We start from the raw sequence: 56,669 nt of genomic DNA on the forward strand, positions 1-56,669 counted from the left end.
CGCACCGGTCACAGCGACGGTACCGCGGCGCCCGCCTCGGTGAAGGTGGCCACCGGTAGTGCGCCCAAGGCGAGCAAGCAGCCGACGATCTCGGGTACGGCGAAGGTGGGCAAGGTCCTCAAGGCCGCCAATGGCACCTGGTCGCCCGCGCCGACTTCGTACGGCTACCAGTGGTACGCCAACGGCAAGGCGATCTCGGGCGCCACGAAGTCCTCGCTGACGCTGAAGTCGGCCCAGAGCGGCAAGAAGATCACTGTGAAGGTGACCGCGCGCCGCACGGGTCACAGCAGTGGTTCCGCCACCAGCAAGGCGACGAAGGCGGTCGCCCGCTGACGCGGATGAGTGGATGAGGTGAACGCAAGGCAGGGGCCGGGTGGCCCGCACCGGACGGTGCGGAGCGCCCGGCCCTCGCGCTGTCGGGGGTACGCCGCCGGGCGCGACGTTAATTGGGGAGCGGTCCCGTTCGCGCCGAGGAATCATCTAGCCACCTGATGTGCCCAACGGCCCGAGAGGCTGCACCGATGCAGAAGATACCCACCCTGTTCGCCCGTGACTTCGACGCCCGCCCGGCCCATGTCATCCCGCAGCCGACGCCGGGATGCGACTGGGTGTTCGCCGGTGAAGGAAGGGCCACGCGCAAGTACGACGGCACCTGCGTCATGCTCGACGCGTCCGGTGCGTGGTGGGCCCGGCGCGAGGTGAAGCCGGGCAGGACGCCGCCCCCCGGCTTCGTGGCCGTCTCCACCGATGACACGACCGGAAAATCGGTCGGGTGGGAGCCCATCGCGCAGTCATCCTTCGCGAAGTTCCATGACGAGGCGCTGCGGACGAGCGCCCCGGGCGACCATGTGCCCGGCACCTTCGAGCTGATCGGTCCGAAGATCAACGGGAACCCGGAGCGCGTCGACTCCCACCGGCTCGTCGAGCACGCCGCCGCGGCGGACATCGGCATGCCCGAGGAGCTGTCGTACGAGAGCATCCGGGAGCGCGCGCTCGCCCTGGCCGCCGAGGGGTACGAGGGGATCGTCTGGCACCACCCCGATGGCCGGATGGCGAAGATCAAGGGCAAGGACTTCCCGCAGAGCTGAGGGCTTCCCGCAGAGCGGAGGGTTTCCCACAGGGCTGAGGCTTCCCGCAGGGCTGACGGCGACCGGCCGCGCCGGAAGCTCTCAGAGTCCGGACAGCAGCGTCGGCAGCTTGCGCATGTCGTCGAAGACGACGGTGTCCGGGCCCTCCAGCCAGTGCGCCGGGGTCAGCCCGCCCGCGTAGCCGAACGCCCGCATCCCGGCCGAACGCGCCGCCTGCACGCCGTACTTGCTGTCCTCGACGACCACGCAGGCGGCGGGTTCGACGCCCATCCGGCGGGCCGCGTGGAGGAAGAGATCGGGGGCGGGCTTCCCGTGGGCGACCTCCGAGGCGCTGAAGATGCGGCCCTCGAAGTGGGAGTGGAGCCCGGTGTGGCCGAGGGTGTGGCGCATCTTCTCGTGGCTGCCGCTGGACGCCACGCAGGTGGGGAGCGTGAGGGCGGCCAGGGCGTCCCGGATGCCGTCCACCGCGACGAGTTCGGCTTCGACCGCGTCGTGGTGAAGGGCCTCGAAGCGCTGCTGCCAGGCGGCGGACCGGCCGGGCAGCCGGGCGTCGATCAGCGCGCCGATGGACTTGTTCGACCGCCCCACGAACTGCTCGACGACCTCCTCCGCCGTCAGCGGCCACCCCAGCTCGGCACCCACCTGGACCTGGATGCGGACGGCGATGCGTTCGCTGTCGACGAGTACGCCGTCGCAGTCGAATATGACGAGTTCAGGAGCGGTGGTGATCATCCGGCCAGGATAGGGAACGGGCCGGGCCGTCGGCCGGCGCGCGGTCGTCGGCTGATGTGTGGCCCTCGGCTGATGTGTGGCCCTCGGACGCGCAGTCGTGGCAGTGGCCCGGGAACGGGGACCGGAAGGCGCGTTCGCAGCTGTCGCAGTTCTGGAGCGGGACGGCGGGACCGGAGGGGGTCGGCGGGGGCGGGAGCAGCTTGGTGAGGCGGTGCGCGATGAACTTCACGGGGTACTTGACCGGCTGCGGGAGGTCGTCGGTGAGGGCCTTCCGGAGAGCGGCGGGGCTGCTTCCCCGCTCGAACCACGTGGCGGCGGCAGGCGCGAGGCGGACCACATCGGCCTCGCTGAGGGTGAGTTGAGGCGCGTGGCGGGGGAGATCGGTGAGCAACGCGGTGGCGGCGCGCAGGAGCTGGGGGAGAGCCTGACGCGGCTGGGGGAGGGGCGGGGTCGGCGCCTTGGCGGCCGTGGGCGCGGGGACCGGGGGTGGCGGGGGAGGCGGGGGTGCGGCGGCCGCCGGTGCGGGTTCTGCGGCTGCGGCTGAGTCTGGGGTCGGTGCGGGGTCCGGGGCCGGGTGTCGTTGGGGGGTGGTGCGGTTCGGCTGGTTGTAGGAGCACGTACGCGTGACGACCCGGCCGTTGGGCAGGCGCTCGCGGGTACGGGTCAGATAGCCGTGGGCCTCCAGTTCGCGTAACGCGGCGGCGATGCGGGCCTCGCTCTCGGGGAAGCGTTCGGCGAGCTTCTTGATGCCGATCCGCGCCCCGGCGGGCAGCGACTGGATGTACGTCGAAAGCCCGATCGCGAGCAGGGACAGTTCGCGGTGCTGGGCGAGGTGGTTGCCGATGATCGTGAACCGGCTGGTCTGGCGGGTGTTGATGTGGCGGATGCCGGAATCGGGCGACCCGCCCCGGCGAACGGGGGGCGCGGAACGTGTACGCGCGCTAACCTGCTGTGTATCCATCGGGAAGGTCTTGGCTTCCTAGGTGGTCAGGCCCTCGTTCGGGATCATCACTCCCGGCCGAGGGCCGACATGCGTTTGGGGCTGTGTTGGCGTGAGCATATGCCCGCAAGCTGTCCCGAAATCCAGCGGAGTTGGCCGAAGTCACCCGCGCGAGTGACAGGGACCCGCAGGTTACAGAGACGGGTTGGGTTGGGTTTTCCTCACGTCCTCACGACAAAAACTCACAAGCATTTACGTCGCTGCACACCGCGTCCCGGACAGCCGCGTCGCGGTCCACCGGGTCGCGGCTGTCACGACCCGGTGGACGCCCGCCGGGGCAGGGCGTTCAGCCCTGCTGTGCGTACGAAACGAACGCCGCCCAGGCGCCGGGGGCGACGTTGAGTCGGGGGCCCTGGACGTTCTTGGAGTCGCGGATGTGGACGGCAGCGGTGCAACTCGCGACCTCGATGCACTCGCCGCCTTCGCCGCTGCTGTGGCTCGACTTGTGCCAGTGGGCGGCGACTTCGACGCAGTTGCCGCCGCCGCCGCTGTAGCTGCTCTTGCGCCATTCATAGGCGACCTCGACGCAGGTTCCGCCTTCGCCGCCGCTGTAGCTGCTCTTGAACCAGTGCAGTTGCTCGCTGTTCATAGCTCTCCCAGCATCTTCTCGATGAGCATCAGGGACTTCTTCGGGGTGAGAGCCTGCGCCCGCGTGATCCCGCAGCGCTCGCTGAACTGACGGACCTCATCTGGGTCGGTGATGAGGCGGGCGTGCCCCTGAATCTCCGTGTACACAGCCTCGCCAAGGCCCCTGGGCGTGAGCAAGGTGAACGGGCCGTCCATGGAGGGGTGTTCATCGCGTGCGGTCGGCATGACTTGGAGCTTCACCGTGCGCATCTGGCCTACTGGACCAGCGGTCCACCGGGTCGCGGCTGTCACGACCCGGTGGGCACCCGCCACCACAGAGCGCTCAGCCCTGCTGTGCGTACGAAACGAACGCCGCCCAGGCGCCGGGGGCGACGTCGAGCTGGGGCCCCTGGACGTTCTTGGAGTCGCGGATGTGTACGGCGGCGGCGCAACTTGCGACCTCGATGCACTCGCCGCCTGCGCCGCTGCTGTGGCTCGACTTGTGCCAGTGAGCAGCGACTTCGACGCAGTTGCCACCAGCGCCGCTGCTGTAGCTGCTCTTGCGCCACTCGTAGGCGACCTCGATGCAGTTGCTGCCGCCACCGCCGCTGTAGCTGCTCTTGAACCAGTTCAGTTGCCCGATGCTCATCGTTCTCCCAGCATCTTCTCGATCGTGGCCAAGGACTCCCTCGGAGTGAGAGCCACCGACTGCATAATTCCATAGCGCACGGCCAGCACCCGGACTTCTTCCGGCTCGGTGATGAGCCTCGGATACCCGTGAGTCTCCAGGTAGGCAAGCTGCTGCTTGCCCTTGGGGGTGATCAGGGTGAACGGGCCGTCGATGCTGGGCTGTTCGGTGCGGTCGAGCGGCATCAGCTGGAGCTCCACTGTCCTGAGGCGGCCGATGTGCAGAAGCCTCTGCAACTGCTCCCGATGTACGTCCCGGCCTCCGATAGGTCGCGCCAACACGCTCTCATCCAGGATGAAGTGGAATGTCGGGGAGGGCCAGGGCTCGAAGATCTTCTGCCGGTCGAGCCGGTCGGCGACGCGCTTCTCAACGATCTCCTCGCTGAGCAGCGGCCGCCACTGGGCGAAGATCGCTCGGGCGTACGCCTCGGTCTGGAGCAGTCCGGGGACGGCCTGGTTGCTGTAGTCGTAGAGCTGCGATGCGGCAGCCTCTAGATTCGCGTAGCCGCGATACCACTCCGGATGTCGCGTACGCGCCTTCGCCAGCGCTTCCCTGACCTCCTCGATCGTGGCGCGGAGCAGGCCGCCCGCGCCGAGCGCGTCATCCGCGAGTGCCAGGAACTCCGGCTGAGGCGTCCGCACCCCCCGTTCCATCGCGGAGACCAGATCCTCCCCGCAGTGCGTGGCGACGGCCAGCTCCCGCTGGCTCATGCCCGCGCGCTCGCGCAGCACCTTGATCATTTTTCCGAGCGCCCGGAAAAGGTGCGCCGTACCATCCGATTCGACCGGCCGCTCGGGCCGTACTTCCTTCGCCATGCGTCCCGCACCGCTCTCTGTCCACCCGTCACGGTCGACGTCCCGTACAGCCGACAGGGCGTGCCCGTACAGCTACTCGGCGTCGTGCTGTCACTCCTGGTCAGCGTACGAGCAACCGGACACGCTGAGTCACATGAACGCTGAATTCACCCTTGTGAACCACGAGTTCGTCCAACGCCTCAGCGCGACCCGTCGGGGCGCCCGGCTCGCGCGCCGGCTCGCGGTGCACCAACTCGACGCATGGGGCGTGCCGTACGGGAGCGGGCTCTCCGACGATGTCGCCGTGATCGTGTCCGAGCTGGCGGCCAACGCCGTGCTGCACGGGGCGGTGCCGGGGCGGGACTTCGAGCTGCGGCTCCTCGCGCTGTCGGGCACGCTCCGTATCGAGGTGTCGGACGCGCGGGGCGAACGTGAACCGGAGGTGCGGCCGTTCCGCACCGGCGCGGAGTCGGGGTTCGGCCTGCATCTGGTCGGGGCGCTGGCGACTACGTGGGGCGTGCGGGACCGGGTCGTCGGCAAGACGGTCTGGGCCGAGTGTGTCACGGGGCCTGAGGAACATCAGTGTCAGATCGTGCGCTAAGCCTCTGTCAGCCCTGTTGGGCAGCTGGCGGGTCGGCGGCGACGAAGCCGGTCTGAAGTCATCCATCTGCGGTGACATTCGCTGGCTTCTGCGGGAAGCGGCTCTGTTATCTGCGGCAGGGAGAACTCGGTGCCCACGCTCGTCCACCTGCCGACCGGGAAGGCGGTGACCGTCCAGACGGCAGCCGACCTGTTCCTCGACTCGCTCGGCAACCCGAACACTGTCCGGAACTACGGCATCGCCGTGGGGAAGACCGTCGAGCGCCTCGGCGAAGGCCGGCCGCTCGCCTCGGTAGAGGACGTGGAGATCGGCGAGGTGCTGGAGCTGCTGTGGGGCCGCTCGGCGGTGAACACCTGGAACGCCCGCCGCGGCGCCGTGCTGTCCTGGACGGGCTGGTGCTCCGAACACGGGTACGAGGGCCCGACGGTCCCGGCCTGGGCGAAGCGGCTGGCGGTGCCGGACTCCGAGACCCCAGCCCGCTCAAAGATGGCCGTCGACCGGCTGATCGCCCGGCGAGAGGTCCACCTGAGGGAGAAGACCCTGTGGCGGATGCTCTACGAGACCTCGGGCCGGGCGGAGGGGATCCTCGACGTGAACATCGAGGACCTGGACTTGGCCGGGCGCCGCTGCCCGGTCAAGGCGAAGGGTGCCCGGACCAAGGCCCGCCGCCGGGGCCAGGCCCGCGGGGACTACGTGCTGGAGGCCGTGTACTGGGACGCCGGGAGCGCCGCACGTTGGGCCGAGCGCTGCTCGGCCCAACGGAATCAGCTTGCACACGGCACCTGACTGGGCGAGCCGTTCAGAGGCGCTGGCCGGCGGTCGGTGCCAGGTGCTCAGTGGATGACGATGGAGAACCAGGAGTCAGCGGGCTGGCCACTGGCGTTGCGGGCCAGCACCTTGGCGGAGTGGTTGCTCTTGTCACACCCGCTTTGCCAGGTGTAGCTGACGATCATGGCTCCCTGGAGCGAGGAGACGCTGGGGAGGACCTTCGCCGGGTCGAACTCAGGGTTGGCGAAGGTCACGCAGTAATCGCCGGGACCGAGACGCTTGACCCCGTCGACGCCCTTGGCGTTCCGCACCTCGCCTGCGCCGGTGACCGTCGCGCCGGCCTGTGCGTAGGGAGCGCTGACGTTGTCGGCCACGGCAACGGCTACTCCTGCTGTCCCGGCCACGAGGGCCAGGCCCACGGCTCCGAGCGCCAGAGCGCGTGAAGGCGAAGTCCTACTGCGAGCCACGAAATCTCCTTGGAGAGAGCCCGAACGGATTCGATCAGAACAACATTCACCCGTAGTGGCCCACCCGGCGGACGAAGATCACTCGGGCGACGTAGACCTTGGAGCACTTGAACGACGCCAGGTGGACTTCGCCAGATCAGAAGCTTGCTGTGCGCATGACGGCTCCTCTGCGAGCAGGGCGGACCGGGCGTCCGTCAGGGCGGAGCCGGGATGCAACATCTACCCGCCAGGGGGATCGTGTGGCCCGGACCGGCGGCCGGAGAAGGCGCCGGGGTGGCGCCGGGGGCGAGAGCGCGGCGAAGGGGCGGGCCGAATCCCCTTCTATACAAATTTCTGTATAGTCACTCCCGTGGAGTTGCCTTGGCGAATCGAGATCGAGCCTGAGGTTCGGCAGTGGCTGTCGCTGCTCGCCGATGTTCAGTACGACAAGGCTGAACGGGCAGCTGACATGCTCGCTGCGAACCCCACGACTCTGGCCGAGCCCTATTCCAGGCACCTCGGTGGCAAGGTGCGTGAGCTGCGCTTCACCATGGATGGCAGCGCGGTGCGTATCACCTACTGGCTCGCCCCCGAGAAACGAATCGTGCTGCTGACGGTGTTCCGGAAGACAAAGCAGCGTGAGACTGCTGAGGTCGAGCGTGCCCAGCTGGCCCAAAGGGTGTGCGAGGCGGATCATGGTGCGGCCGCGCACACATATGACCGGAGCGAGGAGGCGTAGTCGTGGATCACTCTCAGTGGAAGACACGGCAGACCAGGAAACTTCTGGGAGAGGTGGCCGAGGAGTCGCCCGCTTATGTCGAGGCCGGGTACGCCTTCGCGCTGGGGCAGGCCGTGTATGACCGGCGGGCCGAACTAGGTCTGTCGCAGACCGGGCTGGCCCGCCGCGCGGGGATGACACAACCGCAGATCTCCAACATCGAGGGCGGTGACTCCGTTCCGACCCTGGCTCTCCTGACGCGCCTGGCCAAGGCCCTGGACGCTTCGCTCACCATCGACCTGGACGGCGACACCTCCGCGTTCTCCTTCACCGCGCACGAAGACGGCGATCCTGGCGGGACCGGGACGGACGGGCGCTCCTCGGCGGCCTGACCCGGCTCACCTCCACCGGCACTCGGCACCCCGGTGCCGTCCGAGGAATCGGAGTCCCGCGCCAGATGCCCTGGTCCGGGGCGCGGGCCCCGCTCGTATGCTCGGGTTCATGACCGATCCTCAGAGCGGACGTCCGACGACCAATTCCATGCGGCGTGCCCTCAAGCGGGCCCGTGACGGTGTCGCTCTCGATGTGGCCGAGGCAGCCGTGCTGCTTCAGGCGCGGGGCGAGGACCTCACCGACCTCGCCGCCTCGGCCGCCCGGGTGCGGGACGCGGGGCTCGACGCCGCGGGCAGGCCCGGGGTCATCACGTACTCCCGCAAGGTCTTCATCCCGCTGACCCGGCTCTGCCGCGACAAGTGCCACTACTGCACCTTCGTCACCGTGCCCGGCAAGCTGCGGCGCGCGGGCCACGGGATGTTCCTCTCGCCCGACGAGGTGCTGGACATCGCCCGCAAGGGTGCGGAGCTGGGCTGCAAGGAAGCGCTGTTCACGCTCGGCGACCGGCCCGAGGACCGGTGGCCCGAGGCGCGGGAGTGGCTGGAGGCCGAGGGGTACGACGACACCCTCGCGTACGTACGCGCCATGGCGATCCGGGTCCTTGAGGAGACCGGGCTGCTGCCCCACCTCAACCCGGGCGTCATGAGCTGGACCGACCTCCAGCGGCTCAAGCCCGTGGCGCCGTCCATGGGGATGATGCTGGAGACGACCGCCACCCGCCTTTGGTCCGAGCCCGGCGGCCCGCACCACGGCTCCCCGGACAAGGAACCGGCCGTACGGCTGAGGGTGCTGGAGGACGCGGGGCGGTCCAACGTCCCGTTCACCACCGGCATCCTGATCGGCATCGGGGAGTCGTACGAGGAGCGCGCCGACTCCCTCTTCGAGCTGCGCAGGACCGCCCGCGCCTACCACGGCATCCAGGAAGTCATCGTCCAGAACTTCCGCGCCAAGCCCGACACCGCGATGCGCGCCATGCCGGACGCGGAGCTGGAGGAGCTGGCCGCCGCCATCGCCGTGGCCCGGCACATCCTCGGCCCGTCCGCCCGCATCCAGGCCCCGCCCAACCTGGTCGACGCGGAGTACGCGCTGATCATCGGCGCCGGGATCGACGACTGGGGCGGGATCTCGCCGCTCACCCCGGACCATGTGAACCCCGAGCGCCCCTGGCCGCACATCGAGGAGCTGGCGGCCAGGACCGCCGAGAGCGGCTTCGCGCTGCGGGAACGGCTCACCATCTACCCGGAGTTCATCCGGCGCGGCGAACCCTGGCTCGACCCCCGCCTCCTCCCGCACGTCCGGGCCCTCGCCGACCCGGAGACGGGGCTCGCCCGCGAGGACGCCGCCCCCGCCGGGCTGCCCTGGCAGGAGCCCGACCAGGAGTTCGGCGCCAGCGGCCGCACCGACCTGCACCGCACCATCGACACCGAGGGCCGCACCGGCGACCGCCGCGAGGACTTCGACGAGGTGTACGGGGACTGGGAAGCGCTGCGCGAGGCCGCCGCGCCCGGCATGGTGCCGTCCCGGATCGACACCGATGTGCGCGAGGCGCTGAGCCGGGCGGCCGACGACCCGACGAAGCTCACCGACGAACAGGCGCTCGCCCTGCTCCACGCGGACGGCCCCGCGCTCGACGAGCTGTGCCGGATCGCGGACGCGCTGCGCCGGGACGTGGTCGGTGACGACGTCACGTACATCGTCACCAGGAACATCAACTTCACCAACGTCTGCTACACCGGCTGCCGGTTCTGCGCCTTCGCCCAGCGGCGCACCGACGCCGACGCGTACACCCTCTCCCTGGACCAGGTCGCGGACCGGGCCGCGCAGGCGTGGGACGTCGGCGCGGTTGAGGTCTGCATGCAGGGCGGCATCCACCCGGACCTGCCCGGCACCGCGTACTTCGACATCGCGAAGGCGGTACGGGAACGCGTCCCCGGCATGCATGTGCACGCCTTCTCCCCGATGGAGGTCGTCAACGGCGCCACCCGCACCGGGATGTCCATCCGGGACTGGCTGATCGCGGCGAAGGAGGCCGGGCTCGGCTCGATCCCCGGCACGGCGGCCGAGATCCTGGACGACGAGGTGCGCTGGGTCCTCACCAAGGGCAAGCTGCCGACCGCGACCTGGCTGGAGGTCATCAGGACCGCCCACGAGGTGGGCCTGCGCTCGTCCTCGACGATGATGTACGGGCATGTCGACCAGCCCCGCCACTGGCTGGGCCATCTGCGGACGCTGGCCCGGCTCCAGCAGGAGACCGGCGGCTTCACGGAGTTCGTCACGCTGCCGTTCATCCACACCAACGCGCCCGTCTACCTCGCGGGCATCGCCCGCCCCGGCCCGACCGATCGCGACAACCGCGCGGTGACGGCGATGGCCCGGCTCCTTCTGCACCCGCACATCACCAACATCCAGACGAGCTGGGTGAAGCTGGGCACGGAGGGTGCGGCGGAAATGCTCCGCTCGGGCGCCAACGACCTGGGCGGCACCCTGATGGAGGAGACCATCTCCCGGATGGCCGGGTCGAGTTACGGCTCCTACCGCTCCATCCAGGACCTGATCGCCATCGCGGAGCTGGCCGGCCGCCCGGCGAAGCCGCGTACGACCCTGTACGGAGAGGTCCCGGCGGAGCGGGTGGCGGCGGCCGAGGCGTCCGACGGTCACCTTCCGGAGCTGCTTCCGGTGCTGCCAGACTGAGCCGTATGGCAGCCGCCCGACCGCAACGCCGTTCGATGCAGCAGATCATCGAGGACCGCAGACGCGCCTCGTTCATCGGCCGAGCGGCCGAACTCGACGTCTTCCGGGGGAACTTCGACCTTCCCCCGGAGGACGTACGCCACCGCTTCGTCTTCCACGTCCGGGGCAACGCGGGCGTCGGGAAGACCTCTCTCGTACGGGAGATGGCGCGCGTGGCGCAGGAGCGCGGGGCCGTCACCGCCCACGCCGACGAGTCCGCCGACTCCGTGCCCGCGCTGCTGGCCATGGTCTCCGAGCAGTTCGGCAGGCAGGGCCATCCGCTCAAGGCGCTGGACCGGCTGCTGGCCACCTACCGGCAGCGGCTCCAGGAGGCGCTGACGGGCATGGGCGCGCAGGGCGCCGGCGCGTCGGCCAACGGAGCGCAGGACCCCTCGGCGGGTTCGCTCGCGCTCGCCCAGGCCGGGCTGATCGGGGTCGGCATGATCCCGCTGCTCGGGGCGTTCGCGGGAGCCGTCGATCCGGCGCTGGTGGCGCGGGGCGCGGACGGGGTGCGGAGCGCGCTCGGCGCCCGGTTCGGGCACGGCGGCGACGGCGGGGCGTCGGCCGATCCTGTGCGGGCGCTCACCGGGGCCTTCCTGGACGATCTGGCCCGGGTGGGCGACCAGGCGCCCTGGATCGTGTTCTTCCTCGACACCTACGAACGGACCGCCCCCTACCTCGACGGCTGGCTGCACGAACTGATCACCCGGACCCACCGGGCCGCCCTGCCGGACAACGTCGTCTTCACCCTCGCCGGACAGCGCCGACTGGACCCCGCGCACTGGGACGGGGCCGAGAACTTCGTCACCGATCTGCCGCTGCGGCCGTTCACCGACACGGAGGCGCGCGGGCTGCTCGCCGCCAAGGGCATCACCGACGAACCGGTCGTCGCCGAGGTGCTGAGGCTGTCCGGGCGGCTGCCGGTGCTGGTCTCCACTCTCGCCGGGTCCCGGCCCACGGCACCGGACGAGGTGGACGACCCCAGCGCCACCGCCGTCGAACGCTTCCTGAAGTGGGAACGCGACCCGACCCTGCGCACGGCCGCACTCGCCTGCGCCCTGCCCCGACGGCTGGACGAGGAGATCACGGGGGCGGCGGTGGGTGCGGCTGATGTGGGAGCGGCTGGTGTGGGGGCCGGGGTGGGCTCCGTGGCGGGTGTTGCGGGTGTTGCCGGTGCTGCCAGAGTTGCTGGTGTTGCGGCGGGGGCGGCGGTCGGGGCCACGACCGACGCCCCCGATGTGTACGCCTGGCTGTGCTCCCTGCCGTTCGTGACCGCGAGCCCCGGCCGCGCCCGCTACCACGAGGTCGTACGCACGCCGATGCTGCGCCTGCGCCGGGTCGGGGCGCCGCAGGCCTGGCGGGACGGCCACGCCCGGCTCGCCTCGTTGTTCGCCGCGCGGCGGACGGCGGAGGAGGACGGGCACGGCGACGCGGCGGGGCGCCCGTGGAGCCGGCCCGGCTGGCGCGCCGAACGGGGCGAGGAGCTGTACCACCTGCTGTGCGCCGCGCCCCGTACCGCGCTGCCCGCCGCCCTGCGCGACGGGGTCGACGCCTGCTGGGCGGAGACCCCGGCCGCCCGCCACTGGGCGCGCGCCCTCGCGGAGGCGGGCGAGGACGGCGGGGACGGGCACCTGCGGTCCTGGGGCGCCGAATGCCTGGCCGCGCTGGCCGACGAACAGTACGGCGCGGTACGGGCGCTGGGGCTGCTGCTGGCCCGCCCCGAGCTGGACGACAACGGCAGGGCCGCGGCGTACAACGCGCGCGGCTGGCAGTACTTCATCCTCGGCCGGTACCAGGACGCGCTCGACGACCACGCGCGGGCGGTCGACGTGGACCCGCAGGATCCGGGAGGCCACCACGGGGCGGCGATCACCCGGCGGACGCTCGGGGAGTTCGGCACGGCCCTGCGCCACATCGACCGCTGCGCGGAGCTGGCCCCGGAGGCCGCGTGGGTGGCCCATGAGCGCGGCGAGACCTACCGGCGCATGGGCCGGCACGAGGAGGCGCTCGCGGAGCTGGACCGCGCACACGCCCTCGCCCCGAAGGAGCCCCTGACCCTGGGCAGCCGGGGCCAGGTCAAATTCGCGCTCGGCCGCGCCGCCGACGCCCTGGAGGACCTGGACCGGGCCGTCGTCCTGTGGCCGGACTACACCTGGGCCCTGACCCGCCGGGCGCACGTCCGGCGCTTCCTGGGGGACGGCGCGGGGGCGCTGGCCGACCTGGACCGGGCCGAGCGGCTGAGCCCCGGCACGGCCGGAATCATGGGCGAGCGGGGCGATGTGTACCGCTTCGACGGGCGGTACGAGGAGGCGGTCGCGGAGTACGGACGGGCGCTCGCCGCAGACCCGTCGTACGCCTGGGCCCTGGGCAGCCGCGCGCTGGCGTACGAGGCGCTGGGCCGTACCCCTGACGCGCTGGCCGACCTGGACCGGGCGCTGGAGATCGACCCGGCGTACGCCTGGGCGCGGCGGCAGCGGGACCGGCTGGACGGGGCGGGCCCGGCCTGAGGCATCGAGCGGTGGGACGTCGAGTGCGCGTGGTCGTCAGCTTGTGGGGCGGTCGTCCTGTTGCGACGGCTGCGGCTGTTGTGCGTGTTGTGGCTGTTGCGACAGCTGTGGCTGTTGTGGCTGCTGTGGTGAGGGCGACGGCAGGAAGTCGCTGGTGTCCGGGGTGCCGCTGAGTGCGGCGTCGACCCGGCCCCGGATGTAGTCGCCGGTCATGGGGCAGTCGAGGGCCTTGTCGGTGCGGCAGCCGAGCATGTGGCTCAGCACCGCCACCGCCCGGTTCAGCTTCTCGATCCGCTCCAGCATCGCGTCCCGCTGGGCGGTGATCAGCCCCAGCCGGTCCGCGACCGTCTCGCTGCCGACGATGGCGGCCGTCTCCGCGAGGGTCAGCATCCCGTCGTCGTGCCAGAGCTGCACGTAGGCGAGCGGGGCGAGATCCTCGCGGGTGTAGTGGCGGACCCGGCCCCGGCGCTCGCTGTGCCGGACGAGGCCGCGCTCCTCGTAGAAACGGAGGGCGGCCACCGAGATCCCGAAGGCCTCCGCGACCTCGCTGATCGAGTACAGATCCTTCGGAGGGGCCTCGGACGGGTCGTTCCTGGGAGGCGGAGGGGCCTCGGACGGGTCGTTCATGGGAGGCGGAGGAGCCTCGGGCCGGGCGTTCCCGGGAGGCGCGGGGGCCTCGGGCCGGGCGTTCCCGGGGCCCGGTGAAGCTTCGGGCCGGTCGTTCATGGGCACCTCCGGCCGACGATCCGCGCTTGCGCTCAAGTTTACTTGAGCGTGAAGGCTGGAGGGGTGGGCCGTCCACTCCGGAAGGCCCCTGTCCACCCCAGGAAGGTCCCGTGTCCGTACCCGCCCCTGTTCCCGCGCCCGCGCCCACCGCCGTCCAGCCGTCCGCCACCGAGTCGTCCGCCGCCGCCGGGCAGGCCCCGTCGCGTCCCGCGCGTGGGGGCCCCGCCGCCGTGATGCTGGTCGTCGGCTTCGTCCTGCTCAGCCTCAACACCCGGGTGGCGTTCGGGCAGCTCGGGCCGCTCGCCCCGGTCGCCGGGTTCGGGACCGGGACCCTCACCCTGCTCGGTCTGCTGCCGCCGCTCTGCATGGGCCTGTTCGCCCCGCTCGCGGCCACCGTGCGACGGAGGCTCGGAGAGGAGCGCGGGCTGTTCTGGGCGAGCGCGCTGCTCCTCGTCGGGGCGGTCGTCCGCATACTCGGCCTGCCCGGCCTGTTCGTCGGGACCGTGCTCGTCAGCATCGCGACGGCCGTCGTGAACGTACTGATCCCGGTGTTCGTGCGCAGCCGGTTCGAACCGCGCAGGGTCGGCGTGATGATGGGGGTCTACGCGCTGTCCATGGGGGCCGGTTCCGCGCTCGTCGCCGCACTGATGGTGCCGGTCTGGGAGGCGTCCGGGCACTCCTGGCGCACCGCGATCGGCCTCGCCGTCGTCCCCGCGGCCCTGGCCGCCCTCGGCATCGCCCCCCAACTGCGGCACTCCGGACGGGGCGTGGGGCGGGGCGCGGGGCGCGCGGCGGCGCCCGAGCCGGTGCGCGCGGGCGGCGCCCCGCGCGTCGGCAGGAGCCTCGGCAAGGGCGGTGACAGGGGGCTGGCGTGGAGCCTGATCGTCTTCTTCGGCCTCCAGACCCTGCTCTTCTACACCACCCTCGCCTGGCTGCCCGCGATCCTCGTGGACGCCGGGGTCGCCAAGGGGACGGCGGGCGGCATGCAGTCCCTGTTCATCGTCGGCGTCGCGATCGGCGGCTTCCTCACCCCGGTGCTGGCCGCCGCCCGTACCGACCAGCGCCCCCACCTCTTCGCGGTCCTCCTGATCTGCGCGCTCGGGTACGCCGGACTGCTCGCCGCGCCCGCGAGCGCCCCCGCGGTCTGGGCGGTCGTGCTCGGCGCCGGCCTCGGGGGCGGTCAGGCGGTGGCCGGGGTCCTCTACGTGAAGCGGGGCCGGGACCACGACCACGTGGCCGCGCTGTCCACGGTGGCGCAGACGGGCGGCTACCTCCTCGCCGCCGCCGGACCGGTCACCGCGTCCGTACTGCACGCCGTCACGGGCACCTGGAGCGTGCCCCTGCTCGCCTTCCTGGGCGTGCTGCTGCTGAGCACCGTGGCCAGTCTGCGCGCGGGGCACGACCGGCCGGCGACGGGCGGGCGGGGCCCGGCGGACGGGGGCTGACCGCAGCCGCCGCCCGCGGGGCCGCCGGGCTACTTGCGCCAGAACAGGTGGTGCGTCACCCCGCTCGCACTGGGCACGACATCCAGATGGAACCGGTCGAGCAGCTCGTCGGGCGACTCCCAGAGCCGCGAACCGGCCCCGATCTCCACCGGCGAGACCGCCACGTGCAGGGTGTCGACGAGATCGGCGTCGAGGAACTCCCGGATGGTGGCGGCCCCGCCGCCCAGCCGGACGTCCTTGCCCCGCGCCGCTTCCCGGGCCCGCTCCAGGACCGCGGCGGGCTCGTCGTCGACGAAGTGGAACGTGGTGTCGGAGAGGGTGAACGAGGGGCGCGGGTGGTGGGTCATCACGAACACCGGGGTACGGAACGGCGGTTCGTCGCCCCACCAGCCGCGCCAGTCGAGGTTCTCCCAGGGGCCGCGCTGGGGGCCGAACTTGCCGCGCCCCATGATCTCGGCGCCGATGTTGCGGGCGTAGTCCCGCGTCAGGTAGTCGTCCAGGCCCCGGCTGCCGCCCGGGTCGGTGCGCATCGGCCAGCTCGCCGTCGCACCGGCCCAGGAGAACATGGCCCCGGGATCCGCGTCGCCGAACGGACGCTCCAGGCACTGGTTCTCACCCGCGCCGAAGCCGTCGCTCGACACGTTGAAGTTCTGGACCCTGAGCAGCTGAGTCATGTGCTTCTCTCCTGCCTGTGCTTGTCGGTACAGGAAAGACTCCCAGGGCCGGGCGAGCTGATCGGTGCGGACGGGCTCATCGGCGCGGGCGAGCTGATCGACCAGCTGGGTCGGTCATAAACGACCTGCGGGACGTCCGTTCACATACCGGTTCGTACCCGTTTTCTGCTCTCTACCGACCGTCTCCGTTCGATTACAGTGCTGCGCAGTCGCAGGCGGACCGGATCGCGGGCCGACGGGGGAGGGGCACGGTGAGCACAGGGACCACGGCTGTGTGGGGCCGGGCCGAACAGCAGGACTTCCGCAGCCGGGTGCGCGGCGCGCTGCTGGGCGGGGCCATCGGGGACGCGCTCGGGGCGGGGGTCGACGGGCTCACGCTCGAAGAGATCCGGGCGGCCCACGGGCCCGACGCGCTCACCGACCTCGTCCCCGTGCACGGCGGGCGCGGCACCGTCACCGCCGTCACCCAGCTCACCCTGTTCACCGTCGACGGGCTGATCCGTGCCCAGGTCCGCCGCGACACCGGCGCCTGGCACCCGCCCACCGATGTGCACCGGGCCCATCTCCGATGGGCGGCCACCCAGCACGACTGGGGGCCCGACGAACGCCGTGAGGACAACGGCTGGCTCGCCCGGGAGGAGTGGCTGTACGACCGCCGGAACCCCACCCGGGAATGCCTGACCGGGCTCGGCGACACCGTCATGGGCACCCTCGACAAGCCCAAGAACCCCGAGGCGCGGGACTCCGCGGCCCTCACCCGGTCCGTGCCCTTCGGGCTGCTCGTCGGCTGGGAGCCCCAGCTCGTCCTCCAGCTCGCCGTCGAGTGCGCCGCGCAGACCCACGGCCACCCCGCCGCGCTGCTCTCGGCGGGCGCCCTCGCCGTGATGGTGCACGGGATGGCCCGGGGGGAGACCCTGGACGGTTCCGTCCAGCACGCGCTGGCGCTGCTCGCCGAGCGCCCGGGGCACGAACCGGTCACCGAGGCGCTGAAGCAGGCCCTCGGCACCGTGCGGCAGGGCATTCCGGGGCCCGCCCTGATCGAGTCGCTGGGGGACACGGGCGCCGCCGAGGAGGTCCTTGCCGTCGCGCTGTACTGCGCGCTGGTCGGCGAGGACATCCGGCACGGGCTGCGGCTGGCCGTCAACCACGGCGGGCCCTCCGCCGCCACCGGCGCCCTGTGCGGGGCGCTGCTCGGCGTACTGCACGGCGAGACCGCGCTGCCGCCCGCCTGGCTCGCCGAACTGGAGGGCAGGGCAACGCTGTTGGAGCTCGCGGACGACTTCGCGATGGAGATGACGCAGGGGCCGGCCCTGCACAGCCCCTCGGCCGCAGCACCGGGCTGGCTGGCCCGCTACCCGCGCGCCTGAGGGCGCCGACGCGGAGCGGGGCGGGGTGCGGCTCTCCGCCGTACCCGCCGACCCCGCTCCCGTACCGCGCTCCCGTACCGCGCTCCCGTACCGCGCTCCCGTACCGCGCTCCCGTGCCGCGCTCCCGTACCGCGCGGGCGGCCGCCCCCGCGCTTCTCAGCCCCTGCGTCCTTCCTCCACGGCCGCGTCCCCGGAGCCGGGCTGCGCGGGCACACCCGACCCGGCCGACGCACCGGCACCGGCACCCTCACCGCCTCCTCCTCCTCCGCCGTCGCCGTCCGAGTTGATCTGCTCGATGACCGCGTCGCGCTCCGGAGTGTCCTCGGGCTTGACGAAGCCGATCACGACGTAGAGGACGAGCGAGATCGCCAGCGGCAGGGCCACCTGGTACTGGAGGGCGACATCCGTCTTCACCGAGCCGTCGAGGTCGTAGTTGGTGAAGTAGAACGCCAGCAGCCCCGCCGCCCAGCTGACCAGCGCCGCCGTCGGGCCCGACCTGCGGAACCGGCGCAGCAGCCCGAGCATGAACGGAATGGCGATCGGGCCCATCAGACCGGCGACCCACTTGATGACGACGGAGATGATGTCCTTGAACGTCGGCGAGTTGATCTGGGTGGCGAGCGCCATCGACAGCGCGAGGAAGCCGAGCGTGGACAGCCGCGCCGCCAGCAGACCGGCCCGGCTGCCCCAGGCGCGTGCCGACCTGGAGAGCACTGGGGCGATGTCCCGGGTGAAGACCGCCGAGATGGCGTTGGCGTCCGAGGAGCACATGGCCATCGTGTGCGAGAAGAAACCGACGACGACCAGCCCCAGCAGACCGTGCGGCAGCAGCTGTTCGGTCATCAGGGCGTAGCTGTCCGAGGCGTCCGGCTTCTGCGCGTGGACCAGCAGCGGGGCGCACCACATCGGGAAGAACAGGACCGTGGGCCAGACCAGCCACAGCACGGCGGAGAGCCGGGCCGAGCGCTTCGCGGCGGCGGCGGACTCCGTGGCCATGTAGCGCTGGGCCTGGTTCCACATGCCGCCGTTGTACTCGAAGGTCTTGATGAAGAGATAGGCCAGCAGGAAGGTCACCGTGTACGGACCGGCCGTGGGGTTCGTATGGCCCTCGGGCAGCTTGTCCCAGACCGTCCACAGGGTGCTGAAGCCGTCGAGCTCGCCCATGGCGGTGACCAGCATCGCGACACCGGCGAGGAGCTGGATGACGAACTGGCCCAGTTCGGTGAGCGCGTCCGCCCACAGTCCGCCGACCGTGCAGTAGACGGCGGTGATGCAGCCGGTGATGAAGATGCCCTGGGTGATCGAGATACCGGTGAACACGGACAGCAGGGTGGCGATGGCCGCCCACTTGGCACCGACGTCCACGATCTTCAGCAGCAGCCCGGACCAGGCGAGCGCCTGCTGGGTGGGGACGTTGTAGCGGCTCTTCAGGTATTCGAGCGGCGAGGCGACATGCAGCCGCGAGCGCAGGCGGTTGAGCCGGGGGGCGAAGAGCTGGGCGCCGATGCCGATGCCGATGGCGATCGGCAGCGACCAGGTGACGAAGGACGTCACGCCGTACTGGTACGCGATGCCCGCGTACCCGGTGAACATCACCGCGCTGTAGCCCGACATGTGGTGCGAGATGCCGGAGAGCCACCACGGCATCCGGCCGCCCGCCGTGAAGAAGTCGCTGACGTCGTCCACGCGCTTGTGGGACCAGATCCCGATCGCGATCATCACGCCGAAGTAGCCGATGAGCACGACCCAGTCGAGACTGTTCATGTGCCCCCTCCTGGGGTCCGCCTTGTGAACGGGGAGCGCGCTTCGTCAGTACGGCCGTTCAGCGGGGCCCCGTGCGGGAGCGGGGACATCGGGGATTGAACCGTCTGCCCGGTGCCGGGGTCAAGGTCGCGACGGTCAGGGATATGAACGCAGGTCAGCAAGGCGAACGATTTTGCCTGCTCTTGACTTACGCGGACGTTGTCGCCGACGTGACGGCGGACACACCATGGGCAGGCACTTCGTCAGGCCGTACGGGGATCGGAAGAGCCCCGAAGAACTCCGAAGTACGCCGCAGAGAACAGAGCACAGAAAACCGCACGGGATGCGGGTCCCGTGCGGCGGAGAGGGGGCTCTATCGCAGAAGGCGGGCTCCGGCGCGGAGAGCGGGTGTTCCGGCGCCCGGCGCCTCAGTACCCCGGCGCTCCGGTGTCCCAGTATCTCGGCGCTCCGGCATCCCGGTGCTTCGGCGCGGACGGCGGGGCCTATCGCATCAGCTCGCCCGCGTTGACCAGGAGCGATTGCCCGGTGATCGCCCGCGCCCGGTCCGAGGCCAGGAACACGGCGGCCTCGGCGACATCGCCGTCCGTGGCCGGTTCGGGGAGCGCCATGCGGTCGGTGAGCCTGCTCAGCACCTCCGCCTCGGGCACCCCCTCGCTGTCCGCCGTGAACCGTACGAACGCCTGCACCGGCGGGCCCCACATCCAGCCCGGCAGCACGGTGTTCACCCTGATCCGGTGCGGTCCCAGCTCCTGGGCCAGGGAGTACATGGCCGAGGTGAGCGCCCCCTTCGAGGCCGCGTACGCCGCCTGCCGGACCTGGGTCGGCGCGGCCACCGAGGACTGCGTACCGATGATCACCACCGAGCCGCCGTGCTCCCTGAGGGCGGGCAGACAGGCGCGGGTCATCCGCAGCGTGCCGAGCAGATTGACGTCGATCACCGACTGCCAGGTGGTGAAGTCGGCGTCCTCGATCCCGCCGAAGTCGGTGTCCCGGGCGGCGACATGGACCACCGCGTCGATCCGGCCGAACCGCTCCACGGCCAGCGCGGCGAGCGCCGCGCACTGCTCCTCGTCGGCGATGTCGGTGGCCAGCCGGGCCGTGCACCCGCCGTCCGGGTCGATCTCCGTGGCCGACTTGGCGAGATTCGCGGCGGTGCGCGCGCCGAGCACCGCGTTCCCGCCGTCCCGCACGACCGCCGCCGCGACCCGGTGGCCGAGACCGGGGCCCACCCCGGACACGATGACGGTCTTCCCCGCGAGCAGCATTCGGTGGCCTCCCGGCTCTGGCAGTTCTTCTGACGGGGCGTCAGAGTAGGACGCCGCTGCGGAGTACGGAAGGGGAACGGCATGAGCGACGAGACACGAAGCGACACCTACGCCGAACTGGCCGCGCTGGGGCCGTACGGCGTCCATCCCGGCCATGCGCTGATCACCATGGTGGAGCCGCACCCGGGCCACGAGTACGCCTACAACCGCTGGTACGAGGACGACCACTATTACGCGGGTGCGATGGCGATGCCCTGGATGTTCGCGGGGCGGCGCTGGGTGGCCACCCGGGAGCTCCAGGAGCTGCGCTATCCGGAGACCTCCGCGGTGGCGCGGCCCGTCACGGCCGGCTGCTATCTGTCGACGTACTGGGTGACGGAAGGGCGTTACGACGACCACATGAGGTGGACCGTCGGCATCAACGGGCGGCTCAACCGGGACGGCCGGGTCCACCAGGGCCGCACCCATGTGTTCACCGCGTTCCAGGACCACGAGGCGACGGTCTACCGGGACGGCGCCGCCGGGCCCCGCGACTTCCACGCCCTGGACCATCCCTACCGGGGGCTGGTCCTCGAAGTGATCGACGCCGAGGGGGCCGGAGCGCGGGCCGAACTGCTGGAGTGGCTGCGCTCGCGGCACCTGCCGAAGCGGCTGGCCGGTTCCCCGGCGGCGATGGTGACCCTCTTCCGCCCCACGCCGCTGCCCGGGGACCGGATGAGCTATGTGAAGCAGGTCGAGGGTGTCGACACCCGGCTGACCCTGCTGTGGTTCCTCCAGGAGGACCCGAGGGAGTGCTGGGCCGAGCACTTCACCGGGCTCGACGCGGCGGTCGCGGAATCCGGCCTGGGGCGGGTGGAGCTGGTCGCGCCGTTCATTCCCACGGTGCCGGGCACCGATCTGTACGTCGATCAGCTCCGCTGAGCGGTCGCGCGGCCCGGCTGCCCCGGCCGGCCGTCCGCGCGGCTGTTCCGGTGGCCCGCCGGTTCTGGCACCGAGCCCCCTCGGCCAGGACGGCGGACCGGTCGAGAGGGCTGACGGCGACACCGGAACCGGTGCCGCGATGCGAGCGGGAAACGGGAAGCGGGAAGAGAGGTCGGTCAGGCGTTGATGGCGTCCTGGCCGACATCGCGTACGAATGCGTTCCACGCGGCGGGGACGAAGGTGATCGAAGGGCCCTCGGGGGCCTTCGAGTCACGCACCGCAATTGCCTGCGCGAGAGGGGACTTGACTTCGACGCAGGCGCCGTTGCCCCCGGAATACGAGGACTTCGTCCACTTGTCCGTAGCACCCTGACGAATGGCCATGTTCACTCCGGTTCAAAGAGTCGCGTGAATGACACCAACAGCGTTCCGGTTGGTGTGATCGACGCTACTCGTCAAGCCCCTTGAGCGAAGGGGGCGTTCACTCGACCGAGTGGCATATACCAATCAGATCTTCCGCTTGAGGCAGACGGCGGTGTACCTTACCGCCGCCTGCCCTGTAACATCACTTCATTTTCCGCAATCCGGACTTTGCGGGCCGGACCGCGTGGATGCGCGGGCGGTGTCCCGGCCGGCTCCGGGCGGGCGCCCGGCCGACGTGCGACCGCCGCTCAGCTCAGCCTGGTGTACTGCTTCACGATCTCGGTGATGAACTGCCGGGTCTGCTCGACATTCAGCGCCTGCGCCCGCAGGTGCTCGTACATGACGCTGTACCGCTGCACGTCGTGGGCCTTCTCCAGATAGAGATCGCTGGTGACGCCCTCGATGTAGACGACGCTGGAGTCGGCGGCGTCCGGGAATTCCAGAATGGCGTACTGCCCGTTGATGCCGGGGTGCGCGCCCATTTCGAACGGCAGCACCTGCACGGTCACATGCGGCAGGTGCGACAGCTCGACCAACTGCTCCAGCTGTTCGATCATCACCTGCTTGCCGCCGACCATCCTGCGCAGCGCGGACTCGTCGATGACCGCCCACAGCCGTAGCGGATGCTCCGGATCGGTGATCCGGTCCTGGCGGCGGGCCCGGACGCTGACGCGCTTGTCGATGTCGCCCGGCGGGGCCTCCGGCAGCGCTCCGTTGATCAGCGCCTCCGCGTAGCTCCGGGTCTGAAGCAGACCGGGAACCACCTGGGGCTCGTACACCCGCAGCGATTCGGCGTCCGTCTCCAGCCCGATGTAGACGCTGTACGGGATGTCGCCGAAGGCGTGCCACCAGCCCTGCTGGCGGGAGTCCTTGGCCATCTGCATCAGTGAGTCGACGATCCGGTGATCCTCGACCTGGTACACCCCGCAGAGATCGCGGACGTCGCGCTGGCTGATGGAACGGCGGCCGTTCTCCAGGCGGCTGATCTTCGACTGCGAGACCAGCAGCCGCTCCGCCACCTCCTCGGCGGTCATGCCCTTGAGCTCGCGCAGGCGGCGCAATTCCTGGCCCAACCGGCGTCGTCTGACGGTGGGGTTGACGTTGGTCGGCACGGAAACGGCACCTCCGGCTATGTAGCTGTGCGTATCTACTGCTCAGCAGATTGCCACCTCTGCCCCCGGTCGCGCTGGAAAACACCCACACGCAGGCGCGTGGGGCAGCCGTGGTTGACGGCTGCCCCGCGCGTGGTGCGGCTCCCGAAGGACCTCGGAGTACCCGCCACAGCGCCGGGATCCTGGCATGCCGACGACGGACCGACCGGCCTGCCGCCGGGCCGGCCGGGCCGCCCGACTGCCGGCCACGAGTCTGCGGGGCGTGCGCCGTGCGCGGTGCCGAGCACGGCTTGGATCTGGAAGGCCGGCCCCGGTCGTGTGGCGCCGCTGCGGCAGACGGGGTGCGGCGAAGCCCGTGATGGCGGGTCGACGGGCGACCGAGTGCGCTCCGGCGGAACGGACGACGGCCCGCCGGATGAACCGGCGAGCCGTTGCGGTCGGCGAGGATCAGCCGCAGAAGGACGCGAAGAAAAGAGAGGCGTTCTGGTTGTACGTGTTGACGAGTTGCCCGCCGTTGCGGAAGAGGAACGAGTCCTGGACGCCGGCGTAGTTGGAGTTGAAGTAGACAGTGGCCTTGCACTGGTTGTTGTTCTGGGCTGACGCGGCGTTGTTCTTGACGGCCTGTCCGCTACCCGCCCCGGAGCTCGTGAACGTGTAGCCGGCGAGGTTGGGCACATTGCTGCTCAGCGCGTTGTGGGCGCCGGCGAGGCCCGAGTTGTAGAAGAAGCAGAACTTGCCCGTCGGGCAGTCGCCGGCGGCCATCGGCGTGACCACGTGGGCCTCTCCGGCGGGGGACGACCCCGCGGCCACGGCGGTGGACGCCGCGAAGGGCGTCAGCAGCGCGGCCCCCATGGCGATGGAGGCGAGCGTCATCTTGCGCTTCATGATGTTTCCTCTCGGATTCTTGTTTCGTCGGTCGATAAGGTGTGCTGGCCACAGGGCGGCAGACAGCTCTTCGAGGCACGTTTCCTGCCGTGCCCGGAAGTGCTGTGCCGAATGCTTTTTTGGGTGACGCGTACGAGTCGCTTACCGGGCACTTTTGAGGGCCTCGGCAGCCTTGGCGAGCTGTTCCTTCTTGCCCTTCGACGCGCTGGCGAATGCCGATCGATTCTCGGCGATCAGCTTTTTCTGCTCGCTGGTTTCGACGGTGAACCAGGTCCCGATCAGGTTCGTCTTCTTCTTGCAGGCGACATCGGCAACCGCCACTTTCCGTTCGTCCGGCACGGCCTTCGTCCCCTGAAAGCGAGGGTCACTCATCGCGGCGAACGGATCGGGGTATGCATAGCCCTGCTTCTTCATGCACTGGGACCAGGCTTCGAACACCTTCACCACACGTGCGTCGGCCATGGTGGTCTTGAAGCTCTGGGCGTTCGCGTTCCGGACCTGGTCGGTCGGGCCGATGCGTCCACCATCGGCCAGTTTCTTCATCGATTCCCCCATGCAGCCCTCTGCGGGAATCCGCAGCCCGTTCAGCAGGGGTGCGTTCCCGTTGTCGGCCGAGCCGGAGCCGTCCGGGGAAGTCCCGAGAAGTACTTTGCTCTGTGTGGCGGTCAAAGGCTTCGGGGTGGGCGAAGGGTGCGTGCGAGGGTCACGGTCGCCCAGGTGGTACCCGAAGGAGCGGGCCTCCGCCTCGTCCGTCACCCCGTAGCGACGGTCCATGAGGCTGCGCGGACCGAGCGGAGGTCCGGGAGACCCTGGGTCGTAGCTCAGGCCGAAACGCCGCATGCACGTCGTGTTGAGCGCGGCCCTGGCTTCGTCCATCCGCAACTGCTCGGATTCCGAGAAAAGATAGGTCTCCAGCGGAAGTCGCAGGTCGACGCTCTTCAAAAGGACGGGGGCCTTGACTTCGGACGCGACGTCCGGACTCGACTCATGTGACGCGCAGCTGGTCAGGAGAATGGCGCCCGCAAGGCCCATGGGTACCGCCCCCCATCGCAGTGCGGTAATGCGCGCCCACTCGTTCAAGGTCATCCCCCGGTATTGCTTTATCGCATGGAAAGCGAATGCAGGGCGCATCCGGAATCGTCAGCGCCAGGAAAGGTGAAAGCGTGCGAAGTGGTTCCTGTCGCTGTCCAATTCTTCACATGTTGACCATCGAGTCATCATCCAAGCACGAAACCTTCACTTGATCAACATCCTTTCGGAAGGCTGTAGGTGTCATGAAGGCACCCTCGGCGCATGGGGATAAAAAAGGACAACTGCCCTTACGGCCTTGGGGATGCGCCCTGTGAACGGCGGCCGTCCGTCGGCCGGGCATCGTTGCGGTCGGTCAGTCACGCGGGGATCCGCGGTGAGTCGGGACGTACGCGCCCTGCGGTGATGGTCCCTCGGCCGGGTGACGGCCGGGTGACGGCCGGGTCATGGCAGGCGTAGAAGGTGGCCCGAGCGGGATCGGTGGGACTGCGGCGGGCCGGGACCCGGTGGCCGAAGTCGTTGGCGGAAGTCCCTTACGCCGTAGCGGACTCCGCCTGCGTTCCGGCGGTCGTTCCGCCGACGATCAATCGTTCGTGCGGCCCAGCGGTGTGATCGGCCCCGTGTCTCCGAACTGGCGTCGTTCGGCCGGCGGCCGGGCTGCACGGCGTCCGGCGCGTGTGTCGAGAGTCCCGTCTGCCCGGCGGCGCCCGGCACGCACGCTTGCCGCGTTGTCGGGATCGCCCCGATACACCAGGTATCGGGGCGACCCTCCGCCTCGCGATCACACGCGCCGCACACCGCCGGGCCCGCCCTTCGGGCGGACGACGTCACTTTCGATACGTGCCCTAGTGGGCCGCGGTGTGCGCCATGCTGCCGCGGCGCGCTTGGGGCTGTACTTGCGGTTGCAATGGAACTCCGGCCGCTTGATTGCGGCGCGGCTGTGCGACCGCCCCGTTCTGGACGTCCATCACGGCGTGCGCCACGAGGCCGCCCATCGGGTCGTGTCTGATCAGGTCCCGGAGCCGGGAGCGTGATGAACGCCCCTCGTTCCCGGGATACAGGTGCTTGCCGAGTCCGACCGCGTGGGCCAGCGCGGCGAGCGCCGCGGTCCGCGGGTCCGGCGGTACGCCGGTGCGGATCGCACTGTCCAGCCTGGTTCTGATGTCCCGGCTGATTGCCGTGTCCGTCGCCTGGTAGCGAGTCGTCGGCAGCACTCCGCACATCTGGCCCGCCACGGCATGCACCATGCCGCACCGCTCCAGGTGTGCGAGGTAGATCTGGCGCAGCCCCAGCCGGGGCCCGCCGATCCAGTGGACCGCCCGAACCGGGCTGCCGCGTCGGCGCAGCAGTTCCAGTGCGGAGTCCAGAGTCGGATCTCCTGTCGGCCGTGGCATCACCACGGCGATACGATCCCCGTCAGGGGCTATCCGTCCTGCCAGAGCCAGCTCCACTAGCTGAGCTCCGGCCAGGCCGAGGTCGAGCGACTGCGGCTGCGCTGTGGTACCCGTGGTCGGGTCCAGAGCGAGCAGCAGAAGTTCTTCCGGAATTGTTCTGCGGCTCCTGCCCATCCATGCCTCCCCGCGTGGATGAATGACAGGGTGACCCCTCTCACATTGGTCTGTCGAGAGCGCCTGGGTGCTTTGTATGGGAACCAGTAGGTATGTCGTTCTCGTCTAGCAGCCGGGCCGGTGGTTCACACAGGACACTGGTAGATGGTTCGGACAGCGCGGGGGGTCTCCCCGTGCCGCATGGAGGAGGCATCGGTGGCGGGCGAGTCCCCCGACAGGTCGAAGCAGCAGAAGTCGTCGGGTACGGCTCGGAGCGAGAGTGATCCGCGGCTCGCCGTCTTCCGTGAACCGTCCGCCGACGGCGCGGCCGACACCAAGACGGCCGACACCAAGACGGACACGGCCACGGCCGTCTTCCGCACGGCACCGGTCGCCACGGACGGCACGGGCGCCAAGTCGGACACGGCCACGGCTGTCTTCCGCACGGCGCCGTCCGGCGACGAGAAGTCCGGCGAGAGCGTCGACAGCGCGGAGAGCGCCAAGGGTGCGGAGAGCGCCGGAAACGGTGACGGCGGCGAGAACGGCGGCAGCGATGACGCCGCCGAGCCGTCGGTGAAGGCTGAAGCCGAGCTCGAAGCCGAGACCGGCACCGAGGGCCCTGGCGGCGCTGTGAGCGCCGAGGAGGCCGCGGAGGGCAAGGGGGCCGGAAAGGCCCCTGAGCGTCCGGAGAAGGCGTCTGAGGCCGCTGAGGGCGCCGGTGCGCCCGCCGCTACGGATGCCGCAGCGGACGAGGAGGAGCCGGCGGAGCCCGCGGAGGCCGCCGAGGGCACCGGGGAAGGCGACGCGCGGCTGCGTGCGGCCGTTGCCGCCTGGGTGTCGAAGGACGACGACGGCGAGGACGGCGAGGCGGGGAAGAGCGCCGACGCCGACGCGGATGCGGCCAAGGGCAAGGACGAGCCGTCCGAGGAGAAGTCCGAGGAGAAGAAGGACGAGCCGAAGGCCGACAAGACGGAGGCCGACAAGGCCGAGGCCGACAAGGCCGAGGCCGACGAAGCCAAGACCACCGGGGCCAAGTCCGGGGCCAAGTCCGGGGAAGCCGGCGCCGACGCCGGGGCCACCGACGACTCCGAGTCCGAGCCCGAAGGCTCCGAGGAGACCCCCGCCCCCGCCGAAGACGCTGCCTCCGACGCTGCCGAAGGCAGCGCCAAGCAGGACAGCGCCAAGCAGGACAGCGCCAAGCAGGACGGCGACAAGCAGGGCATCGACCAGCCGACCGCCATCTTCAGGTCGCCCGCCGCCCGGGTCGACCAGCCCACGACCGCGCTGAAGATCACCCCGCCCGAGCCGAAGAAGCCGAAGAACGCCCCCGGCGCCGACTCCGAGCCCGAGTCCGCCGCCGAACGGACCAGCAAGTTCGTACCGCTGCGCGGCGACGACGCACGGCCCGCGTCGGCGCCCGCGCCCCGCAAGCCCGAGACGCCCGCTGCCCCGGCCGCCCCCGCCGCCCCGTACACCGGCGACCGGACCACGCAGCAGCCGATGCCGCCCAGGCCGCCGCTCGACCTGCTGGCCGAGCTGACGAACACGCCTCCGCCCCCCGAGACGCCCGTCCGCACCGCCGTCCGCAGGGTCAAGATCTGGACCCCGCTGGTCCTGCTCCTCTTGATCGTCTTTGCGATCGTGCAGATGGTCCGCCCGCTCCCGGACCCCGAGCTTCAGATGTCGGCGAAGGACACGTACACCTTCGAGGGCGGCAAGCCGTCCCTGCCGTGGCCCAACGAGGGCCAGGGCTACATGGCGGCGACCGGCCTGGGCCCGGTGGGCTCGTTCGGCGAGCAGAAGGCCGTGCCGATCGGCAGTGTGGCCAAGGCGATGACCGCCTACATCGTGCTCAAGGACCACCCCCTGAAGAAGGGCGAGGAGGGGCCGTCCATCGAGGTCGACGCCACGGCGGAGAAGGAGGGCGGGTACGACGAGGCGGGCGAGTCGACGCTCAACACCGTGAAGGAGGGTGACAAGCTCACCCTGAAGCAGGCGCTCTCGGCCATCATGATCCCGTCCGCCAACAACATCGCGCGGCTGCTGGCGCGCTGGGACGCGGGTTCCGAGAAGGCGTTCGTCAAGAAGATGAACGACACCGCCAAGTCGCTCGGCATGAAGAACACCACGTACACCGACCCGTCCGGCCTCAACGCGACCACGGTCAGTTCGGCCGAGGACCAGGTGAAGCTGGGCGAGAAGCTGGTGGAGATCCCGGCGCTCATGGCGATCACCGTGCTGCCGTCGTGGGCCGACCCCTCGGGTCACGAGTGGCGGAACTGGAACAACCTCGTCCCGTTCAACGGCTCGCTCGGCATCAAGACCGGTTCCACCACCAAGGCCGGCGGCAACCTCCTCTTCGCCGCGCACAAGATGGTCGGCAAGACCGACCAGCTGATCGTCGGCGCCGTACTGGGCCAGCACAAGAACCCGATCATCGACACGGCCAACGCGGTCAGCAAGGACGTCATGATCGCGACGCAGGATCTGCTGAAGAACGCGAAGGTCATCGAGAAGGGTGATGTCGTCGGATCCGTCTCCGACGGTCTGGGCGGCAGCACCCCGGTCGTCGCGACGAAGGACGTGACGGTGGTCGGCTGGGCCGGCCTCACGGTCAAGATCGAACTGACCGACGGCGGGAAGACGATCCCGCACTCGGCGAAGGCCGGGACACCCGTCGGCACCCTCACCGTCGGTGAGGGAACCAGCCAGGTGAAGGTGCCCGTCGCGTTGCAGGGCGATCTGGCCGAGCCGACCTTCGGGGACAAGCTGACCCGCGTCGGCTGACCGGTCGGCGGGAACGGCCCGATGGCCGGAACGACCCGATGACAGAAGGGGGTGCCGATCCCGGCACCCCCTTCCGTACTGCGTACGTGTTAGCGTCCCGAGGCAACTCGATGACGCTGGGACGGCGTCCTCACAGAGGCACGGGGCAGGCGGATCCGGGGAGACGGGGAGAGCCGTAGTGACCACCGCGGAGCCGGGGCCCGGCCATGAGGCGACCGGAAGTACAGGCATGAGGAGCGGCGACATCGGCGGCAGCGGTACGTGCACGGCCGCACCGTCGCAGAAGGACGCGGGAGCCCGGGGCGGCTTCGCGCCGCACACCGGCCCGTCGCGCGGGGCCCGCGCCGAACGGCTGCTGCGGCATCCGGTGACGATCACCACCGCCGTCGCCGCCCTCACCCACCTGCTCTGGTTCTTCTTCGGCGCGAACAGCGGCGGCGACCTCGCGGCCCAGGACGCCTGGGCGGAATTCGTCGGGCGGCATCCCGGTACGGCGTACAACCTGGCCTGGTACGGGGGCATGCACCCCGTCTCGTACAGCGTCGTCTCGCCGTATCTGATGTCGGTGCTCGGTGTGCGGACGACGATGATGATCGCCGGGACCGTGTCGTCGGCGCTGACCGCGCTGATCCTGGTCCGGGTCCGGGCCGTGCGCAATCCGTTGGCCTGCTCGCTCGCCGGGGCGTTCGCGTATCTGTGCAACGCGCTGTCGGGGCGGGTGACGTTCGGGCTCGGCATGATGTTCGCGGTGGGTGCGACGGCCGCGGTGTTCTGCTGGCCCCACCGCTGGCGGTACAAGCGGTGGGCGAAGGCGGCCGTCGCCGCGCCGCTCGCCGGGCTCGCGACGGCGAGCAGCCCCGTGGCCGGGCTGTTCCTGGGCGTGGTCGCCGCCGCGCTGTTCCTGAACAAGCGGCGCCCCGGCGCGTACGCCATCGGGCTCGCCCCGGTCGCGGTGGTGGCGCTGTCCGCCTGGCTGTTCCCGTTCTCCGGCACCCAGCCCATGTCCATCGCGACGCTCTCGCTGCCGTTCATTTTCGCGGTCCTCGTCTTCGTCCTCGTACCGCGCGACTGGAAGACGGTCCGCACCGCGGCGGCCGTGTACGGCGTCGGAACGCTGCTGACCTATGTGGTCGACTCGCAGATCGGCTCGAACGTCACCCGGATGGCGATGCTGTTCGCCGGGGTGGTGTTCCTCGCCGCGCTGCCGTACACCGCACCGCGCACCCGGCGCTGGTACGCGCTGGTCATCGCGTTCGCCGGGCTGAACTTCTGGATCGGCTTCAAGGGCGTCGACGACATCGTCCGCACCGCTCCCACCGCCTCCTGGGCGCGCGAGCTGGCCCCGCTGGTCAATGAGCTGCAACAGGTCGGCGCCGAGCGGGGCAGGGTCGAGGTCGTGCCCGCGAGCAGCCACCGGGAGGCGTCCGCGCTCGCTCCCTACGTCAACCTCGCCCGGGGCTGGAACCGGCAGGCGGACATGGAGCGCAATCCGCTCTTCTACGACGACACCCTGAACAGCGCCAACTACCGTCAGTGGCTCGACCGCTGGGCGGTGCACTACGTGGTGCTGCCCAAGGGAACGCCGGACTCCAACGGCGCGGTGCAGGAGGCACAGCTCGTCGACGGGGGGCTGCCGTATCTGAAGCCGGTGTGGTCCGACGCCAACTGGCGGCTCTTCGAGGTGGACGGCCCCGTGCCGCTCGCCGATCCGCCGGCCACGGTGGACCGGGCCGGTGCGGGCGAGCTGACCATCCATGTGAAGACACCGGGCCGTGTCCTGATCCGCATCCCGTACTCGCGCTGGCTGGCCCTGGTCGACGCCGAGGGCAAGAGCGTCGAGCGGCCGCAGGAGACCGAGGAGTCCAAGCGGCGCACGGACGAGAACACCCCGCGGACCTTCGTCAACAGCAACGGCTGTCTGCTCAAGGTCGAGGAGGACGCGGACGGCGACGAGTGGACGGAGCTGCTCGCCCCGAGGCCGGGCGTCTACCGGCTGGCCGCCCCGTACCAGCTGTCACCCGGCACGCCCTGCCCGGAGGAACTGCGCTGACGTCGCCGACCGTCAGCCGTCAGCCGTCAGCCGTCAGCCGTCAGCCCGTCTCGGCTGACGGCTGAGACGGGCTGACGGCCGGTTGGTTGCGGGGTCACAGACGCTTCGCGCTGCGCAGCGTCGCCGCGTAGTAGCCGTTCCCGTCGAGACGGGACGTGCCGCCCTTGTCGCCGATGGTCGGGCCGTTGGCTTCCTCGCGGCTGGAGATGAAGATCTTGTGGCCGTCGGTGTCGTGCCCCATGAACATGCCGACGTGGTCGAGCCGCTGCTTGGTGCGCTGGTCGAGCTTGAAGAAGACCAGGTCACCGGGTTGCAGCACATCGATGTTCTTCGGCCGGTCGGCGGGCGTGATGCCCTTGAGCGGGATCACGTCCGTGCCGCGGTGCGAGCGGGCCATCCCGTTGGCGGTGCGCGGCAGGCCGTCGCCGGAGGCGTCGGTGGCCATGAGCGGGTAGCGGGCCCGGTAGCCGAACACCGTACGGATGAAGCCCGAGCAGTCCATGGAGCGGGCGCGCTCGGCGCGGGGCTGCATCGTCGTGCCGTTGCGGAAGGTGTACGGGATGCCGAGGTAGTCGAAGAAGTCGGACTCCTCCAGCCGCAGGTCGTTGCCCTCGCTGCCGTTCGGGTTGAGCGGACCGAAGTTGGCGTCACCGGCGTACGGAACGCCTTCGTCGTCCTTCTTGACCGGGGCGTCGGCGACGTACTGGAAGGCGGTGGCGAAGAGGTCGTCCTCCTCGCTGCCGAAGAACTCCTTGAACCAGTCCTTGAACCACTTCTCGTTCTCGGAGCCCTTCTTCCACTGGTACGGCATCAGCCGCACCCAGTCCTCGGTGACGACCTTGGACGCGGTGGTGCTGGGCTCGGTGAAGGTGCGGCTGGGGCCGGTGAGAGTGGCGGTGCGGGCGCCGTCGGTGAAGCTGGCGAGGATCTCGCCGTCGGTGCCGCGCAGCAGGGAGCGGGACGGGTTGCGCAGCCGCTCCCAGCGCTGTTCGCCGTTCTTCAGGTTCGACGACTTCAGCGCCGGGTTGTCGGTGACGGCCTGCACGGCCGGGGCCTTGGCCTGTTCGTCCTTGCGCAGCTCGACGGTGAGGTAGGCGCTGCCCGCGAGCAGAGCGGTCACCGTGACGGCGTGCAGCGCCTGACGAGGGCGGCGCTTGGTCTTGGGACTCATGAGTCAGTCAGCTCCGGAGGGTCGGGTCAGACGGTCGGCAGCGCGCCGAGCAGGATGCCTGCGGTGAGAACGACATAGGCCATGAGCGTCACCGAGCCGGTCGCCAGCAGGGTCGCGCCCTTGGGCTGACGGACGAGCTGGTACGCGATCAGGCCGGGGACGATGAAGCCCAGGGTCTGGTTGGTGTACATCAGCGGGAACTCGATCGACAGCACGATCATCAGCGTCGCCTGGAAGATGACACCGGTGAGGACGACCGTGGAGAACAGCCGCTTGCCGTAGAGGATCACGACCTTCTGGAGGCCGAGCACCGCCACGTACGTCAGAACGGTCACGCCGACCACCATGGCCGCGCGCTGGAGGTCCTCGACGAGGGTGAGCGCCAGCCAGCCCGGGGTGATCATCCCGCCGGGGGAGAGGTTGGTCGTCAGGTAGCAGACCAGCGAGAACATCAGCCCCAGGGCGATGCCTATGGCGGCAATCTCAGGGGTGAGGACGGAGGGGATCAACGGGGTTCTCCTGGGTATTCCTGCTGGGCCGGGGCGGGCGGCCGGACCGGCTCGAACATGCCGCGGACATGGGGTGCGGGCCGTTCGGCCGGGTCTTCCGGACTCTGGAGCGGTGGCTCGTGGTGCTGCCGCTGCTCGTGCTGCTGCTGGTGCTGCTGGTGCTGGTTCTGTTCGTGGTGCGGCTGCTCGTGCTGCTGCGTGTTCTGCTGCTGCGGGGGCACCTGGTGGTCCTGCGACAGCTGATGCGCCTGCTGGCCCTGAGGCAGCTCATGCGGCTGCTGCGGCTGCTGGCTCTGGTGCGCGTGAGGCTGCTGGTGCTGCTGCGGCTGGTGGTGCTGCTGCGGCTGGTGCTGACGCGGCTGTGCCGGGGCGGCCGGGCGGGCGGTCTGCTGGTACCGCGCCTCGTACGCCTCGGGGTACGGCTGGTACGGGTCGAGGCGCGGGGTGTAGCGGGGGAGCGCCAGGGTCTCGTCGTGCCGCGGCTGCTGGGCGTGCGGCGACTGCTGCCGCCGGGCCGGGACCGGCGGGAGGGCGGCGGTGGCCGGGCCTTCGTCGGTCGGTGCGCCGGCCGGGTCGGCGGTGCGCGCGGGCGCCTGCGGGGCGGCCTGCGCGGGCGCCCCGTCCGACGGTCCGCCCGACGGGCCCTGCGGGGTCTCGTCCGGCGTCTCGTCGGCGGGCAGTTCGGCGAGGTGCTCCAGGAGCAGTTCGCCCTGACCGTGGATGTTGCCGATCGCGACCAGCGACGACGCCGCGCCCAGGTGACCGAGCAGCTCGTTCATGAACTCCTCGGGGTCGCGCTTGTCGCCGCCGAGGTCGACCGCGGTGTGGCGCCACTCCGCCGGGATCGCGTCGATGGCGCTCTTCGCCGGGTGACCGATCACGAACACCTTCTCCGGCTGGAGATCGGGGATGATCTGCCCCATCTGGCCATTGCGCTCGACCCGGTCGGGACGGCAGTTGATCACGACGTTGAGCGGCCGTTCGATCGCGCCGAGGTCGAGGAGCTGGTTGATGTTCATCAGCGTCGACTCGGGGTCGTTCGCCGCGAAGACGTTGGCGAAGCGCACCCGCTTGTCGTCATGGGTGCGGTACCGCTCGACCGAGAGGACACCCGGGTCCGGCGGAGCGTCGTACATGCCCTGGAGGGCGGTCTCCCGGTCCACGCCGAGGAGTTCGGCGACCGTCAGCGCGATGGCCACGTTCTCCTTGAAGGTGAACCAGCTGAAGCCGCGCAGCTCCTCGTCGCTCACCGTCTCCGGGTCCGCGTAGATCAGCTTGCAGTCCCGGGCGTCCGCCTCCTCCTGGAGGATGTGGAAGCGGTCCTGCTCGGCGGTGACACAGATGCCGCCCTCCGGCATGGAGCGGCACAGCGAGCGGGCCACGTCGTCGAGCGTGGGGCCCATCTCGGCGAGGTGGTCCTCACGTACGTTGCACAGCACACCGATCGTCGACCGGATCAGCTTGGACTGGTTGATCTCCTGGAGCGCCGGCATGACGGCCATGCACTCGATGACCAGTGCGTCCGGGCTGTAGGAGGCCGCGCGCCGCACGATGCCGATCTGCTCCACGACGTTGGCGATGCCGAACTTGCGGTAGACCGGCTCCTCGGTGGCGTCCGGGTGGATGAAGCGGGCCGCGGTGCCGGTCGTCTTGGCCACGGTGACCAGGTCGCCGCCGCGCAGGGCGCCCGCGCAGAGGCGGGTGATGGAGCTCTTGCCGCGGATGCCGTTGATCAGCACCCGGGTGGGTATGCGCTCCAGGTTGGTGAAGTGGCGCCGTTGTTCGACGATGCCGGAGACCAGGAGGATCACACAGCACACGACGAGCACGCCGTAGAGGAAGAGCACGGCCGTTCAGTTCCTTCCGACCAGGGGAGCGCTGTCGCGTTTGCGCTGCTCCTGGAGCTGCTGCCGGACAATTTCCAGACTGCGGGTGACCGCGCCGACCTCGTCGTGGTGGTGCGGGAAGAGCACGGTGCGCCGGTCGCCGTCGGCCAGCGACTCGGCCTGACCGGCCAGTTCGCGCAGCGGACGTACGACGACGATGTACAGCCAGCCGAGGCAGGCCACGGCGGCGGTGATGCCGAGCAGACCGGCGAGCACGGTGCGGTTCTGCAAGCTGTACTCGGGGATGGCGAGGCCGGACGCGGGCTGCCAGCTGACCACCGTCCAGCGGAGCTGCTTCGCGGCGCCGCCACCGGCGAAGGGCGAGGCGGCGGAGATCTGCACGCCGTCGCCGTCGCGGTAGACGACCGAGCCCGCGGGGGCGTTCATGCCGACCCGCTGGTTGGTGCCGGAGACCAGCTCGTCCAGCCGCTTCGGCAGGGAGTCGAAGGCGAGGTAGCCGGAGTTGCCGCCGATGACCCGGTGCTCGCTGTCGACCACCCGGACCTGGCCGAGCCCGGGGCGCTTGAGCAGCCCGTTGATGAAGTCGATCCGGAACTCGCCGATCACCATGGCGCCGTTCCGGCCGGGGATCTCCGCGTATCCGACGACGGAGGGCTCCTTGCCGGACTTGTTCACCACGGTGATGGGCTGGGAGAGCGGCTTGTCCTTGGAACCGTCGGGCAGTTCGCGCGGCTGCTCGCCGGAGCGGGCCTGGACGGTGCCGTCGGCGGAGCGTACGTAGATCGAGCGGTAGCGCTGGTGCTCGATGCGGGTGCGCTCCAGGACCTTCTTCATGTCGTCGGGGGAGGTGCGGTTGCCGATCAGCGAGGCGACGGACACCAGGTCGGCGTGGCCCTCGTTGAGGGCGCGCCGGACCCGGTCGGAGATGGTGTGGGTGCGCTCGCGCTGGTCGCTGACGACCTGCTCCGGCACGGCCACGGTCGAGTCGGCGCGGTTGAAGAGCAGCAGCATCGGTGCGGACCAGGCCAGCAGGAGGATGCCGCAGATCACGATGAGCGCGCGGCTGCCGAGCCTGCTGCGGCGCCCCGGGCGCCCGCCGTCGGACGCGGCGGCCCCGGAGTCGGCCGGTTCACCGAGGAGCTGGCGGCGCAGGCGCTCCAGGGCGCGCCCGATGCGCGCCGTCTCGCCGAACCTGGGGACGGAGACCGGGCGGGTCAGGTCGCCGCGGGTCAGCCGACGGCTCTCCAGGAACAGCTTCAGCAGCGGCCGCTGCACCGTGCCGAGCAGCAGCGCCACCGCGAGGGCGCCGATGAGCAGCAGGGCGGCGGCGGAGACCAGTCCGAAGAAGGGGCCCGCGACGCGGGTGGGGTCCTCGGCGACGTCGACCATGGCGACGACGGTGAGCCCGAGGGAGGTGGCGAGGGTGCCCTCGCCGGGCTGCGGACCGGCGAGCGCGGCGTAGCCGGCGACGGCGCGGTCGCCGCGGAAGGTGTTGCCGCGCAGGCTGCCGCTGACCCCGGGGAAGCCGCCGGAGCCGGGCTCCTTGGCCTTGAGCGGGTGCTGTGCGGTCTTGACGGCTGCCGTCTTGGCGAAGGCGGTCAGCTGCTTGGCGGAGCGCTTGGCGTCCTCGCGCTGCTTGGCGGTCTTGACCTGCTCCGGCTCCTGGACGCCGTCACGGCTGAGGATGTGCCCCGTGGTGTCGACGACGGCGATCGAGCGGAACTGGCCACGGCTGACGCCGGGGAAGCGGAGGCTGTTGGAGGCGATCAGCAGCTGCTGCGGCCGGTCCGGCCAGGACAGCAGGGCGAAGGCGAGCAGCCTGCTCTCACCGTTCTGGAGCCGCACGATGCGCGGGCTGAGCCCGTCCTTCTCGGCGAGCTTGCCGGTGTCGATGGCGGTGACCGGGACGTTCTCGCCGCGGGCGGCGAGCATCCGGCCGGACTTGATCTCGACCACGGCGGTGCCGGTCCACTTCTGGTAGACGCTGCCGATCTTGTCGAGCACGGCGTCGGGCGTGGCCGGTTCACCCGCGTTGAAGAGGCCCGCGGTGCGGGTGAGGTCGGTGACGCTCTCGTCGATCGAGGCGCGCATCGTGACGGCGCCGTCCTCGGCGAAGTGCTGCTGCGAGGTCAGCACCGCCTTCGGCACGGAGTCCTGGCTCGCCTTGCCCAGCCCGAGGGCGGTGATGCCCGCGAGGGACAGCAGGAGCGCGGAGAGCACCGCGATGGGGGGACGTATGCCACCCAGAAGCGACATATCGGCCCGCCGGCGGACCTTGTGCCGGCGCTTCGAGGACGAAGCGGCCATCGTGTTCCCCTTTGACTGTCTGCTCGGTTCCGGCGTGCTGAACGAGGCACAGCCGTTTGCTGGACATAAAAGCTTTACGGAAGGTTGTACGGAGCGTGGTGAGTGTGAGCTTTCCGACTTCCGGCACCCGGCCGGAACCACCGCCGTCCGGGGTCCCTCCCCGGGCCGTTCCGGCAGCCCGGAATCAGGGCGTACCGGCCGGGCCGGAGGGGGTGGAGGCGCTGGAAGACGGTGAGGTGCGCGGGGTGTACGGGCGTGCGGGGCCCGCGACCGGTCGGTCAGGTCAGGTCAGGTCGGGGTCCGGTGCGCCGGGTGCGGCCGGTCCGGCAGGTCGCCGGTCCGGCAGGTCGCCGGTCCGCCGGGGTCAGCCGACGGGGCCCGGCCCCGTACCCACTCCCGTACACACTCCGGGATCCGCTACTGGACCTGAGCGCGGGCCCGAGCGCGGGCCCCGGCCCGATCCCCGGCCTGTGCGTGGGCCGTGACCTGTGCGTGGGCCGTGATCTGATGCCGGACCCGAGCCCCGGGCCGACACCGGTCCGGGGCTGGTTCCCGGTCCGGTCGCGGGGCCGGGTCTGCGTCTGGATTCCGGGCTCACTCCGGCATGCCCTTCAGGGGTTTCAGCCCGTCCTTGACGGCGCCCCGGTTGAGCAGCGTGCCCTGGGTCCGCTCGAAGGCCATCCGGTAGCGGGCCCGCTCGGCGGCCGGCAGCTTGTCGGCGTTCTCCAGCGATGTCGCCAGATCCACCAGCCGGTGGTCCTTCACCCCCGCCGGATCGGAGTCCGCGACTCCGTTGCCGTCGGCATCCGGGGGGATCGTCAGCAGCGTCGGTACGTACCGGGCGTCCACGTCCCAGGTGGCGCCGCGTTTGTGGAACTCGAACCAGCCGATGACGCCCTCCTCGGTGAGTCCCGAGGGCACGTCGTGCCGCGCCACCTGGTTGCCCAGGCCGTACGCGATCCAGGTGTTGCCGATCTTCTCCATCGGCTGCACCACATGGGCGTGATGGCCGATCACCAGGTTGATCCCGGTCTCCCGCGCCAGCTTGCGGGCCAGCTTCAACTGCCCGTTGCTCGGGTCCGGATGGTGCTCGCGGCCCCAGTGGATGCTGAGGATCACCACCTCGGCACCGGCCTTGCGGGCGGCCTTCTCGGCGGCGGCGATCCGCTTGAAGTCGGTCTCGTTGGTCAGCCACGGCTTGTTGGCCGGGACCTTCCGCCCGTTGAAGCCGAAGGCGTAGGAGAGCTGGGCGACCTTCACGCCCTTGACGTCCATGATCAGCGGCTTGGCGGCCTCTTCGCTGCTGCGCGCGGAGCCGGTGTGCTTGAGCCCGGCCCCGTCGAGCGCGTCGAGCGTGTTCCGTACGCCGGTGGCGCCGTGGTCCAGGGTGTGGTTCGAGGCCGTCGAGCAGGTGTCGTAGCCGACGTCCTTGAGCGCCGTGGTGATCTGCGGCGGCACGACGAAGTCGGGGAAGCCCTCGAACGGCCCCTGCGGCTTGCCCGCGACCGGCTCGAAGTGGCAGATCGCCAGGTCGGCCTTGCTGATCACGGGCTTGATCCCGGCCATCAGCGGATGGAAGTCGATCTTCTTCCCGGTCTTGTCCCCGCCCGCGGCGGCGTCCTTGCGCCCCTGCTCGGTCAGCTGGGGGTGGATCAGGACGTCCCCGGCCGCGGCGACGGTGAAGGAAGGCCCCTCCTTCGTATCCGCGGAGTCGCTGCCACCACCCGGAACCGAGCAGCCGGTGAGGGCCGCGAGGAGGAGCACGGGCGCGGTGGCGCGAGCGACGGAGACGGAAGACAAATGGCGGGACACCCCTGATATTTTTATATGTCTATGGCACGGAAACCGACCTCGAAGGTAACGATCAAGCGAACACTGATCGGTATTGCCGTGATGGTCATCACTCTGGGGGCACTCGTGGCCCTTTTTGTTCCGTTCGGGGGCGGAGGGCCGAGTTCCGGGGACGACCGCCCCGGGGACTCCCCGACAGACGGCCGCGACGGCGTGGACCTGGCCCGTCGCATCACCGACTTCACCCATGACACGGTCGCGCGCAGCGAGTACCTGCCGCCCCTGCGCGCGCAGCGCCGTACCGCCGCCGAAGCCGTGGGGCTCTTCCTCGACGGACGGCGGGGCGAGGCCGGGCGGCGCCTCGACGGCATCGACTTCGGCATCAGCACCTTCACCGACACGGTGACCGGCCGCCGGTTCGCGGAGATCTCCGACCGGGCGGCGGAGGGCCACCGGGGCTGGGGCCGGATCTACATCGACCTGAGCGCCACGCCCCGCTGGTCGGTCCAGGTGCCGCACCCGGTGGCGGACTCCGGCAGCGAGCAGCTCGGCATCGGAGTGCTGCGGGCCCGGCGGGGCGGCGTACTCGTCATGGCCGGGGCCCACCGCAACGCCGACCGCAAGGGCCGCGCCGACGTGGCGCACCGCAGGGACACCGTCTTCGACGCCGTCTGCGACGAGCTGGCCGCCCGCCACCTCCCCGGCCTCCAGGTCCACGGCTTCGCCGACAGCACCGAACCGGGCTACGACGTGATCGCGTCCCTGGGCTCGGCGGACAAGGGCCTGCCGACCGCCCGCCGCACCGCGACGGCCCTGCGCCGCGAGGGCTTCGCCGTGTGCCGCGCCTGGGCCCGCCGTTGCGCGCTGGAGGGCCGGGGCAATGTGCAGGGCAGGGAGGCCGAGGCCCAGGGCGTGCCGTTCCTGCACATGGAGTTCAGCCGGACCGTCCGCGACGACGCGTCCCGGGTGCGCCGCGCGGCAGCGGCGATGGCGGCGTCGCTGCCTTCCTGAGGCGTTCACCACGGTCACCCGTGCCGCCGTAACCCTGTACCCCCTCGCGCCGCCGTACCCCCGCGCCGCCGCCCGCTCGTACGCCGGGGCGCGGGAAGTGCCGGCCCCGTCGCCCTTTCCCGGGAGCCGAGCGGTCCGAACCGCTTCCGTGTCACTGTGGGGGCCGTCCAAGTCCGGTTCGGCGCGGGGGGAACGGCGTGCGGCTGTCGCGGCCCATCACGGGGTGGGCGTTCCTGGCGGAGGTGGACGGAGCCCGGGTGGCCTGTCTGGCGGTCGGGGCGGCCGCGCTCAGCCCGGTGACCACCGGTGACGGGGCGGGCGGCAGCCTGTTCACCCGCGCGCACGCGTGGGGTCTGCCCGTACTCCTGTCACTGGACGAACTGCCCCTGGGCGGCCACCCCGTCGATCCCCGGTGGTGCGTCGCACGGGACGACACCGGTGTGTTCTCTGTCCACTCCCCCGACGGCGCGCTCTTCGCGCACGATCTCGGCCTGGACGTGCCGCCGGGCTGGCGGGAGACGGCGGAGAGCTCCGGATCGGTCGTACTGGTCGTCTCCCATGTGCTGCCCATCGGGGACGACCCCGTCCGTACGCTCACCGACGAGACGCGCCAGGGGATGGTGTGCGCCGGCCCCGTGCGCTTCGGCGAACCGGGCGGCGCGCGGGCCGGAGAGGACGGCGGCGGGGAAGGCGGGGAACGCGGGGAAGGCGGGGAACACGGCGAACGTGGGGAACACGGGGAACACGGCGAACGGAAGGTCAGGTTCCTGATCGACCCCGTCGGTGTGCTGATGGAACTGGCACAGTCCGTGTGCGACCGCGTCCTGTCGCTGGACGAGGCCAAGCGACGGGCCTGCGCGATGGAGCGGACCCGGCAGGACCTGGCCGAGCACGGCACGGGACCGGCGCCGACGGCCGCGACGATGGTGGACCTGCTGTTCCGGGAGGAGTTTTTCGACCCCCGCGGCCTGGTCGAGTTCATGTACGTCTACTGGCGGCTGGTCACCGAGGTCGCCGACGCCTGCGGGAGGGAGGCGGCCTGGCGGACCGCGGCCCTCCGGACCGTCGAGTCGGCCGCCCCACTGCTGGCGGACCGGTGCGAGCGGGCGGTGTACGAGGAGGCCGACGCGGTGGCGGCGCGGCTGGTCGACGCTCTGGACGACCCCGCCGAACAGGAGGCCGCGCTGCTGGCCGCCGCACGGCTGCGGACGGCCACCCGGGGGCCGGAGGACCTCGCCGCCGACGACTACGCCCGCGGCGGCGACGACACCTGGTCGGCCCGCTGGACGGCCGAGCTGTACCGCACATGGCACACCGACGAGGAGCCCCTCCAGGCCGATTCGCCCCGCCTGATGGCGGAGGCCGCGCACCTGATGGAGCAGGCCCTGGAGCTGGACGGCGGCACCCGAAGGCCCCGGCTCCTCGCGTCGTTGGCGCAGATCCTCGGGGGCGGGCGGGGGATCCACCCGGAGAGCGCCGGGGCCGCGCTCTCCGCGTTGCTCGACTCGCCGGACCCGATGGGGGAGCCGGATCTCGTCCTCTTCCTGCTCAGGGTGGTGGAGGAAGTGCCCCCGGAGACGGTCGGCCAACTGAGCACGGCGGTGTTCGGCACGCCCCTGGCGGACTTCGTCGCCGCCCACGGCAGCACCACGACCGCCAGGGCGATCAGCCAGGGCATCAACCTGGCCCGGGAACGGGCCGACCGGCCCCTGCTGCGTACCGTGCTCGACCGGGCGGAGCGGCTCGGCGTCCGGTGGGACTCCGCCCACCGCAGACAGCTGGCCGAGGCACGGCTGCACGTACTCCCCGACGACCCCCTCGGCTGCCCCGGCCCCGGCCAGGCGCTCCCGGAGTCGTTCCCGGAGTCCTGGACACCGGCGCAGCGGTCGGCGGCGCTGCTGCACATGGCGGCACACGCCCGCGAGCGGCGGCAGCCGGCGCTGGGGCTCACCCTCCTGAGGGAGGCGAACGGCGGCCGGGGCGAGGAGGTCCGGCTGCTGACGGCGGACCTGTACCGGCTGGCGGCCGATACGGGCGAACCAGGCCCCGGCCCCGTCCCGTTCCCGTGGGGCTATCGGACGTACGCGGCACTCGCCTACGCCTCGCTGGGCTTCGAGGAGCTGGCGCGGGCGAGCCTGGTGCCGTTCGTGCAGCAGCTGGGCGACCTCCGCGGGGAGGAGCTCAGGAACGCGCTGTACGCGACCATCGTCGACGTACCGAACTTCGACACCAGCGGCGCGCCCGAACTCGGCAAGGTGCTGCGCGACCTCGTCCACTCGGCGGTCTGGACGCTCGTCGCGGAGAGCGCCACCCTGCCGATGGCCCTGATGCTCGGCCTGCACCAGGCGGGCAAGGGGGCCCAACTGGGCGCCTGGCGGCGGATCGACGGACCGCTCGCGCCGCCTTCGGGCATCGAGCACGTCATCGGCAGGCTTCGGGACCTGGAACAGCCCACCGCCGACGCCGGCCCGGCGAACCTGCTGGACGTCCTCGACGCCGATCGCCGCCCCGACGGCCGGGACAGCACCCAACTGGTCCGGAACCTGCGCCGGCGCATCTCGTCGTCCGTCGACGAGGAACTGCGCCGCCGCTCCGCGCCGTTCGTCGACGACCAGCACCTCTGGGCGAAGGTCCCCGAGCTGCTGGACGACCGGACCGTGCTGCTGACCTGGTTCCTGCCGATGGCCGTGCGCGGAGCGGCCGTACTGCTCGCCGTCACCAGGCAGGGCCGGGAACTCGTCGTGCACCTCGGCGAAGACGCGGAGCCCGACGACGACCGGCATCCGGTCGCGGACCTGGTCGAGGCGGTCCGGACGGAGGTCGAGCGGGACCCCCTGTTCGCCGATGTGACACCGGAGGGGCTCCGGCTGCTGGAGTCGGGCGGCCTGCCGCTCGGCGGCGACCTCTGGGCCACGTGGCGCGACCGGGGCAAGAACCGCGTCCTGGCCTGGCCGCACGGCGCCCTGCACTACCTGCCGCTGGCGTTGTGCCGTACGGGAGGCCGGACGATCGCCGACGACTGGACGGTCACCACCATTGCGGGCCTCGAAGCCCTGGTGCCCGCCGAGGGACCGGCACGGCCGCGGCGCACCGCGGTGCTGGCCTCCGCCGCCGGGGGCGTGCCCTACGGGCTGCACGCCGAAGCGATACTGGAGGAGCACGCGCGCCGGGTCGCCGAGGTGGTCGGCGCGGAGGCTGTCACCGGGCCCGGCGCCACCAGGGACCGGCTGCTGGCCGAGCTGTCCACGGCGGACGTCGTCCACATCGCCGTGCACGGCACGTCGGACCACGACGCTCCGTGGATGCACTGCCTCTATCTCACCCCGGACGGCGACGACGATGGCCGGGTCTTCGCGTACGACGTGCTGGCGGCCGATCTGCGCGGCATCCGCCTGGTCACGCTCGCCGCGTGCGAGTCCGGGCTGGGACGGTTCGACCGTGCGGACAACATCCGCGGCATCCCCTCGGCGCTGATCACCGCCGGGGCCGGGGCCGTCGTCGGCTGCCTGTGGCCGGTGCGCCCGGAACCGGCCACGTACTTCCACCACCGCCTGCACCTCCGGATCGCCCACGGCGCGGACCCGGAACAGGCGTTCCGCGACGCCCAGCTCGCCACCCGGGCCCGGTATCCCCACTACCGTGACTGGGGATCGTTCACCTATCTGCACGGTCGGAGCGAAGGAGCCGGGGAATGACCGAGGTCCGGATGCACGAGGTCGCCCTCGTACCCGAGCGCACGCTGGGCAGCCCGGCCGACGGCGGACCGCTGCACGGCCGGCTGACCTTCGGCTGGGACCTGCTGCCCGCCGACCACGAGGGCGCGCCGCCGGAGTGGCGGTCCTACGCCGACGCCACCCCCGGCCGTGAGTTCCGCAGGCTGCTGATGGTGTGCTCGTTCCGCCCGGAAACGCCGACGGGCAGGGGGACGTTCCGCCACGCCTCCCTGGGCGTCGCGCTCTCCACCCCGGACCCCGGCGCACGGCCGGTCGCGCGGCTGATCGACCCGGGCGAACGCACCCGCCCGGTCGCCGTCTCCGGCACGGGCCTGAACCTCACGGTCAAGGCAGGCGTGCTGGACGTGGGCGTGACGAGGGCGCCGGGCGCGGAGCCCACGAGGGAGGAGTGGATCGTCCGCGGGCACGGCGCGTCCCAGCCGAACCCGCAGTGGGAGTTCCGCCAGGTCAAGCGCTTCCCGCTGGTCGGCGACCATCCGGTGTCCGCGCTGGTGGAGATCGTGCCCGACCGGGTGAACACGGCGGAGGTCCTGTTCGCCGCCGAGTTGGAACACCGCAACTGGGGCATCCGCCGCTACCGCGCCCACCTGGCCCCGCCGCCCCACACGATCATGCTGTCCGAGTGACCGGCCCCGCCCGAGCGACCCGCCCTGCCCCCCCGCCAATTCGCGGGTACGGACCCCAAGTACGTTCTCCAGTCCGGCGCTTGGCACTCCGGCGGGCGGCGGCCCGCGGACGGGGCGAGGCGCCGGACCGGGTGAACAACAACGTGGTGAACCCTTGGCCAACGCCGTACGCTCCCTCTGATCGATCAATGTATCCGTGGGGGGATATACATGCGTACAACCACGCGCCTCGCCGTGCTCGGCACCGGCATCGCCCTGGCCGTCGCCGCGACCGGGGCCACCGCCGCCCAGGCCGAGGACGGCGGCTCGGGCGACATCACGATCGACAAGGTCGTCATCAACGGAGGCAAGCCGGTCGTCGTCGGCACCACCAACGTGGTGTCGGCCAAGGTCTCGGTGACCGCAACGGACAATTCAGGCATCGCCAAGGCCACGTACATCAGCGCCTCCGGCCCGAAGCCGAACTACGCCCAGATCTGGGACGACGAGATCACCTGCGTCAAGGCGAGCGCCACCACGTCGACCTGCACGGGCACGCTGACGTTCGACCCGCAGGCGGCGGTCGGCTTCGTCGACAACAAGGCGGCGGCCACCTGGAAGCTCGGCGCACTGCTCTCGGCCAACGACCTCGACTACATCCACCGCGACGCGGCCACCACGTTCAAGGTGCAGCGCTACTCCAAGCTGACGGTCAACGCCTCGCCGGAACCGGTGAAGAAGGGCAAGACCATCACGGTCACCGGCAAGCTCTCCCGGGCCAACTGGGAGGACAACGAGTACCACGGCTACACCAACCAGTCGGTGAAGCTGCAGTTCCGCAAGAAGAACAGCAGCACCTACACCACGGTGAAGACCATCAAGACCAACGCGACGGGCAACCTCAAGACCACCGTCACCGCCTCCACCGACGGCTACTTCCGCTACAGCTTCGCGGGCACGTCAACGACCCCCGCGGTCAACGCGGCCGGCGACTTCGTCGACGTCCAGTAACCACGCACCACGCACCAGGCCTCACACACCATCCCGCACGCGCCGGGCGCCACGCACAGAGCCCTCCCGTTCGTCGAACGGGAGGGCTCGCGGCATCTCTGACCTGCTATGTGGTCAGTGCCCCCGGCAGGATTCGAACCTGCGACACCCGCTTTAGGAGAGCGGTGCTCTATCCCCTGAGCTACGAAGGCGGGGATCTGTCGGAAAATGTGTCGGAAATTGCAGCGAGTGCTGCGGGTCCGGGCACAGGTGACCGATGATCCGGCGGTGCGCCAGGGGACCGGCGCACCGCCGTCAGTGTAGCTGGTGGGGGCCGGCCAGCGGCGGGGCCTTTCGCGGGGTGGGCTCGTCGTTGCGTTCGTGATGCAGGGTGAGGCGCTACGGCTGGTGTTCGTGGGCGGTGCCGCGGGCGATGGAGTTGATCACCCAGGCGTGGCCGATGCAGAGGAGGAGAGCCCCGTCGGCGCCGTAGGCGGGGACGCGTTTGTCGCGGTGGGTGTAGCCGAGGGTGCTGTGGTGGAATTCGCTGTCCTGGCGGAAGCCGAGGAGGCGGCGGCCGTAGTCGGTGACGGGCGGGATCTGGCGGATGTGTTCGGTGTGGTTGAACCGGGGGCGCCGGGCGCCGGGTGCGGGGGGGGGGGCGAGTTCTTTATCTTCGCGCGTCTCGTACACGGGGATGAGCTCGCGGTGCGGGCCGTAAGGGCAGGGGATCTCGACATCGTGGTAGAAGCGGTAGCTTTTCTTGCCGACGCGGACCGGGTTGCCGCGGACAGGCAGCGGGTTGTAGAAGGGGACACCGTCGGGAGTTCGCAGGCGCGGCCGGTCGCGGTGTAGATGCGGTGGTTGCACTGGAGATAGGTGTAGTGCTTCAGTGGCCGTGGGGTGGCGCCGTGCTGGCGGGTGAAGACGGTCACTCCGCGGGCGATAAGGGGCGCACGGTGTTTGCCGCGCCGGACGGTGTCCTGGGTGAAGGCGAGGGCGCCCGGTGCGCGTTCGAGGATCTCGTAGGCGAGGCGGAGAGTGGTGGAGGCCTCTTCCTCGCGGTCAGGGTCGTCCTCGGGAGAGCGGTGGCGGGCAGAGTCGATGTTGAGGATGACCCGGCTGTGCGGGGTCCGGGTGCGGCGGACGCCCAAGGAAACGATCTTCTTGCCGTAGACGGTCCGGTCGCCTCCTTCGACCTGAAGTCCGGCATCGTGGTCGACACGATGTCTGAGCATGAGGCCAGTCTTCTCGTCGACGGTGACCTCCTCGGTCTGGTCGGAGGGCGGGCGGACGATGGTGGCATCGCCGTGAATGACTTGGCTGCGGTCAGGGCGGAGCCAGGAGCCGCGGGGGCGCGTCTCGGAGAGGCGGCCCAGGGCGAGGGCCTGGGTGATCCAGGCGTCGCGAGAGGCCTCACGGAGCTGAGGTAAGACATCGAGCATCTTCGGCTGGTATCCCGTCCAGTGGTAGCGCCGGGGACCGGTGTCCGGTAGGGCTTCGGCGTCGCCCAGGTGGCGGCGGACGCCTTCGCGGACGATGGCCCAGGGAGCGGCGTCTTGCAGAGTGGCGCCGGTGGAGCGAGCGGTGTCGTAGATCGCGATAGCGCAGATGTAGATGAGGTAGACGTAAGGCGGGTAGCTCGCGGGGCATCCGCGGGTGCCGGGGAGCTTGCGGGGGAGTGCCACGTCGGCCACCTCGTACACGGCGGGGTTGTCGACAACGTGCCGGAGCCGTTCGAGGTCGGGGATGGGGCGGGCTTCTGGGCATTTGGGTTCGGGCTGAAAATTGGCCGGGCTGAAGATGTCCTTGGGGACGGGCCCCACGATCCATTTTGGCTTCTGCTTGGCCGGGGTCTTCTTCCGGGCCTTCTTGGCTGGAGCCTTCTTTCGCCGGCTCGGGGAGGCTGTCGTTATGCTGCCGCGTCCTCCTCGGCTGATGAACAGAAGTTGAGTGCCAACGAGCTCGCCCGGCGGAGCGGTGTGAACTGTCAGGTGATTACCAACGTTCTGAACGGGGTGGTCTGGGCCGACATCATGACCGTGGCTGAACTGGAGGGTGCACTCGGCGTGATGCTGTGGCCCGCACACGTGAAGTGGGAGATTCCTGAGGCGGGCGACGCTGACGCAGCGAGTGTGGTCCTTCCGGAGTGATGCACGTGTGTGGATGCTGGCCCGGTGGCATTTCGGTAGATGTCTGCTGCTTTACCGAGGCCACCGTCAGCGTGGTCGTGACCGGGCGTTGTCCGTAGTGATTGACTGCACCGGATCCTTGCCGGAGATTGACTTTGACGTGTTTGGTGTTCCGGGACCGGCGCCCTTGGCCGTGACGGTATACGGCGTAAGAATCCGCGAGACCGCAGTGAGTAAGGGGCGCGGAGCGGAAACGTAGAGCCCGGCGGGCGGTAGGCCGCGCAGAACCGTTGTCACCAGCGACAGTGCGGTGGACTGCCCGTCCCGGCCGGCCGTGCTGAGGGTGCACATCTCCGCCAAAGGCGGGGCGGCTATGCCGGTGGTGCACCTGCCGGCTGCGGCGAGGATACCGATGGCTAGTGCTGTGACCGCGAAGGTTCACCGGGTTGGTCAGGTGGGGGGAGGGTGTACTCCCATCCGGGTTGCCAGTGGCCCGTGGCTTGGACGAGGTCTTCAAGTCGGGAGCCTGCAAGTAGGCAGTCCAGGGCCCATCGGTTGGCCGAGTGAGCGATCAGGAGAATGCGGTTGCCGGCCCACCGATCGGCCAGGTCGGTGAGGAAGTCTTCGGTTGCGGCCAGAACCTCGCGGTAGCTCTGGCCGCCGGGGAAGGGCTCGTCGATGTGCTGGCCCCGCAGCGGTGCGAGAACTGCTTGCGGACAGCCGTTGAGGCGTCCGTAGTTGCATTCACGCAGGCGGGGATCGTGGTGGATCGGAAGTGCGGTGCCTGCGAAGGCGATCCGCGCGGTGTCCATTGCGCGGTGCAGATCGGAGGTGAACACCGCCGCGACGCTGTCGTTGCGGCGGCGGTCGCCAAGTTCCCGGGCCTGTCGGCGGCCGGTTGCTGAGAGGACACCCGGCAGCCAGCCGGTGGCGATTCCGGCCTCGTTGTCGGTGGTGGTGGCGTGAGTCTCGTAGACAAGCTGGATCGATGTCATCGCCCTGTTGTTCATCGTCAGGCCGCCTTGAGAGGACGCCCGCCACAGCGGATGCCCTTCTCGCTGAAGGCGAAGACCCGGTCCGGGAAGTGCTCCAGGACGTGCTCGATGCGGTCGAGCTTGGCGTCGCGCTCGGGGTCGGGGGACTCCTGCCAGGTCTTGGTGCGCTGGAACGTGATGCCGTGGCGCCGGAGCAGGCACCGTAATGCCTCGCGGCCGATCCGGATGAGACGTCCGTGTACTTTCCGCAGATAGGCGGTGAGTTTGCGAATCGACCAGCGAGTGAAGGGTTGGCCGAGCTTGGTGGGACGGGTGGTGGCCGTCTGGACGACGAAGTCTTCGTCGTCAGGACTGAGCAGGCGGGGACGGCCTCCCGCCCACTGAGGGTCCAGGCAGGCCAGGCCGATCTCGTTGAACCGGTGGATCACGTCCCGCACGGTGTCCTCGTCGGCCTGGACCAGCTGACCGATCACCGGCACCCGGTTCCCGCCGGCCGAGGCGAGCAGCATCATTGCGCGCCGGTAGCGCACCGAGTTGGTGCTGCCCCGGCGCACGATCTGCTGCAACTTCTGCCCCTCCTGGTCGGTCAGTCTGCGCACACGGACAAGCTCGGCCACCGCGCCTCCAGCGATCGGGTCGAAGGTCACCGCACATCCAACCGCCACAACCACCAACCCGGCGAACCTATGCGGTCAGAGCACTAGGGAGGGGAAGTTCAGGGTGGTCAGGGCGAGGGGCCGCGTTCTGGAGCCACCGCCTTGGCCGGGGCGGTGGTGTCGGGGTCGTAGGTGAAGGCGGCGATCGCGCCGAACGCGGTCGGGAGGCAGTGCGAAGCGGTTCCCCCGCGGACGCGCAGGATTCCCGGTCCGACGTCGCCTTGGCTCCATGTCGGGTCACCCAATGCGACCGGGCGGATCGGGAGGCTCGTATCGCGGCCTGCCCTAAGGGCTGACTCTGTCGGGGATCTTGAGGATCCCCGGCGGGGCAGCATGATCAACAGGCATGCTCCGCTCTGTTCAAGGACCGATGCAGTTGCCGAGGTGCCCGTTGTCGCTCCATCCCCGTTCCGATGAGCAAGTCCCTTCTCTGACCGTGCAGATGGCGAGAGCGAGCAACCCGAACGGCACCACGGCGATGCGGGTGAGAGATCACCTGGGCGGGCTGTGGCGTGACGAGGACTTCGCCGACTGGGACCCGTGCGATGGCTGCCCGGGGGTCTCGCCCGCAGCTGGCCACCGTCTGCGTGCTCCAGTTCCTCCTCGGTCTCGCGGACCGGCAGGTGGCCGAAGCGGTTCGCTGCCGCATCGATTTCAAGTACGCGCTGGCCATGGAACTGGTCGATCCCGGCTTCCGCCACAGCGTGCTGGCCGACTTCCGCGACCGTCTCACCGAGGACGGCCGAGCCGACCGTCTCCTCGACCTCGCGCTCGCGCGCCTGAAGGAGGCCGGTCTCGTCTGCGAGCGCATCGCCCAGCGCACGGACTCCACCCACACCTTGGCCGCGGTGCGCGACCTGACCCGGCTGGAACTGGTCACCGAGGCCGTCCGCGCCGCGCTGGAAGAACTGCCCAGCGCAGTTCCGCACCTGCTGGCCGACCGGGTCGACGAAGAGTGGGGGCGCCGCTACGGTCGCCCGGTCCGTCTGGGCAAGAACCCCACCCGCCCCAAGACCAGGATCCTCGCCGCCGGAGGCGACGCCGTCCGGCTGATCGAGCATCTCGGGCAGCACGGGCCGGAACGCCTGTCCGGACCCCGCGTCCAGGCTCTGCGGCAGATCATGGTGCAGAACTACTACCACGACGGGTTGGGCCGCCTGCGCTGGCGCACCGCCGAGGACGGCGGCCTGCCGCCCTCGGCCGTCGCGGTCGTCTCTCTCTACGATCCGACGGCCCGCTACGCGCGCCGCGGACACGTCACCCGCTGGAAAGGTTTCGTCGCGCATCTCACTGAGACCTGTGATCCCAACAGTATCAACGTGATCACGGATGGTGGCCACCACCGACGCCACCGGCTACGACGCGAAGGCTCTGCCCGGCGTCCACACCCGGCTGAAGCGCCGCGGGCTGCTGCCTACCGGGCCCCTGGTCGACGGCGGTTACACCTCCCTGGTCCATCTGGAACAGGCGGCCCGCGAGCACCAGGTCACGGTCACCGGACCGTTGCCGGTCAACTCCAGCCGTCAGTACCGCAGGAACGACGGCTTCGGCCGCGACGACTTCCACATCGACTTCGCCTGCGGGCAGGTCACCTGCCCGCAGCGCGAGACCAGCGCGGGATGGCACGGCCCCTACCCGGCTTCCTCACCCACCGCGGCACCTTTGATCATCGCGCGGTTCACCAAGGGCCAGTGCCGTCCCTGCCCGGTCCGCACCCGCTGCACGGCCACCGCCGACAGCGCCCGGAGCGTGGGGTTTTCCCCGTGAGAACTCTGTGACCTGCAACTCCGCGTCCGTGCCGAGCAGCAGACACCCGAATGGTGGGCCCGTTATGCGGTCTGCTCCGGAGTGGAAGGCACCATCAACGAGCTCGCCCACGGACACGGCATGCGCCGCTGCCGCTACCGGGGACAGCGCAAAGCCCACTTGCAGCACGTATCCACAGCCATCGCCGCAAACATCGAGCGCCTCAGTCGACGGCCGCCGACCGCAGAAGCACCTCCGTCCCGGCTGCCGACCGCCTTCCAGAACTACCTGGACCAGCACGGAATCACCCGGCCGAGGACCTGGCGGTCTGCCAGAGACTGAGCAGACCGCCAAGATCCCCGACAGAGTCAGCCCTTAGCCTCGCGCACCGCGGCTCTACCCTGCCCGGGCCAGGTCAGCCCGTCGGCTCGGAGCACCAGACGCCGGCCCGGGCCGCCAGTACAGCGCTTCTGGCCGCGTCGTTCGCGTCCCTCTCGTCCAGCGGACGGCCGGTGTTGAGCAGGGCGGGCGCAGCAGAAGAGTGCGGAGACCACGGTGATGGCGGTCTGGGGGTCGGTGGCAGCGGGGCTTTGCCGCGGGCGACGGCGTCGGTGACGCAGATCCGACCAGTCGGCGATGCGGACGGCATGGAAGTGGAGGGGAGGGCTTCGGTGGCCTGGCCGTTGCAGAGGAAGGCGGCGATCAGGGCCTTGAAGAGGGGCTCTGGCGGGGCGGGGGCACGACGAGACGGGCGTTTGGCCTGGAGGTCGCCGTCGGGGGTGCCGGTGTCGGCCCGGGGCAGGTAGGAGTCTGCCGTGCCGATGAGGGGGGCCAGTGCATCCGGGGTGCCCCAGCGGCGGTAGATGGGCGGTAGATGGTGGTCTTGCCGATGTCTGCGCGGCGGGCGATCTCGGCGAGGTTGAGTGCGACGAGCCCTCGGCGGCCAGCGCGTCGTCGGCAACCTCGAGAACGGCTTCGCGGACGCGGCCGGTGCGCCAGCCGGGCCGGACGGTGCCGACGTGGCCTCGGGAGTGGCTGGGGTGGCGTGCTTCCCCGTGGGCGGGGAGGCGGGGATCGCGAACACAAGGCAGCTCTCAGCGCGGACCCCCTGACCTTCACAGTGCAGGGGGTCGCCACGGTGAGTTAACGCTGAAAATGTTCGGGCCTTGGAGAGGTATATGGCCTCGCTCGTGCAATCAGAGAGCGACCTGCCCTGCAACGGCCAACCGGTTCCCATGATCCGCAGTGCCAAGCGGTAGTCGCGTGGGCGATAAGCCCTCCGAGGGGATCGCGGAAGACGTCCCTCAGAAGGCTCCGAGTGTTGCTTCCGCGGCCGGGAGACGCTTGCCGAGCTCATCGCTGGAGATCGGGTAGCGATCATTCTTGACATTGCGGTAGCTGCGAAGCGCGCGCTCGATCTGGGCCTTGGAGTTCGGGGCGAGATGGGCCAACAGCAGCTCGTAGAGGGTCTGGTTGTTGTCCTTTGCGGGGATCATCTTGCCCTTCCGGGACGCACCGTCCGGAGTCTCCTGCCACACGGCAGAGAAGGGAGCTGCGGACATTCGCCAGTCGAGCTGTGAGAGCCGTCCGAGGAGAGCGGGCCACTCTAGCAGCCCCTGCTCGATGATGTGGCGGACAGCCCGTGCAACCTGCACCTGAACGGCAGGGCGCATGAAGGGGTGCCCCTCGCCGTCGCGGCCCTTGGGGGCACGCAGGTCCTTGGGCGCGGCGTGGGATTCGTACCGCTCTCGCAAGTTGCCGCAAGCCTTGAGGAGCTCGTCGATGCGCTGAGCCAGAATGTCGTAGCTCTGGTCGAGAACGTCGTCGTTTGCACGCTGCGATGTCTTGTTCATGCTGTCGTGAAGCCCGAAGCCGATCTCGGTGAGCAAGTCGTAGAGCACGCCGATCGTCGTCCACGCCGTGCCTGTCACGCTGACCTGGCGCGTGGCGAGCTTCAGTTCACCATCACTTCCGACCTTGCTGAAGATCTGAACTGTGCCGTCCTTCTTCAAGAACTCATGATCGTCGAGCAGTCGGCGAGTGAGGATCGCGAAGCCATCGTCCTCGTCCAGGGCAATGTTCTCCTGGGTGGTCGTCTTCACCGCGTTGCGGTTGATGTTGGTGAAGAGGCGACGGGTTCGGCGGCGGCCTTCCTCATCGTCGAAGTGCGGCACGACGATTACGCTGATGTCCTCGCGCCCCAGCTCGGGGTCGCGCTTTACTGCATCCTTGATCGCCTTGAGCCGGTGCTGGCCGTCGAGCGCGAAGAACTGGTGAGTGCCGTCAAAGGTCAGAACGCCGAAGTTGCGATCCATACCCGACAGGACGTCGCCGTTCTCTGCGTTCTTCTCCATTTCGAGCGGGATGTACTCAGGCGCGCCACCCCAAGCAGCGACGATGATGGCGCCGAGGAACCGGTTCTCGTTTGTGAGCAGGTAGTTGGTGATCTCGGTGGTGCGAGTACCGACTCCCCGCTGGATCATCGTGCCCAGATCCTGGTTGCCGCCAAGCTCATGAGCAAAATTGATCTCCCTGGCTACCGCTGCGTAACTCATCAGACAGGAGTAGTACTTCCAGTTTCCGACCTTCGCTTCGAAGGCGGGGACGAACGTTTTCGAGGGCATGGGTACCTCTTCTGAGTGGAGGGGCGGTCAGGACTGCCAGGCGTCACGCGGGGTGCCGAAGCGCGCACGCAGCTTCGGGCGACCCCGGTCGTTGACTGGAGGGTTGAACAGGCGGATGAGGCTCTTTTCCAACAACTCGATGCGGCTACGTTCCTTCACCGTGGCGCACCAGAACTCCAGTGGCTGGAGCGTGAGGTAGAGCGAGAGCCGCTGGTTACGGTTGGTAGGCTCATCCGCCGTCCACAGCGATTCGGGGTCTCCGCGGAGGAAGCGGCGGTAGTCCTTGTAACGCTGACGGATCGTGTTTCCCTGGTCATAGCGCGATGCACCTGCCTGCCCGATATACAGCATCTTCGGGAAGCTGCCGAAGCCAGGGATGCCGCTCGTCCGGAACTGGAACGCCGGCCGCCAGACGAACATGTAGAGGCCGGCCTCATCTGGCAACGCCGGGGCCAGGTCATCGGTGGCTGTGTGTATCTCCCAGGCGCCAGCGAACTCCTGCAGATCTGCGTCGAGTTGTCGACACCCATCAATATCGAGCATGCGGGTGAGGCCCACTTGGACCTGGAGGGCGGGGCTGTCTTCTTCTCGATAGCGCTGGGCTATCCGGCTGAGCGGATGTGCGTTTGTTGCGTTTGGGCCAGCCATGCGTCAGGCGCCCTCCCCTGTTCAGAAACCTTGGCCGAACCAGTGTGACAGGGGGTCTGGCAATTGATCGTGAACGAACGAAAGATGCCTGGCCCGCAGGGAGTTCTGCGAGCCAGACATCGAATGAAATGTGATCAAAGGTGACATACCGCGCAGGCGGCTGAGTCGTCGTCCTCGTCCAGCGCGTCCGAGAGGATCTCCAGCAGTGGACGGTTCGGCTTCACGCGCTTGGCTGCGCGGTCAAGGGCCGCCTCATGCTTGGCTTCGATCTCGTCGCGGCGTTCTATCAGCTCGCCCAGGGACTCGCCCTGGGACCAGGTGTACTTACGGCCCTGCATGGCTGTGTTCTGGTGCTTGAGCTTGTCCTCGTAGGCGACGGCCTTCTCGTAGAGCTCAGGGTGCCGGTCCTTGAGGCCCACCCACTCGTGCTTCCGCTGGAAGAAGCAGAAGTAGCAGCCGGAGCGAGTTCGCCACTCGTAGTAACCGGGGAGGCCGATGCCAGCTTCTTCGAGGATGCGGTCCACGCCTGCGCGGTCGATCCCGTCCTCGCGGAAGGGGAAGACCGCCGTGATGTTGGGCTTGGTGCTGACGTAGCCCAGCCGGTTCTCGTCGGCTCGGATCGCCACGTACGAGATCGCCTCGTCGTCGCCGATCCACTCTTCGAGGGGCCTGATCTTCAGGTTCTTTGTGCACCAGCGCATCTGAGGGCTGGGCAGAGTCCCCTGATAGACCTCCAGCCAATGATCGAAATCGCGGGAGGAGTTGAGCCGTGCGATGGGCTTGCCAAGGGCGCCTTCGAGACGGTTCAGGTATTCGTAGGTCTCGGGCAGCTCGGCCCCGGTGTCGCAGAAGAAGTACTCCATCTCGGGTACCCGGTCGCGCATGTAGATCGCGAGGGATGAGGAGTCCTTACCCCCCGAGATCCCGAGTACGTGGCGCTTCTTGCTGCTTGTGCCAACGGCATCTGTCACGGCTACTCCTTCCTCTCGGATGTGGCGCTGTCCTGTTCAGACAAGCGTTCAGCTAGTGCGGCGAGCAGGATGCGCGCGCCGTCCGGGCCCAACACACCCTCAGCTTGCCTGATGACACTGACAACGAGCTCGTCCGCGGCATTCCGCGCACTCTTGGGGACGTGGATGAGCGTACGCTCCTCTTTCCCCTGAGGTGTGGTGAGCGTCAGCAGGTGAGTATCGATCTGCCTCCGCTTCGGCTTTGCGCGCTTCGCGGTCGTCACAGGAAGCGTGGCGACCGACTCTTCCGTCGCGGCTTCCTCTGTTTCCTCGGCTTCCGAGATGCTGTAAAGGTGGCTCACCCGGTCGAGAGCGCGTGCCCTGTCCCGTACGATGCGCGGGAAGACATCCATGTCGCGGTCGGTCCAGTCCCCGAGGGCCTGGTTGACGAGCTGCACGACGACCGTGCCGAGCCAGTCGTCGTCGGGGAGCATCTCATTCGTCACGCGGGTCACGAATCCGTGGAGGCTGACTTCGAGAGCGGCGTCGGTGAAGCCTTGTAGCCGTTCGGCGAGACCGGTGCGGAGCTCCTGTGTGCTGGCCGCCGGAAGCCTGAACTCCTTGGCCAAGGTCTCCACCACGTACCCCCGCAGATTCTCACTCGCGTCAGTGAGGTCACCCAGGGCAGAAGTGAGACGCGAAATGAACGCCTCGGCCGCTTCCGGGTTCTTCTTGGCTCCCGGAGTGATCTTCTCGAAGCCGAGCGCCGTGGGCAATTCTTCGAAGACAAGCATGTCCGGGTCGGTAGCGCTGGAGAGTACGTTCCGGACGGCGAGGGTGTCCTCGTTGAGTCGACGTGTCTTGAGCGAGTATTGGTCCAGAACCATGACTCGTTCCAGCATCCCGCGAGTGACCGCGAGTAGGGCCGGATTGCGGTTCGCGCGGCTGCGGGGAATATCGACGTCCAGCGACTTCACGAGGCCGTCGATTACAGCACGACGCTGCCCTCGGTCGACGGGGGTCGACTTGACGGTGAAGCGTTCCGGATAAGGAACGTTGAGGCGTTCCACAATGGCGGCCGTGAGGCGCGGGCAGTAGTTGCCCTCCTCGAAGAGCGCCACATCGTTGCCGCGCAGGATGAGCCCGGCGACCACCAGGATCGGAACGACGCCGGCCTTCACACCGTACGGAGCGGCCATAAGGCGCTCGTAGATGTCGACGATGGGCGTCGGCTCCGTGGCCTCGTTCAGCGCTTCCTCAAGCGCCGCCCACACGGGCATAACGCTTGCGTTCGACTCAGCGGTCGGGCGTGCCATGCCATGGGTGTGGATGGTGCCATCGGAGCTCGTCCCGCCGCTGACCTCTCCAGCGGCGCGGTGCAGGCCCAGATGCTCCACGACCCCGTCATAAAGGGCGCGCTCCGCAGGGAACTTGTCCTCGGGCCAGCCGAGACGTGGCAACCCGGTCTTCTCGATCATCGCGGTGAGGACTTCACGACGCGTTCGAGCGGCATTGCTGGTGAGCTGGTGGCGCCCCACCATCTCGTTCCTGACGTGTGGAGTCTGGTGGTAGACCACGTTGCATGCCTCGGAGACGAGCCCTGCGTAGCTGCGAGCTCTGAGCTCCTGGGCGGGCTCGCCGTCGGTCTCCTCACCGCTCTTCCAGAGGTACCAACTCGACTCGTCGCTACCAGGTCGGAATGCCTCGGCAAGCAACGCGGTGATCTGCTGGGAAAACTCTCCGGCTCGTTCGTTGACCTCGCGGCGGGCAACGTGATCAAGCTCTTCGTCGCCCATGAGGTCCTGAAGCGCGACGAGAGTGGTGCCAGCGGCCAGCACTGCCTGCGGATTCTTGGTCAGCCCGACCACGACCGGAAGTGGGGAGTCCACTCGAGGCGTGCTAGTCAGGTCGCCGAGGTGGAAGACGA

Annotated in this window: 46 protein-coding genes, 1 tRNA gene and 4 pseudogenes (1 of these 51 running past the window's edge); 22 read left to right on the forward strand and 29 right to left on the reverse strand. The window is 69.9% G+C overall.

Annotation, left to right across the window (positions count from 1 at the left end; genetic code table 11):
* Positions 1-333 (forward strand): annotated as a pseudogene (locus tag ACFVFH_RS19315) (Tat pathway signal protein); the annotation flags it as partial.
* Between the two features lie 188 nt (positions 334-521).
* Positions 522-1,088, forward strand: coding sequence for a DUF5565 family protein (locus ACFVFH_RS19320; RefSeq protein WP_383769959.1), 567 nt, complete (start codon positions 522-524; stop codon positions 1,086-1,088).
* An 81-nt stretch (positions 1,089-1,169) separates the two neighbouring features.
* Here ACFVFH_RS19320 and ACFVFH_RS19325 read toward each other — a convergent pair whose 3' ends face one another.
* The 6 genes from ACFVFH_RS19325 to ACFVFH_RS19350 all read right to left on the reverse strand — a co-directional run bounded on the left by ACFVFH_RS19325 (position 1,170) and on the right by ACFVFH_RS19350 (position 4,890).
* Entirely contained in the window at positions 1,170-1,820 is a 651-nt protein-coding gene (locus ACFVFH_RS19325) for an HAD family hydrolase (RefSeq protein ID WP_383769962.1), read from the reverse strand.
* A complete protein-coding gene (locus ACFVFH_RS19330; protein WP_383769964.1) occupies positions 1,801-2,781 on the reverse strand; it encodes a helix-turn-helix domain-containing protein in 981 nt (326 codons plus the stop codon). Before ACFVFH_RS19330 ends, ACFVFH_RS19325 begins: the two co-directional genes overlap by 20 nt.
* 325 nt (positions 2,782-3,106) lie before the next feature.
* Positions 3,107-3,409, reverse strand: a complete 303-nt coding sequence (locus tag ACFVFH_RS19335) for a DUF397 domain-containing protein (protein WP_383769966.1) — start codon at positions 3,407-3,409, stop codon at positions 3,107-3,109.
* Positions 3,406-3,657: a Scr1 family TA system antitoxin-like transcriptional regulator gene (locus ACFVFH_RS19340; protein WP_383769969.1), complete on the reverse strand. Its 252-nt coding sequence runs from the start codon at positions 3,655-3,657 to the stop codon at positions 3,406-3,408. Before ACFVFH_RS19340 ends, ACFVFH_RS19335 begins: the two co-directional genes overlap by 4 nt.
* Before the next feature lie 73 nt (positions 3,658-3,730).
* Positions 3,731-4,036 carry a DUF397 domain-containing protein gene (locus ACFVFH_RS19345; protein ID WP_383769972.1) on the reverse strand — a complete coding sequence of 102 codons (306 nt, stop codon included), beginning with the start codon at positions 4,034-4,036 and terminating at the stop codon, positions 3,731-3,733.
* Positions 4,033-4,890 (reverse strand): helix-turn-helix transcriptional regulator, encoded by an 858-nt coding sequence (locus ACFVFH_RS19350; RefSeq protein ID WP_383769974.1) that lies wholly within the window; start codon positions 4,888-4,890, stop codon positions 4,033-4,035. Before ACFVFH_RS19350 ends, ACFVFH_RS19345 begins: the two co-directional genes overlap by 4 nt.
* 133 nt (positions 4,891-5,023) lie before the next feature.
* Here ACFVFH_RS19350 and ACFVFH_RS19355 point away from each other — a divergent pair, with 133 nt between their 5' ends.
* Together ACFVFH_RS19355 and ACFVFH_RS19360 are read left to right on the forward strand one after the other, a co-directional pair.
* On the forward strand, positions 5,024-5,470 hold the full coding sequence (locus tag ACFVFH_RS19355) for an ATP-binding protein (protein WP_383769977.1): 447 nt from the start codon (positions 5,024-5,026) through the stop codon (positions 5,468-5,470).
* 129 nt (positions 5,471-5,599) lie between these two features.
* Positions 5,600-6,199: pseudogene (locus ACFVFH_RS19360) on the forward strand (site-specific integrase); the annotation flags it as partial.
* Between the two features lie 104 nt (positions 6,200-6,303).
* Here the strand turns inward: ACFVFH_RS19360 and ACFVFH_RS19365 are convergent.
* Positions 6,304-6,612: a hypothetical protein gene (locus tag ACFVFH_RS19365; RefSeq protein ID WP_383769980.1), complete on the reverse strand. Its 309-nt coding sequence runs from the start codon at positions 6,610-6,612 to the stop codon at positions 6,304-6,306.
* A 448-nt stretch (positions 6,613-7,060) separates the two neighbouring features.
* Between ACFVFH_RS19365 and ACFVFH_RS19370 the strand changes: the two genes are divergently transcribed.
* From ACFVFH_RS19370 to ACFVFH_RS19385, 4 genes are all read left to right on the forward strand, one after another.
* Positions 7,061-7,423: a type II toxin-antitoxin system RelE/ParE family toxin gene (locus tag ACFVFH_RS19370; RefSeq protein WP_383770722.1), complete on the forward strand. Its 363-nt coding sequence runs from the start codon at positions 7,061-7,063 to the stop codon at positions 7,421-7,423.
* A 2-nt stretch (positions 7,424-7,425) separates the two neighbouring features.
* The gene (locus ACFVFH_RS19375; RefSeq protein WP_383769982.1) at positions 7,426-7,794 is read left to right on the forward strand and encodes a helix-turn-helix domain-containing protein; all 369 of its coding nucleotides are present in this window, start codon (positions 7,426-7,428) and stop codon (positions 7,792-7,794) included.
* 109 nt (positions 7,795-7,903) lie between these two features.
* The gene (locus ACFVFH_RS19380) at positions 7,904-10,486 is read left to right on the forward strand and encodes a bifunctional FO biosynthesis protein CofGH (protein ID WP_383769985.1); all 2,583 of its coding nucleotides are present in this window, start codon (positions 7,904-7,906) and stop codon (positions 10,484-10,486) included.
* Positions 10,487-10,491: 5 nt separating this feature from the next.
* Positions 10,492-13,032, forward strand: a complete 2,541-nt coding sequence (locus ACFVFH_RS19385) for a tetratricopeptide repeat protein (protein WP_383769988.1) — start codon at positions 10,492-10,494, stop codon at positions 13,030-13,032.
* A 36-nt stretch (positions 13,033-13,068) separates the two neighbouring features.
* On the opposite strand, the gene ACFVFH_RS19390 is transcribed toward ACFVFH_RS19385, so the two are convergent.
* A complete protein-coding gene (locus ACFVFH_RS19390) occupies positions 13,069-13,659 on the reverse strand; it encodes a MerR family transcriptional regulator (protein WP_383769991.1) in 591 nt (196 codons plus the stop codon).
* A gap of 209 nt (positions 13,660-13,868) precedes the next feature.
* Here ACFVFH_RS19390 and ACFVFH_RS19395 point away from each other — a divergent pair, with 209 nt between their 5' ends.
* Complete coding sequence (locus tag ACFVFH_RS19395) at positions 13,869-15,203, forward strand: MFS transporter (protein WP_383769994.1); 1,335 nt, start codon at positions 13,869-13,871, stop codon at positions 15,201-15,203.
* Positions 15,204-15,232: 29 nt separating this feature from the next.
* On the opposite strand, the gene ACFVFH_RS19400 is transcribed toward ACFVFH_RS19395, so the two are convergent.
* A complete protein-coding gene (locus tag ACFVFH_RS19400) occupies positions 15,233-15,877 on the reverse strand; it encodes a dihydrofolate reductase family protein (protein ID WP_383769997.1) in 645 nt (214 codons plus the stop codon).
* Between the two features lie 251 nt (positions 15,878-16,128).
* On the opposite strand from ACFVFH_RS19400, the gene ACFVFH_RS19405 reads away from it, so the two are divergent.
* Positions 16,129-17,244 carry an ADP-ribosylglycohydrolase family protein gene (locus tag ACFVFH_RS19405; protein WP_383770000.1) on the forward strand — a complete coding sequence of 372 codons (1,116 nt, stop codon included), beginning with the start codon at positions 16,129-16,131 and terminating at the stop codon, positions 17,242-17,244.
* A 156-nt stretch (positions 17,245-17,400) separates the two neighbouring features.
* Here ACFVFH_RS19405 and ACFVFH_RS19410 read toward each other — a convergent pair whose 3' ends face one another.
* Complete coding sequence (locus ACFVFH_RS19410) at positions 17,401-19,008, reverse strand: sodium:solute symporter family protein (RefSeq protein WP_383770003.1); 1,608 nt, start codon at positions 19,006-19,008, stop codon at positions 17,401-17,403.
* 482 nt (positions 19,009-19,490) lie between these two features.
* The gene (locus ACFVFH_RS19415) at positions 19,491-20,273 is read right to left on the reverse strand and encodes an SDR family oxidoreductase (RefSeq protein ID WP_383770006.1); all 783 of its coding nucleotides are present in this window, start codon (positions 20,271-20,273) and stop codon (positions 19,491-19,493) included.
* An 81-nt stretch (positions 20,274-20,354) separates the two neighbouring features.
* Here ACFVFH_RS19415 and ACFVFH_RS19420 point away from each other — a divergent pair, with 81 nt between their 5' ends.
* Complete coding sequence (locus ACFVFH_RS19420) at positions 20,355-21,194, forward strand: hypothetical protein (RefSeq protein ID WP_383770009.1); 840 nt, start codon at positions 20,355-20,357, stop codon at positions 21,192-21,194.
* Positions 21,195-21,370: 176 nt separating this feature from the next.
* Here the strand turns inward: ACFVFH_RS19420 and ACFVFH_RS19425 are convergent, their stop codons facing one another.
* The 5 genes from ACFVFH_RS19425 to ACFVFH_RS19445 form a co-directional block, all read right to left on the reverse strand.
* Positions 21,371-21,577, reverse strand: a complete 207-nt coding sequence (locus tag ACFVFH_RS19425; RefSeq protein ID WP_383770012.1) for a DUF397 domain-containing protein — start codon at positions 21,575-21,577, stop codon at positions 21,371-21,373.
* 287 nt (positions 21,578-21,864) lie between these two features.
* On the reverse strand, positions 21,865-22,728 hold the full coding sequence (locus ACFVFH_RS19430) for a helix-turn-helix domain-containing protein (RefSeq protein WP_383770014.1): 864 nt from the start codon (positions 22,726-22,728) through the stop codon (positions 21,865-21,867).
* Positions 22,729-23,175: 447 nt separating this feature from the next.
* The gene (locus ACFVFH_RS19435) at positions 23,176-23,613 is read right to left on the reverse strand and encodes a peptidase inhibitor family I36 protein (protein ID WP_383770017.1); all 438 of its coding nucleotides are present in this window, start codon (positions 23,611-23,613) and stop codon (positions 23,176-23,178) included.
* A gap of 141 nt (positions 23,614-23,754) precedes the next feature.
* On the reverse strand, positions 23,755-24,699 hold the full coding sequence (locus ACFVFH_RS19440; protein ID WP_383770020.1) for a hypothetical protein: 945 nt from the start codon (positions 24,697-24,699) through the stop codon (positions 23,755-23,757).
* Positions 24,700-25,487: 788 nt separating this feature from the next.
* Positions 25,488-26,210, reverse strand: coding sequence for a GPP34 family phosphoprotein (locus ACFVFH_RS19445; protein WP_383770022.1), 723 nt, complete (start codon positions 26,208-26,210; stop codon positions 25,488-25,490).
* A 180-nt stretch (positions 26,211-26,390) separates the two neighbouring features.
* Between ACFVFH_RS19445 and ACFVFH_RS19450 the strand changes: the two genes are divergently transcribed.
* Both ACFVFH_RS19450 and ACFVFH_RS19455 read left to right on the forward strand, forming a co-directional pair.
* A complete protein-coding gene (locus ACFVFH_RS19450) occupies positions 26,391-28,976 on the forward strand; it encodes a D-alanyl-D-alanine carboxypeptidase (protein WP_383770024.1) in 2,586 nt (861 codons plus the stop codon).
* A gap of 229 nt (positions 28,977-29,205) precedes the next feature.
* Positions 29,206-31,026 (forward strand): MFS transporter, encoded by a 1,821-nt coding sequence (locus ACFVFH_RS19455; protein WP_383770026.1) that lies wholly within the window; start codon positions 29,206-29,208, stop codon positions 31,024-31,026.
* Positions 31,027-31,120: 94 nt separating this feature from the next.
* Here ACFVFH_RS19455 and ACFVFH_RS19460 read toward each other — a convergent pair whose 3' ends face one another.
* The 5 genes from ACFVFH_RS19460 to ACFVFH_RS19480 all read right to left on the reverse strand — a co-directional run bounded on the left by ACFVFH_RS19460 (position 31,121) and on the right by ACFVFH_RS19480 (position 38,672).
* Positions 31,121-32,197, reverse strand: a complete 1,077-nt coding sequence (locus ACFVFH_RS19460) for a C40 family peptidase (RefSeq protein ID WP_383770029.1) — start codon at positions 32,195-32,197, stop codon at positions 31,121-31,123.
* A 26-nt stretch (positions 32,198-32,223) separates the two neighbouring features.
* Positions 32,224-32,706 carry a poly-gamma-glutamate biosynthesis protein PgsC/CapC gene (locus tag ACFVFH_RS19465; RefSeq protein ID WP_093540014.1) on the reverse strand — a complete coding sequence of 161 codons (483 nt, stop codon included), beginning with the start codon at positions 32,704-32,706 and terminating at the stop codon, positions 32,224-32,226.
* Positions 32,703-34,553: a poly-gamma-glutamate synthase PgsB gene (pgsB, locus tag ACFVFH_RS19470; protein WP_383770032.1), complete on the reverse strand. Its 1,851-nt coding sequence runs from the start codon at positions 34,551-34,553 to the stop codon at positions 32,703-32,705. The genes ACFVFH_RS19465 and pgsB overlap by 4 nt, the downstream gene beginning before the upstream one ends.
* 6 nt (positions 34,554-34,559) lie before the next feature.
* The gene (locus ACFVFH_RS19475) at positions 34,560-36,860 is read right to left on the reverse strand and encodes a HAMP domain-containing protein (RefSeq protein ID WP_383770034.1); all 2,301 of its coding nucleotides are present in this window, start codon (positions 36,858-36,860) and stop codon (positions 34,560-34,562) included.
* A gap of 594 nt (positions 36,861-37,454) precedes the next feature.
* Positions 37,455-38,672, reverse strand: coding sequence for a CapA family protein (locus ACFVFH_RS19480; protein WP_383770036.1), 1,218 nt, complete (start codon positions 38,670-38,672; stop codon positions 37,455-37,457).
* A gap of 192 nt (positions 38,673-38,864) precedes the next feature.
* On the opposite strand from ACFVFH_RS19480, the gene ACFVFH_RS19485 reads away from it, so the two are divergent.
* The 4 genes from ACFVFH_RS19485 (at position 38,865) to ACFVFH_RS19500 (ending at position 45,012) form a co-directional block, all read left to right on the forward strand.
* Positions 38,865-39,662, forward strand: a complete 798-nt coding sequence (locus tag ACFVFH_RS19485) for a hypothetical protein (RefSeq protein WP_383770039.1) — start codon at positions 38,865-38,867, stop codon at positions 39,660-39,662.
* A 197-nt stretch (positions 39,663-39,859) separates the two neighbouring features.
* The gene (locus ACFVFH_RS19490) at positions 39,860-43,357 is read left to right on the forward strand and encodes a CHAT domain-containing protein (protein ID WP_383770042.1); all 3,498 of its coding nucleotides are present in this window, start codon (positions 39,860-39,862) and stop codon (positions 43,355-43,357) included.
* On the forward strand, positions 43,354-44,022 hold the full coding sequence (locus ACFVFH_RS19495) for a hypothetical protein (RefSeq protein WP_383770044.1): 669 nt from the start codon (positions 43,354-43,356) through the stop codon (positions 44,020-44,022). The genes ACFVFH_RS19490 and ACFVFH_RS19495 overlap by 4 nt, the downstream gene beginning before the upstream one ends.
* Positions 44,023-44,232: 210 nt before the next feature.
* A complete protein-coding gene (locus tag ACFVFH_RS19500) occupies positions 44,233-45,012 on the forward strand; it encodes a calcium-binding protein (protein WP_383770047.1) in 780 nt (259 codons plus the stop codon).
* A gap of 118 nt (positions 45,013-45,130) precedes the next feature.
* On the opposite strand, the gene ACFVFH_RS19505 is transcribed toward ACFVFH_RS19500, so the two are convergent.
* Positions 45,131-45,203, reverse strand: a tRNA-Arg gene (locus tag ACFVFH_RS19505).
* Between the two features lie 187 nt (positions 45,204-45,390).
* Positions 45,391-45,861, reverse strand: a complete 471-nt coding sequence (locus tag ACFVFH_RS19510) for a hypothetical protein (protein WP_383770050.1) — start codon at positions 45,859-45,861, stop codon at positions 45,391-45,393.
* Between ACFVFH_RS19510 and ACFVFH_RS19515 the strand changes: the two genes are divergently transcribed.
* Both ACFVFH_RS19515 and ACFVFH_RS19520 read left to right on the forward strand, forming a co-directional pair.
* Entirely contained in the window at positions 45,852-46,424 is a 573-nt protein-coding gene (locus ACFVFH_RS19515; protein ID WP_383770052.1) for a hypothetical protein, read from the forward strand. The two genes, ACFVFH_RS19510 and ACFVFH_RS19515, sit on opposite strands and share 10 nt — an antisense overlap.
* A 516-nt stretch (positions 46,425-46,940) precedes the next feature.
* On the forward strand, positions 46,941-47,144 hold the full coding sequence (locus tag ACFVFH_RS19520; protein WP_383770055.1) for a helix-turn-helix domain-containing protein: 204 nt from the start codon (positions 46,941-46,943) through the stop codon (positions 47,142-47,144).
* Between the two features lie 395 nt (positions 47,145-47,539).
* Here ACFVFH_RS19520 and ACFVFH_RS19525 read toward each other — a convergent pair whose 3' ends face one another.
* Both ACFVFH_RS19525 and ACFVFH_RS19530 read right to left on the reverse strand, forming a co-directional pair.
* The gene (locus ACFVFH_RS19525) at positions 47,540-48,133 is read right to left on the reverse strand and encodes a histidine phosphatase family protein (protein ID WP_383770058.1); all 594 of its coding nucleotides are present in this window, start codon (positions 48,131-48,133) and stop codon (positions 47,540-47,542) included.
* Positions 48,134-48,171: 38 nt separating this feature from the next.
* Positions 48,172-48,735: pseudogene (locus ACFVFH_RS19530) on the reverse strand (transposase); the annotation flags it as partial.
* Between the two features lie 584 nt (positions 48,736-49,319).
* Here ACFVFH_RS19530 and ACFVFH_RS19535 point away from each other — a divergent pair.
* The 3 genes and pseudogenes from ACFVFH_RS19535 to ACFVFH_RS19545 form a co-directional block, all read left to right on the forward strand.
* Positions 49,320-49,478, forward strand: a pseudogene (locus ACFVFH_RS19535) (transposase); the annotation flags it as partial.
* Positions 49,479-50,103: 625 nt separating this feature from the next.
* Positions 50,104-50,541, forward strand: a complete 438-nt coding sequence (locus ACFVFH_RS19540) for a hypothetical protein (protein ID WP_383770786.1) — start codon at positions 50,104-50,106, stop codon at positions 50,539-50,541.
* Positions 50,542-50,553: 12 nt separating this feature from the next.
* Complete coding sequence (locus ACFVFH_RS19545) at positions 50,554-50,862, forward strand: transposase (RefSeq protein ID WP_383770726.1); 309 nt, start codon at positions 50,554-50,556, stop codon at positions 50,860-50,862.
* A 962-nt stretch (positions 50,863-51,824) separates the two neighbouring features.
* Here ACFVFH_RS19545 and ACFVFH_RS19550 read toward each other — a convergent pair.
* The 4 genes from ACFVFH_RS19550 to ACFVFH_RS19565 form a co-directional block, all read right to left on the reverse strand.
* Positions 51,825-53,144, reverse strand: a complete 1,320-nt coding sequence (locus tag ACFVFH_RS19550) for a DGQHR domain-containing protein (RefSeq protein WP_383770061.1) — start codon at positions 53,142-53,144, stop codon at positions 51,825-51,827.
* Positions 53,145-53,171: 27 nt separating this feature from the next.
* Complete coding sequence (locus ACFVFH_RS19555) at positions 53,172-53,792, reverse strand: hypothetical protein (protein ID WP_383770064.1); 621 nt, start codon at positions 53,790-53,792, stop codon at positions 53,172-53,174.
* Between the two features lie 134 nt (positions 53,793-53,926).
* Entirely contained in the window at positions 53,927-54,763 is an 837-nt protein-coding gene (locus ACFVFH_RS19560) for a phosphoadenosine phosphosulfate reductase family protein (protein ID WP_383770066.1), read from the reverse strand.
* Positions 54,764-54,765: 2 nt separating this feature from the next.
* Positions 54,766-56,669, reverse strand: partial view of an ATP-binding protein gene (locus tag ACFVFH_RS19565; protein WP_383770069.1) — the 3' portion only. Its footprint extends 1,759 nt past the window's final position; only the last 1,904 of its 3,663 coding nucleotides appear in the window; its start codon lies beyond the right edge, outside the window; its stop codon occupies positions 54,766-54,768.

The sequence above is a fragment of the Streptomyces sp. NPDC057697 genome (assembly GCF_042799335.1).
In the GTDB taxonomy this organism is placed as follows: Bacteria; Actinomycetota; Actinomycetes; order Streptomycetales; family Streptomycetaceae; genus Streptomyces.

What these genes read in the sequence shown, in the direction of transcription:
- ACFVFH_RS19320 (WP_383769959.1), top strand. Translation starts at nt 522, where the DNA reads ATGCAGAAGATACCCACCCTGTTCGCCCGTGACTTCGACGCCCGCCCG.
- ACFVFH_RS19325 (WP_383769962.1), bottom strand. Translation starts at nt 1,820, where the DNA reads ATGATCACCACCGCTCCTGAACTCGTCATATTCGACTGCGACGGCGTA.
- ACFVFH_RS19330 (WP_383769964.1), bottom strand. Translation starts at nt 2,781, where the DNA reads ATGGATACACAGCAGGTTAGCGCGCGTACACGTTCCGCGCCCCCCGTT.
- ACFVFH_RS19335 (WP_383769966.1), bottom strand. Translation starts at nt 3,409, where the DNA reads ATGAACAGCGAGCAACTGCACTGGTTCAAGAGCAGCTACAGCGGCGGC.
- ACFVFH_RS19340 (WP_383769969.1), bottom strand. Translation starts at nt 3,657, where the DNA reads ATGCGCACGGTGAAGCTCCAAGTCATGCCGACCGCACGCGATGAACAC.
- ACFVFH_RS19345 (WP_383769972.1), bottom strand. Translation starts at nt 4,036, where the DNA reads ATGAGCATCGGGCAACTGAACTGGTTCAAGAGCAGCTACAGCGGCGGT.
- ACFVFH_RS19350 (WP_383769974.1), bottom strand. Translation starts at nt 4,890, where the DNA reads ATGGCGAAGGAAGTACGGCCCGAGCGGCCGGTCGAATCGGATGGTACG.
- ACFVFH_RS19355 (WP_383769977.1), top strand. Translation starts at nt 5,024, where the DNA reads ATGAACGCTGAATTCACCCTTGTGAACCACGAGTTCGTCCAACGCCTC.
- ACFVFH_RS19380 (WP_383769985.1), top strand. Translation starts at nt 7,904, where the DNA reads ATGACCGATCCTCAGAGCGGACGTCCGACGACCAATTCCATGCGGCGT.
- ACFVFH_RS19385 (WP_383769988.1), top strand. Translation starts at nt 10,492, where the DNA reads ATGGCAGCCGCCCGACCGCAACGCCGTTCGATGCAGCAGATCATCGAG.
- ACFVFH_RS19390 (WP_383769991.1), bottom strand. Translation starts at nt 13,659, where the DNA reads ATGAACGACCCGTCCGAGGCCCCTCCGCCTCCCAGGAACGACCCGTCC.
- ACFVFH_RS19400 (WP_383769997.1), bottom strand. Translation starts at nt 15,877, where the DNA reads ATGACTCAGCTGCTCAGGGTCCAGAACTTCAACGTGTCGAGCGACGGC.
- ACFVFH_RS19410 (WP_383770003.1), bottom strand. Translation starts at nt 19,008, where the DNA reads ATGAACAGTCTCGACTGGGTCGTGCTCATCGGCTACTTCGGCGTGATG.
- ACFVFH_RS19415 (WP_383770006.1), bottom strand. Translation starts at nt 20,273, where the DNA reads ATGCTGCTCGCGGGGAAGACCGTCATCGTGTCCGGGGTGGGCCCCGGT.
- ACFVFH_RS19420 (WP_383770009.1), top strand. Translation starts at nt 20,355, where the DNA reads ATGAGCGACGAGACACGAAGCGACACCTACGCCGAACTGGCCGCGCTG.
- ACFVFH_RS19425 (WP_383770012.1), bottom strand. Translation starts at nt 21,577, where the DNA reads ATGGCCATTCGTCAGGGTGCTACGGACAAGTGGACGAAGTCCTCGTAT.
- ACFVFH_RS19435 (WP_383770017.1), bottom strand. Translation starts at nt 23,613, where the DNA reads ATGAAGCGCAAGATGACGCTCGCCTCCATCGCCATGGGGGCCGCGCTG.
- ACFVFH_RS19440 (WP_383770020.1), bottom strand. Translation starts at nt 24,699, where the DNA reads ATGACCTTGAACGAGTGGGCGCGCATTACCGCACTGCGATGGGGGGCG.
- ACFVFH_RS19445 (WP_383770022.1), bottom strand. Translation starts at nt 26,210, where the DNA reads ATGGGCAGGAGCCGCAGAACAATTCCGGAAGAACTTCTGCTGCTCGCT.
- ACFVFH_RS19450 (WP_383770024.1), top strand. Translation starts at nt 26,391, where the DNA reads ATGGAGGAGGCATCGGTGGCGGGCGAGTCCCCCGACAGGTCGAAGCAG.
- ACFVFH_RS19455 (WP_383770026.1), top strand. Translation starts at nt 29,206, where the DNA reads ATGAGGAGCGGCGACATCGGCGGCAGCGGTACGTGCACGGCCGCACCG.
- ACFVFH_RS19460 (WP_383770029.1), bottom strand. Translation starts at nt 32,197, where the DNA reads ATGAGTCCCAAGACCAAGCGCCGCCCTCGTCAGGCGCTGCACGCCGTC.
- ACFVFH_RS19475 (WP_383770034.1), bottom strand. Translation starts at nt 36,860, where the DNA reads ATGGCCGCTTCGTCCTCGAAGCGCCGGCACAAGGTCCGCCGGCGGGCC.
- ACFVFH_RS19495 (WP_383770044.1), top strand. Translation starts at nt 43,354, where the DNA reads ATGACCGAGGTCCGGATGCACGAGGTCGCCCTCGTACCCGAGCGCACG.
- ACFVFH_RS19500 (WP_383770047.1), top strand. Translation starts at nt 44,233, where the DNA reads ATGCGTACAACCACGCGCCTCGCCGTGCTCGGCACCGGCATCGCCCTG.
- ACFVFH_RS19525 (WP_383770058.1), bottom strand. Translation starts at nt 48,133, where the DNA reads ATGAACAACAGGGCGATGACATCGATCCAGCTTGTCTACGAGACTCAC.
- ACFVFH_RS19540 (WP_383770786.1), top strand. Translation starts at nt 50,104, where the DNA reads ATGGTGGCCACCACCGACGCCACCGGCTACGACGCGAAGGCTCTGCCC.
- ACFVFH_RS19550 (WP_383770061.1), bottom strand. Translation starts at nt 53,144, where the DNA reads ATGCCCTCGAAAACGTTCGTCCCCGCCTTCGAAGCGAAGGTCGGAAAC.
- ACFVFH_RS19555 (WP_383770064.1), bottom strand. Translation starts at nt 53,792, where the DNA reads ATGGCTGGCCCAAACGCAACAAACGCACATCCGCTCAGCCGGATAGCC.